We start from the raw sequence: 57,154 nt of genomic DNA on the forward strand, positions 1-57,154 counted from the left end.
GTACTGGACGTACTTGGGCGATTCGGGCGTGCGTCCAGGCGGGATGCCCGGCGTCGCGCGCCTGGCAAGATCCGCCGGACAGGCCCTAGCGGCCGGTGACGCGCACGGTGGAACGCGGAAGGCGGCCCCGGGGAGATCCCCGGGGCCGCCTTCCGCGTTCGAGACCCGCTGTCAGGCTTAGCTGAACGAGTCGCCGCAGGCGCAGGAGCCGGTGGCGTTCGGGTTGTCGATCGTGAAGCCCTGCTTCTCGATGGTGTCGACGAAGTCGACGGTGGCGCCACCCAGGTACGGGGCGCTCATGCGGTCGGTGACGACCTTGACGCCACCGAAGTCCTTGAGCACGTCGCCGTCGAGCGAGCGCTCGTCGAAGAACAGCTGGTAACGCAGGCCGGAGCAGCCACCGGGCTGGACGGCGACGCGCAGCGCGAGGTCCTCGCGGCCTTCCTGCTCCAGCAGGGCCTTGACCTTGGCCGCGGCGGCATCGGTGAGGAGGATGCCACTCTCGACGGTGGTCTCGTCCTGGACGGTCATCTGCTTTCTCCCGGTCTTGACGACGGTCTGCCGCCAGTGCCAACCACCGACCGCCCGGATTCATTTCCCGGACGGAGGGGGATTTCTACGGCCTGTTCGACGGCTGGTTCTCCGTGGGCCGGGCGCGTCACCCGGGCCTCTACGCTCCCCATGCTCGCACAACCGGGGCGGAGCGGGCACCGCCCGCGTCACGGATCCGGGCGAACGGGCCCCACGGCCGCCCGCCGGACGCCAGGATGGCGGCATGATCCTTCGCCAGGTCAGGGACACCGCAGCGGACGCGGAGGTCGTCCAGGAGGTGTCCCTTGCCGCGTTCGCCGGACCGTCCGACGACCCCGCCCGGCCACCGCGACCGACGCCGCTGCAGCTCGCCCGGACCAGACACCTGGCGCGCACCGACCCCGGCGGCTGCTGGCTGGCGGAGAGCGGCGGGCAGGCGGTCGGGGTGGTGCTGTCGATGCGCCGCGAGGGCCTGTGGATGCCCTCGCTGTTCGCCGTCCGGCCGTCCGCCCGGGACCGGGGGGTCGGGCGGCTGCTGTTCGAACGGGCCCTGGCGCACGCCCGGGGCTGCCTGCGCGGGATGGTCTGCGCCTCCGACTCCCCCGCGGCGGCCCGCCGCTACCGGCTGGCCGGCTTCACCCTGCACCCGGCGATGCGGCTGACCGGGCGGGTGGACCGGGACGGGCTGATCGACCCCGGCGACATCCCGGTGCACCGCGGCAACACCACCCACCTGCACCTGCTGGACTCGGTGGACCGGCGGCTGCGCGGGTCCGCGCACGGCCCGGACCACGAGCTGATGCTCGGCCACTTCGAGGAGCTGCTGGTCGCCGACGCACTGGCCGGCAGCGGCTACTGCTACCGGGACGGCGGCACGGTGCGGCTGCTGGCGGCCACCAGCAAGCGGATCGCGGCCCGGCTGCTGCGCGAGGCGCTGGCCCGGGTGCCGGACGGGACCGAGGCCCGGGTGGAGTACCTGACCGCCGAGCAGGAGTGGGCGCTGGACGTCGGGCTGGAGGTCGGGCTGACGCCGGAGACCGGCGGCTTCGTCGGGGTGCGCGGGATGCGGCCGCCGACGCCGTACCTGCCCAGCGGGGCCTTCCTGTAGCCCGGCGGGGACGCGTACGGCCCCACCGGGCGGGCCGGTGGGGCCGTACGGACGAACGGGAGGACGGGAGGACGGGGCCCGGATCAGGCCATGGTGTCCAGGATCTCCCGGACCATCTCCATGGTGGTGCCCGGGTGCAGGAAGGCGAAGCGGGCGACCGTCTCGCCGTCCCAGCCGGTCGGGGTGACGAAGCCGATCTGGTCCGCCAGCAGCTGCTGCGACCAGCGGTAGTAGTCGTCGTTGGTCCAGCCCTTGCGCTTGAAGCAGACCGCGGAGAGCTGCGGGTCGAACAGCAGCTCCAGGTGCTCGGCGTCGCGGATCAGCTGGGCGGTGTCCCGCGCCAGCTGGAGGCCGGTCTCGATGGCGTCGGTGTACGCCTGGACGCCGTGGACGGCCAGCGAGAACCAGAGCGGCAGGCCGCGGGCGCGCCGGGTCAGGTGGTAGGCGTAGTCGGTGGGGTTCCACTCGTCGCCGTCGGTGTGCAGGACGTCCAGGTAGGAGGCGTCCTGGGTGTGCACGGCGCGGGCGAGCTGCGGGTTGCGGTAGATCAGCGCGGCGCAGTCGAAGGGGGCGAACAGCCACTTGTGCGGGTCGACCACGAAGGAGTCGGCGTGCTCGATGCCGTTGTAGCGCTCGCGCACCGACGGGGCGAACAGGCCGGCGCCGCCGTAGGCGCCGTCCACGTGGAACCACAGGTCGCGCTCGCGGGCGACCTCGGCCAGGCCGGCCAGGTCGTCGACGATGCCCTCGTTGGTGGTGCCGGCGGTGCCGACGACGGCGATCACCGTCTCCGGGTTCGGGTCGGCGGCCAGGGCGGCGCGCAGCGCCTCGCCGGTGAAGCGCCGGTTCACGGTCGGGACCTTGAAGGCCTCGACGCCGATGATGTTGAAGGTGTTCTTGACCGAGGAGTGCACCTGGTCGGCGACGGCTATCCGCAGCCGGGCCTCCGGACCGACGCCGAGCCTGCGGCGGGCGGTGTCACGGGCGACCACCAGGGCGGACAGGTTGCCCGCGGAGCCGCCGGAGACGAAGCAGCCGCCGGCCGAGGCGGGCATCCCGGCCCGGTCGGCGATCAGGCGCAGCACCTGGTTCTCGGCGGCGATGGCTCCCGCCGCCTCCAGCCAGGAGATGCCCTGCAGCGAGGCGCAGGAGACGACCATGTCGAACAGCAGCGCGGCCTTGGTCGGGGCGCACGGGATGAAGGACAGGTAGCGGGGGCTGTCGGCGGAGATGACCGCGCGGGACAGCTCGTGGTCGTACAGCTTGAGCACGTCGGCCGGGTTGTTGCCGTCCTGGTTGAGCAGGCCGGCCAGCTGGGTGCGCAGGTGCTCGCCGTCACCGGGGTGGTCGAGCGGGACGGGGTCGTACTGCAGCCGCTCCCGCATGTAGTCGAAAACCAGGTCGACCAGTTCGTTGTCGGGCCGGTGCATGCGGTCGGGTGCTGCGGACACGGCTGTCCCTCTCGGCTGTGGGTGTCGGGGGGATCCGGTCGGCGGGACGCCTCACCGCGCTGACCGGACGTGATCAGCGTAGGCAGCGGAAGCGCTTCCCCGCGCGTCGGAACGCGGCTGGTCAGGCAGCTTTCGGGCGTCTTCGGGCAGGTCCGCGCAGATTTCCTGCGTACCCCGGGCGCCGGGCCGGGAGATCAGCCGATCAGCTGGGAGAGGACCACCGAGGAGCGGCTGCGCTGCACGCCGGGCTCGCGCCGGATGCGCTCGATGACGGCCTCCAGATGGCGCATGTCGGCGGCCCGCAGGTGCACCAGGGCGTCCGGGTCGCCGGTGACCGTCCAGGCGGCGACCACCTCGGGGAACTGGCGCAGGCTGGCGAGGATCTCCTCGGGGGCGGTCCGCTCGCGGCAGTAGACCTCGACGAAGGCCTCGGTCTGCCAGCCGAGCACGGCCGGGTCGAGCACCACGGTGAAGCCCCGCACCACGCCGCGCGCCCGGAGCCGGTCGATCCGGCGGCGTACGGCGGTGGCGGAGAGGTTCACCTGGAGACCGATCTCGGCGTAGGACGCCCGGCCGTCGCTGCCGAGGCGGGCGAGGAGCTGCCGGTCGGTCTCGTCCAGGTCCGCCCCGATCACCTCGTGCGCTCGGCTGCTGGTCATCGGTGCGGGGCTCCACGGGTCGTGCGGTGGGGGCGGGGGGAGCGTCCCGGGCGGCGGGCGGTGCGGTCGCACCCGCCGGCGCCACTGCCGAAACGGTTCGCCACCCATTCTGGCGGATGACCTGAACGAGTTCATCGCGCGCGGATGACCGGGAGAAGGCCATCGGTCCACCCGGCGGGCGTCGATCGCCGTGCCCGCCGTCGACCGGAGGCCCTTCATCGCGGGCCGCCCCCGGGACGTCTTCGTGTTCATGGCCCAGCCGTGCCCGGGGCTTCGAAATATCGATTCGGCCACGGCAGGAAGCATCCGATCCGGCGAGCGGTTCTCGTCACATCGACAGGATGGCCATCGTCACTCTGACGCTAACCGGTTAGAATAGATAGTGTCAGATAGACGAAAAGGCCCCACCGCTCGTTCGGCCGCACAGAAGGGCACCCGCCCGTGACCACCACCATCACCGAGACCCACGGCGTCGACCCCACTCCGACGCCGCTCGCTCTGCTGCTGCTCGGCCGAGAGGCCGACCCGAACAGCGAGCGCGGCGTCGAGTGCCCCGGCGACCTCCCGCCGGCCTCGGACCCGAACCTCGTCGAGCGCGCCCGGGCGGCCAAGGCCGCACTGGGAGACCGCGTCTTCATCCTCGGCCACCACTACCAGCGCGACGAGGTGATCGAGTTCGCCGACGTCACCGGCGACTCCTTCAAGCTCGCCCGCGACGCCGCGGCCCGCCCGGAGGCCGAGTACATCGTCTTCTGCGGCGTGCACTTCATGGCCGAGTCCGCCGACATCCTCACCGGCGACCGCCAGCAGGTCGTGCTGCCGGACCTCGCGGCCGGCTGCTCGATGGCCGACATGGCCACCGCCGAGCAGGTCGCCGAGTGCTGGGACGTCCTGACCGACGCCGGCATAGCCGACGTGACCGTCCCGGTCTCGTACATGAACTCCTCCGCCGACATCAAGGCCTTCACCGGCAAGCACGGCGGCACCATCTGCACCTCCTCCAACGCCCAGCGGGCGCTGGAGTGGGCCTTCGAACAGGGCCAGAAGGTGCTCTTCCTGCCCGACCAGCACCTCGGCCGCAACACCGCGGTGCGGGACCTGGGCATGTCGCTGGACGACTGCGTCCTGTACAACCCGCACAAGCCCAACGGCGGCCTGACCACCGAGCAGCTGCGCAACGCCAAGATGATCCTCTGGCGCGGCCACTGCTCGGTGCACGGCCGGTTCAGCCTGGACTCGGTGAACGACGTCCGCGAGCGGATCCCCGGCGTGACCGTCCTGGTGCACCCCGAGTGCAAGCACGAGGTGGTCGACGCCGCCGACATGGTGGGCTCGACCGAGTACATCATCAAGGCCCTGGACGCGGCCGAGCCCGGCTCCAAGTGGGCCATCGGCACCGAGCTGAACCTGGTCCGCCGCCTGGCCAAGGCGCACCCGGACAAGGAGGTCGTCTTCCTGGACCGCGCGGTCTGCTTCTGCTCGACCATGAACCGGATCGACCTGCCGCACCTGGTCTGGGCGCTGGAGTCGCTGGTCGAGGGCCGGGTGCCGAACGTGATCACGGTGGACCCGGAGACCGAGAAGTACGCCAAGGCCGCACTGGACCGGATGCTGGCCCTGCCGTAGCGGCGGGCGAGCACCCGCCCCGAGCCGAAGGGGCGCGCCGGTGTCGAGAGGGAGGAGCGAGGAGGCCCCGAGGGACGAGGGGCATCGGAGCGACGACCGTCGGCACCGGGTCGGAGCGCCCCGGAGGCGAGCGGGCGAGCACCCGCCCCGAGCCGAAGGGGCGCGCCGGTGTCGAGAGGGAGGAGCGAGGAGGCCCCGAGGAACGAGGGGCATCGGAGCGACGACCGTCGGCACCGGATCCGAGCGCCCCGGAGGCGAGCGGGCGAGTAACTGCAGCGAAAGGGCGGGTCCCCTCCACCTGGAGGGGACCCGCCCTTTCGTCTGGCAGCGGCCGCGCGGCTACTCGTACTCGGGGAAGCCCGGGATGACGCCCTCACCCTCGGAGAGCAGGAGGGACCGGACCTCGTCGAGGGTCGCCTCGGCACTCGGCAGGATCAGCTCGGACGGCTCCAGCGAGTCGTCCGGAAGCCGGGTGCCGTACTGCTTCACGGCGTCCAGCAGCTTGCCGTAGGCCTGGCGAAAGGTGTTCTCGTCGCCGGACTCCACCGCGGTGAGCAGCTCGTCGTCGAGCTGGTTGAGCAGGTTCAGGTGGTCCTCGCCCACCTCGAACTGCCCCTCACCCATGACCCTCATGATCATGCTGCGCTTCTCCTGGTTCGTGGGTGGTTCCAGCTCACTTGTTGTAGTTGATCCGCGGGGTGTCCTGCGGGTGCGCGTCCTGCGGCTGCGGCTGCTGGGCCGGCTTGCCCTGCTCGATCGCGGCCGGACCGGCGGCGGGGCCGCCGGACAGCTCGGCCTTCATCCGGGCGAGCTCCAGCTCGACGTCGGAACCGCCGGCCACCCGCTCCAGCTCGGCCTCGATGTCGTCCTTGCGGCCGAGACCGCTGGCGTCGTCGAGCGCGCCGGAGGCCAGCAGCTCGTCGATCGCACCGGCCCGGGCCTGCATCTGCGCCGTCTTGTCCTCGGCACGCTGGATGGCCAGGCCGACGTCGCCCATCTCCTCCGAGATCCCGGAGAAGGACTCGGCGATGCGGGTCTGCGCCTGCGCCGCGGTGTAGGTGGCCTTGATGGTCTCCTTCTTGGTGCGGAAGGCGTCCACCTTGGCCTGGAGCCGCTGGGAGGCGAGCGTGAGCTTCTCCTCCTCGGCCTGCAGGGCCTGGTACTGCGTCTCCAGATCGGTGATCTGGGACTGCATGTTGGCCTTGCGGGTCAGCGCCTCGCGAGCGAGGTCCTCGCGGCCGAGGGAGAGCGCCTTGCGGCCCTGGTCCTCGTACTTCGCCGACTGCTGCTGGAGCTGGGTCAGCTGGAGTTCCAGGCGCTTGCGCGAGGTCGCGACGTCCGCGACGCCACGCCGTACCTTCTGCAGCAGTTCGAGCTGCTTCTGGTAGGAGTAGTCGAGCGTCTCACGGGGATCCTCCGCCCGGTCCAAGGCTTTGTTCGCCTTGGAGCGGAAGATCAGCCCCATACGCTTCATGATTCCGTCGCTCATGGGCCTCGGGTGCCCCCTTCTCCGGCCTGCGGTCTTAAATCTCGTTACCAGACACGACGAGTGTATGTGCAGCGAGCCCTTCGCCGCAGTGCACCTGCCTGCAACAAGACTGCTACAGCGACCAGGGGCAGATCCTCATCCCCCGGGTGGATCCGCCTCTCATCCTCCCCATACTCCATCCGATTGATCCCCTACGGGAAGAGCGGGGGAGACCCCGGTCCGAACGCGGCCGAACGGATCGATACGCGTTTGGGTCCGAGGGGACCCGTGGTCGCGGCGCCGCACCCCGTACGCTGGGGGTGTGTTCCGACGCCGTTCAGATGATGCCGCCGCCTCCGCCACCGTGCTGGAGGACGAGACGCCCCAGGCCCGCCACCCGCAGGCCAAGAAGGGCCGCCCCACCCCCAAGCGCAGCGAGGCCGAGGCCAACCGGCGCACCCGGGTCGTGGTGCCCAAGGACCGCAAGGAGGCCTCCCGCCAGGCGCGCGAGCGGATGCGCAGCGAGCGCGAGAAGCAGCGCCAGGCGCTGATCGACGGCGACGAGCGCCACCTGCCGGCCCGCGACAAGGGGCCGGTGCGCAAGTTCGCCCGCGACTACGTGGACTCCCGCTGGTCGCTCGCCGAGTTCTTCCTGCCGGCCGCCGTGGTCATCCTGGTGCTGAGCATCGTCAAGGTGCCCGCGCTGCAGCTGCTGTCCACGCTGCTGTTCCTGCTGTTCTTCGTCCTGGTGATCCTGGACTTCGTCCGCCTGGGCCTCGGCCTGCGCAAGCAGCTGGGCGAGCGCTTCGCCGGGCAGAACACCCGCGGCGTGGTCGCCTACGGCATCATGCGCACCCTGCAGATGCGCCGGCTGCGCCTGCCCAAGCCGCAGGTGCGGCGCGGAGAGAAGCCCTGACCGCCGAACCGGTGGACTCCGGCTGGGCCCCGCCTTCCTGGGAGGGGCCCGGCCTCTACGCACTGCCCGGACAGGGGGACGGCGGCCACGACCGGCTCGGTCAGGAGCGTCGGCTGCCCTCCCGCAGCGGCTCCTTCGCCGGCGGCACCGCCGCCTGGCTGGACCGGCTCGGCGGACTGCGCAACTTCGTCCGGCAGGAGCTCGTCTCCCGGCAGCTCGCCGAGCAGCTCACCGGCCGCACCGCCCAGCGGGTCCTGGACATCGGCTGCGGACAGGGCACCCAGGCGCTGCGGCTGGCCCGGGCCGGCCACTACGTCACCGGGATCGACTCCGACCCGGTCGCGCTCGGCGTCGCCCAGGGGGCGCTCGCCGAGGAACCGCCCGAGGTGCGCGGCCGGCTGCAGCTGCTCAGCGGCGACGGCCACCAGTGCGGGCGCTGGTTCGGCCCGCGCAGCTTCGACGTGGTGCTCTGCCACGGCGTCCTGATGTACCTGCCGGACCCGGACCCGATGATCGCCTCGCTGGCCCGGCTGCTGGCGCCGGGCGGGCTGCTCTCGCTGCTGGTGCGCAACGGCGACGCGCTCGCGCTGCGGCCCGCCGCCGCCGGGGACTGGCGGGCCGCCCTGCACGCCTTCGAGAGCGACCGGTACTACAACCGGCTCGGACTGGCCGCCCGGGCCGACCGGCTCGCCGACCTGACCGTCACCCTCTCCGAGGTCTCGGTGCCGGTCCGGCACTGGTACGGCGTCCGGGTCTTCACCGACAACGCGCCCGACGACGCCGCCCCGCCGGTGGACGGGCGGCAGCTGGCCCAGCTGCTGGAGGCCGAGGACCGGGCCGGCCGCACCGACCCGTACCGGCAGGTCGCGGCGCTGCTGCACGTGATCGGCGCGAAGTGAGCCCCCGGGCTCAGCCCTCGTGCAGGCTCATCGAGTAGATCACCCGGTCGTCGTCCAGCAGGACGGCGTTGTCCACGCCCTCCTCGGCGAGCTGCTTCCAGCTCTCCCCGATCCAGGTCTCGGCGTCGCCCTGGCCGGCGAACTCCTCCTGCCCGAGGGTCGACGCCACCGCGCTGCCGTCCGCCTTCTCGTACCGCCACGTCCAGACCATGCCCGGCTCCTCCCACTGACGCTGCCTTGTGTGCTGCGCAGGTTAGCCTGCCCGGCCCGATCTTCCGTATGCCTGTCGGGCAGGATGGGCGGCATGGCGACCCACCCCCCGCTCCCCCGCACGCTGCTGCTCGGCGGCGCGCGCTCCGGCAAGTCCACCCGCGCCGAGCAGCTGCTCGCCGAGCACCCGGACGTCCTGTACGTGGCCACCGGCGGCACCCGGGACGGCGACGCCGAGTGGGCCCAGCGGGTCGCCCTGCACCGGGACCGCCGGCCGGCGAGCTGGCGCACCGCCGAGACCTGCGACCTGGAGGCCGTGCTCGCCGACGCCGACGACCCGGCGCCGGTGCTGGTCGACTGCCTGGCGCTGTGGCTGACCGCCGTGATGGACGCGTGCGACGCCTGGGACGACGACGCCTGGGCGGCCGGCGGCGAGGCCGCGGTGCAGCGCCGCTGCGAGGCACTGGCCGCGGCCTGGGCCGGAACCCGGCGGACGGCCGTCGCGGTGAGCAACGAGGTCGGCATGGGCGTCGTCCCGGCGACCGCCGCCGGCCGCCGGTTCCGGGACACTCTCGGACGGCTCAACATGGCCGTGGCGGACGCCTCCGAGCGGGTCCTGCTGGTGGTCGCGGGACAGGTTCTGACGGTCAAGCCGAGCCCGCACACCTCCGCCGTGTAGCCTTCCGACCGATGGACACGACCGTGGATCTCGATACGTTCTCCTCGCTCGTCGAGCGCCCCGACGACAGCGCCCGACGGGCCGCCGAGGAACGCTGGCAGGAAGCCGGCCGACCGCGCGGCGGCCTGGGCAAGTTGGAGGAGCTGGGCAGCTGGCTGTCGTCCGTACAGGGGCGCTCCCCGGTGCGGCCGGTCTCGGCGCCCAAGGTGCTGCTGTTCGCCGCCGACCACGGCGTGGCCGCTCTCGGCGTCTCCCGGCTGCCCGCCGACGGCGGCACCGCCGCCCGGGTACGGGCGGTGCTCGACGGCAGCGCCCCGGTGGCCCGGCTGGCCGCGCGCTACGGCGCCGACGTGCGGGTCGTCGACGTCGCGGTGGACACCGACCCGGCGGACTTCCCGGACGAGGTGGTCGCCCACCGGATCCGGCGCGGCTCCGGCCGGATCGACGTCGAGGACGCGCTCACCCCGGAGGAGACCGTCCGGGCCTTCCGGGCCGGCATGGCGGTGGCCGACGAGGAGGCCGACACCGGCACCGACCTGGTGCTGCTCGGCGACCTCGGGGTCGGCTCCACCACGGTGGCCGCCGTCCTGGTCGGCGCGCTGTGCGGGACGGACGCGGCCGCGGTGTGCGGACGCGGCTCGGGCATCGACGACCGGGTGTGGATGGTCAAGTGCGCCACCGTCCGGGACGCGCTGCGACGGGCCCGCCCGGTGCTCGGCGACCAGCTGGCGCTGCTCGGCGCCACCGGCGGGGCGGACTTCGCCGCGATCACCGGTTTCCTGCTCCAGGCCGCCGTCCGCCGGCTGCCGGTGGTGCTGGACGGCGTGGTCTCCTCGGCCTGCGCGCTGGTCGCGCAGCGGATCGCCTTCCGGTCGCCGGAGTGGTGGCGGGCCGGGCAGTCCAGCGGCGAGCCCGCCCAGGCGAAGGCGTACGACCGGCTCACCCTGACGCCGTTGCAGGACCAGGGGATCACCCTGGGCGAGGGCGTCGGCGCGGTGCTCGCGCTGCCGCTGCTCCAGGCCGCGGGCGACGCGCTCGCGGAGGAGGCGCCCCGGCCGTTCGTCCCCTCGGCGCCGAAGGAGCAGCCGAAGCTGCCGTCGGCCGCCGACCTGCTCAGGAGGCTGTAGCGGCTGTCGCGGCGGCGGGCGTCGTCCGAGACCGGCTCCCGCCCCCTGGCCCCCCGCTTCGCGCGGCTCCCCGCGTCCCTTCCTCGGGGCGCGGGGATTCTGCTGTGTCGGCGGCGGGGCCCGGACGCGGGTCCGGTCCGGGTCCGGTTCGAGTGCGGTTCCGGTGCGGTTCCGGTCCGGTGGAGGAGTGGGTGGGAGCGATGGCCGACGGCGGCGAGCGGGCGACGTGGGGCGAAGGGCTGCGGTTCGCGTTCGGGACGCTGTCGGTGCTGCGGGTGCGGGTCGAGCGGTGGGACCGGGCCGCGGCGGCCCGGGCGATGACGGCGGCTCCGGTGGTCGGCCTGGTCCTGGGCGCGATCGCGGCCGGGGCCGGCGCCCTGGTGGCCTGGCGGGCGGGCGGACTGCTCGCCGCGGTGACGGCGGTGGGGGTGCTCGCCGCGCTGACCAGGGGGCTGCACCTGGACGGCCTGGCGGACGTCGCCGACGGCCTGGGCAGCGGCAAGCCGGCCGAGGACGCGCTGCGGATCATGAAGCAGTCCGACATCGGCCCGTTCGGCGTGCTGACCCTGCTGCTGGTGCTGCTCGCCCAGGTCGCCGCCCTGGCCGGGCAGTTCGGGCAGTCGACGCCGCGCGGCGCCCTCGCGGTGCTCGCCTCGGCGGTGGCCGCGCGCTGCGCGCTGGCCTGGGGCTGCCTGCGGTCGGTGCCGGCCGCGCGCCCGGGCGGGCTGGGGGCGATGGTGGCGAGCACCGTCGCGCCCGCGGCGGCCGCCACCGGGACGCTGGCCGCCGCGCTCCTCGTGGCCGCGCCCGGGCTGTTCGACGGATGGTCAGCCCTGCGCCTCCCGCTGGCCGTTGTGCTCGGCGTCGGCTGCGCCCGGCTGCTGCTCACGCGGTGCGTGCGCCGGTTCGGCGGGATCACCGGGGACGTGCTCGGCGCGACGGCCGAGACCGCCGCCACCGGGACGCTGTTCGCCCTGGCGTTGCTCGGCTGACACCGGGCGGCGCGTGATCCCACCATGCGGACTACCATGCGTGGAGCACCGCAGCCCTGCACCGTGGCAGGTCCTGCCCGCCCGGCGCGCACCGAGGAGCCGGGGCCTCTGGTGTGCGCGGCCGCTCCGGCGGGCGCGCGCGCCAGGGGGCCCGGACCCGCAGGGCCCGCCGGCGGACGGCCTGCGACGGCGGGCTGCGCCGGTGCGGCAGTCACGCCGCGACCGGCCGTGGACCGCGAAAGAACAGGACGCATTACGTGACTGCATTGTCTGTGAGCACCTCCTCCGCCGCCTCGCTGCGCGCGGACGCCCTGGTGGTCGGTGTCGCGAAGGGCCCCAAGGGGATCGTGCTGGCCCCCGGTGCCGAGGCCGTGAACGAGGCGTTCGAGGGCAAGCTGGCCGAGATCCTCGGCACCCTGGGCGCGACCGGTGCCGAGGGCGAGACCGTCAAGGTCGCCTCCCCCGTCGGCCTCAAGGCCGCGCTCGTGCTCGCGGTCGGCCTCGGCGAGGCGGCCGAGGACGGCTACGGCCTGGAGGCGCTGCGCCGCGCCGCCGGTGTCGCCGCCCGCGCCCTGGCCGGCGTCAAGAAGGCCGCGCTGGCCCTGCCGGCCGAGTCCGCGGAGGAGGTCGAGGCGGTCGCGCTCGGCAGCCTGCTCGGCTCGTACGCCTTCGGCACCTACAAGGGCAACGGCAACGGCAAGGAGCCGGTCGGCGAGCTGGTCCTGCTGACCGTCCGCAAGGGCAGCAAGGACGCCAAGGCCGCCGTGGAGCGGGCCACCGCGATCGGCGAGGAGATGAACCGCGCCCGCGACCTGGTCAACACCGCGCCGAACGACCTGAACCCGAAGAGCTTCGCCGCGATCGCCCAGGCGGCCGGCAAGGAGCACGGCCTCAAGGTCGAGGTCCTGGACGAGAAGGCGCTGACCAAGGGCGGCTTCGGCGGCCTGCTGGGCGTCGGCAACGGCTCGACCAACCCGCCGCGGCTGGTGAAGGTGGCCTACACCCACCCGAAGGCCAAGGCGACCCTGGCCTTCATCGGCAAGGGCATCACCTACGACTCGGGCGGCATCTCGCTCAAGCCGGCCGGCCACAACGAGACCATGAAGTGCGACATGGCCGGCGCCGCCGCCGTGTTCGCCGCCGTGGTGGCCGCCAAGCGCCTGGGCCTGACCGTCAACGTCACCGCCTGGCTCGCGCTGGCCGAGAACATGCCGTCCGGCTCCGCCACCCGCCCGGGTGACGTGCTGCGCATGTACGGCGGCAAGACCGTCGAGGTGCTGAACACGGACGCCGAGGGCCGCCTGGTGCTGGCCGACGCGATCGTCAAGGCCGGCGAGGAGAACCCGGACGTCATCGTCGACGTGGCGACCCTGACCGGCGCCATGGTGCTGGCCCTGGGCACCCGCACCTTCGGTGTGATGGCCAACAACGACGAGCTGCGCGACAACCTGCACGCCCTCGCGGGCGAGGTGGGCGAGCAGTCCTGGCCGATGCCGCTGCCGGCCGAGCTCAAGAAGGGCATGACCGACTCGACCATCGCCGACCTGGCCAACATGGGCGAGCGGATGGGCGGCGGCCTGGTGGCCGGCCTGTTCCTCCAGGAGTTCGTGGCCGAGGGCATCGACTGGGCGCACCTGGACATCGCCGGCCCGGCGTTCCACGAGAGCGCCCCGTTCGGCTACACCCCGAAGGGCGGCACCGCGAGCGCGGTGCGCACCCTGGTCCGGTTCGCGGAGCAGACCGCGGCCAACGGCAAGGCCTGATCCGAGCGGATCCCCACCCCGACGGGGGCCCGGCGCGCGTGCGCCGGGCCCCCGTCGGCGTTCCCGCACGGGTTACCTGCGAGTAGGACCGGACACCCCACCGCACCTCTGTTCGCCACGGGCGAAACTTTGTTCCGCACTGCGGAAGAGGTGGCGCCGAAGCGGGCGGAAGACGCCCGTCCGGCGGCTGTCAACAAGGCCTTGAGCTGCGATGATGCCCTTCCGTCGGGGGTGTTCCCGCCCCGGTGACCACTCCGTGGGACACCCCTGGGGCGGACCCGGACATCAGCCACCGCGAACAAGTGCGAAGATGTATTTCCGGCACGACTGGGCGCCTCACAAAGGCTTCCGACCCACCGGACCGCGACCGGCCCGGCGACCCACCCCATTGCATGGAGGACGTGACGTGGCGAACGACGCCAGCACCGTTTTCGACGTAGTCATTCTCGGAGGCGGAAGCGGCGGTTACGCCGCGGCGCTCCGCGCCGCTCAGCTGGGTCTGAGCGTCGCCCTGGTCGAGAAGGGCGAGCTGGGCGGCACCTGCCTGCACCGCGGCTGCATCCCGACCAAGGCCCTGCTGCACGCGGCCGAGATCGCGGACGAGACGAAGGAGGCCGCCGAGTTCGGCGTGCTGGCCACCTTCCAGGGCATCGACATCAACGGCGTCCACAAGTACAAGGACGACGTCATCGCCGGCCTGTACAAGGGCCTCCAGGGCCTGGTGGCCTCGCGCAAGGTCACCTTCATCCAGGGCGCGGGCAAGCTCTCCTCGCAGACCTCGGTCGACGTGAACGGCCAGCGCATCGAGGGCCGCCACATCGTCCTCGCCACCGGTTCGGTGCCGCGCTCGATCCCGGGCCTGGAGATCGACGGCAACCGCGTGATCTCCTCGGACCACGCCCTCAAGCTCGACCGGATCCCGAAGTCCGTCGTCATCCTCGGCGGCGGCGTCATCGGCGTCGAGTTCGCCTCGGTCTGGAAGTCCTTCGGCGTCGAGGTCACCATCGTCGAGGCGCTGCCGCACCTCGTCCCGCTGGAGGACGAGAACTCCTCCAAGCTGCTGGAGCGCGCCTTCCGCAAGCGCGGCATCAAGTTCGAGCTCAAGGCCCGCTTCTCGGGCGTCGAGTACACCGAGTCCGGTGTCCGCGTCTCCACCGAGAACGGCAAGCAGATCGACGCCGACCTGCTGCTCGTCGCCATCGGCCGCGGCCCGGTCTCGGCCGGCCTCGGCTACGAGGAGAACGGCGTCGCGATGGACCGCGGCTACGTCCTGGTCGACGAGTACATGCGCACCAACGTGCCCACCATCTCCGCCGTCGGCGACCTCGCCCCGACCCTGCAGCTGGCCCACGTCGGCTTCGCCGAGGGCATCCTGGTCGCCGAGCGCCTGGCCGGCCTCAAGCCGGTGCCGATCGACTACGACGGCGTCCCGCGCGTGACCTACTCCAACCCGGAGGTCGCCTCCGTCGGCATCTCCGAGGCCAAGGCCGTCGAGATGTACGGCAAGGAGAAGGTCGTCACCCTCAAGTACAACCTGGCCGGCAACGGCAAGAGCAAGATCCTGAAGACCGCCGGCGAGATCAAGCTCGTCCAGGTCAAGGACGGCGCCGTGGTCGGCGTCCACATGGTCGGCGCCCGCATGGGCGAGCAGGTCGGCGAAGCCCAGCTCATCTACAACTGGGAGGCCCTGCCGGCCGAGGTCGCGCAGCTGATCCACGCGCACCCGACCCAGTCCGAGGCCCTGGGCGAGGCGCACCTGGCGCTGGCCGGCAAGCCGCTGCACGCGCACGACTGATCGCGCCCACCACCCCCCGTTTCCGGTACTTCCCGTACTTCCCGTACGCAAGACTTGATAGGAGTCGCTGAAACCATGGCGGTCTCAGTAACACTGCCCGCGCTGGGCGAGAGCGTTTCCGAGGGCACTGTCACCCGCTGGCTCAAGGCCGAGGGTGAGCGTGTCGAGGTCGACGAGCCGCTGCTCGAGGTCTCCACCGACAAGGTCGACACCGAGATCCCGGCCCCGGCTTCCGGCATCCTCTCCTCGATCAAGGTCGGCGAGGACGAGACCGTCGAGGTCGGCGCCGAGCTGGCGATCATCGACGACGGCACCGGTGCCCCGGCCGCCGCCCCGGCCCCCGTGGTCGAGGCCGCGCCGGTCGCCGCGCCGGCTCCCGTGGCCGCTCCGGCCCCGGTCGCCGAGGCCCCGGCTGCTCCGGCTGCCGCTCCGGCTGCTCCGGCTGCTCCGGCCGGCGACGCCACCCCGGTGCTGCTGCCCGCGCTGGGCGAGTCGGTCACCGAGGGCACCGTCACCCGTTGGCTCAAGGCCGAGGGTGAGACGGTCGAGGTCGACGAGCCGCTGCTCGAGGTCTCCACCGACAAGGTCGACACCGAGATCCCGTCGCCGGTCGCCGGCGTCGTCGTCAAGATCCTGGTCGCCGAGGACGAGACCGCCGAGGTCGGCGCCCAGCTCGCGCTGATCGGTGCCCCGGGTGCCGCCGCTGCCGCTCCGGCTCCGGTTGCCGCCCCGGCTCCGGCTCCCGTTGCCGCTCCGGCTCCGGTTGCCGCCCCGGCCCCGGTTGCCCCGGCCGCCCCGGTCGCCGCTCCGGCTCCCGTCGCCGCCCCGGCACCGGTCGCCGCCCCGGCCCCCGTCGCCGCTCCGGCCGCCCCGGTGGCCGACGCCGGTGACGCCTACGTCACCCCGCTGGTGCGCAAGCTCGCCGCCGAGCACGGCGTCGCGCTGTCCTCCGTCGCCGGCACCGGCGTCGGCGGCCGCATCCGCAAGCAGGACGTCATCGCCGCCGCGGAGGCCGCCAAGGCCGCCCCGGCCCCGGTCGCCGCCGCCGCTCCGGCCGCCGCTGCGCCGAAGGCCGTCTCCGCTCCGTCCGCCCTGCGCGGCCAGACGGTCAAGATGACCCGCATGCGCAAGGTCATCGGCGACAACATGATGAAGGCCCTGCACGAGCAGGCCCAGCTGACCAGCGTGGTCGAGGTGGACGTCACCAAGATCATGTCGCTGCGCGCCAAGGCCAAGGAGGGCTTCCTGGCCCGCGAGGGCGTCAAGCTCTCCCCGATGCCGTTCTTCGTGAAGGCCGCCGCCCAGGCGCTCAAGGTCCACGCGGTCGTCAACGCGCGGATCAACGACGCCGAGGGCACCATCACCTACTTCGACACCGAGAACATCGGCATCGCGGTGGACTCCGAGAAGGGTCTGATGACCCCGGTCATCAAGGGTGCGGGCGACCTCAACATCGCCGGCATCTCGAAGAAGACCGCCGAGCTGGCCACCAAGGTCCGCGACAGCAAGATCACCCCGGACGAGCTGTCCGGCGCCACCTTCACGATCAGCAACACCGGTTCGCGCGGTGCCCTGTTCGACACCGTGATCGTGCCGCCGAACCAGGCCGCCATCCTGGGCATCGGTGCCACCGTCAAGCGCCCGGTGGTCATCGAGGCCGACGGCGGCACCGCCATCGGCATCCGTGACATGACCTACCTGTCGCTCTCCTACGACCACCGCCTGGTGGACGGCGCCGACGCCGCCCGCTACCTGGTCGCGGTCAAGGAGATCCTGGAGGCCGGCGAGTTCGAGGTCGAGCTCGGCCTGTAAGGCAGCGCGACCGCAGCACGGTCGTACGGAGCCCCGTGTCGTCCCCGGACGGCGCGGGGCTCCGCCGCTTCCCGGGATGCGGTTCCCGCCGGGTCATGGCATGCGTGGAGACGACGGAAAAGGGATGCTTGAGCGGTGATGGACGAGACGGACTTCTGGCAGATCATCGACGACACCTGGGAGGCCGCCGACGGCGATCCCGACGAACAGGCCGAGCGGCTGGTGGAGCGCCTCGTCCAGCTGACCCCCGACGACGTGATCGACTTCGGTCGGCTGTTCGAGGCCCGGTTCCAGCGCGCCTACCGCTACGACCTGTGGGGGGCGGCCCATCTGCTGCTGGACGGCGCCTCGGAGGACACCTTCGACTACTTCCGCTGCTGGCTGATCGGCCAGGGCCGGGAGGTCTTCGAGGGCGGGCTGGTCGAACCGGACGACCTGGCGGACCTGCTGCCCGAGTTCGACGAGGAGGAGGACGGCGAGGCCGAGGACCTCGGCTTCGCCGCCGACGAGGCGTACGAGCAGCTGACCGGCCTGCCGCTGCCCGAGGTGGGCGGGCGGCAGGCGGGACGGCCGACCGGGGCGTTCCTGGACTTCGACGACCCGGACGTGATGGCGAAGCGCTTCCCCAAGCTCTGGGAGCGGTACGGGGATTAGGGCGTGTCCGACACCCCCTGCGGGGTGTCGCGTCGGATCAGGTGCTGCTGCCGGCGGAGCCGTCCTGCTTGATGCCCTTGAGGATCTGGTCCAGCACCGCGGGGTCCGGCGCGGCCGGGTCGTCGTCCACGCCGCCCTCGAAGATCACGTAGCCGCCGCCCTTGGCCGGGACGGCGGCCAGCAGGACGTAGCCCTGGGTGCCGTCCGAGGTGCCGACGTGCCAGCGGGTGGCGTAGCCGAGCACACCGGCGACGGAGACGTAGCCGGAACCGGAGTCGGTGTGCGAGGTGATCCCGGAGAAGATCGTCCCGGCGTAGGTCGGCATCGCCGCGTCGGCGGCCCCCTTGGGGGTGTCGCCCTGGACGGTGTCCTTCTCGATCGAGAACTGGCCGCGGATGCAGGAGTTGCCGTCGGCGCAGGAGTAGCGGCCACTGCCGAGGTAGACGGTGGAGTGCGCGGAGTTGGTCGCCGCGTCCCAGCCGTCGAGGACCGGGACGGTGATCGCGTGCTGCGGGTCCGGGACGGTGCTCTTGACCGACGGGACGGGCTTGGGGGCGGGCGCGCTCCGGGTCGGGGTGGGGCTCGGCGTGGGGCCGTCGCTCTGGGTGACGGTGACCGTGGGGTTGGGGGTCGGGTCGGCCTTGGTGTTCCCGCCGCCGCTGAGCGTGAGCCCGGCGATGATCCCGCCGACGACCAGCACCGCGACCGAGATGCCGACGATCACGCCGGTGCGGTTCTTCGCGGGGGCGGGCGGCGGGTAGCCGTAGCCGGCGCCCGGGTAGGCCTCCTGGCCGGGGTGGGCCGGCTGGCCCGGGTACTGCTGCGGGCCGCCGTACGGGCCCTGGCCGGGGTAGCCGTAGCCGGGCGACTGGACCGCGTCCTGCGCCGGGTAGCCGTAGCCGGGGGCGGGTGAGCCGCTCTGCGCGGGGTAGCCGTAGCCGGCCTGCGGCGGCTGCGCGGCGGGCGGCTGCCAGCCCTGGGTCGGGGCGTCGGCGAGCTGTCCGCCGGGGGCCTGGAGCGGCCGGACCTCGGCGGTCCAGGCGTTGCCGTCCCACCAGCGCTCGTGACCGGGGGTGCCGTCCGCACCCGGGACCGGGTACCACCCGGGAGGCGTCGAGTTGCTCACGGGCGTACGGTACCCGGCGCCGCGCCGCTCCAGACAGGCAGGTACGTCACGACTGCGCCGCAACTGTTCTGACGGATCGTCAGGCGGCAGGGGTGACGGTACGGGCGGCTCAGCCGGTCAGTCGGCGGGCCATCCACACGTCGTCCACGTACTGCCCGTCGATCAGGAACTCCTCGGCCAGCGTGCCCTCGACCGTGAAGCCGCAGCTCTCGTACAGCCGGCGGGCCGGGGCGTTCCAGCCGAGCACCCGGAGGGTCAGCTTGCGGGCGCCGAGGGCCCGGGCGTGCTCGCAGGCCGCCTCGACCAGCCGTCGGCCGATGCCCCGGCCGCGCACCGTGCCGTCGACGGCCAGGCCCTGGATCTGCCGGACGTGCCGGTTGACGGCCAGCGGGGTCGCCTGGACCTGGCGGACGTAGCCGACGATCCGGCCGTCCAGGACGGCGAGCAGGAACTGGTCGGGGGTGTGGCCCTCGTCGAAGACCCGCTTCCCGACGGGCGGCTCGGGGGCGACGTCGGAGAGGGTGGACCAGGCGGCGCGGTCGAGCTCGGCGAGCCCGCGCTCGTCCTCGGGGCGGGCCGGGCGGATGATCAGATCGTCTTCGCGGGTCATGCCGCGTGATGCTACTGGGGCGCGTGCGAAGGGTGACAGGCGATAAGTCCTGCGAGGATGGGTCCATGCGCATCGCTGTCACGGGCTCCACGGGATTGATCGGCTCGGCCCTCGTCCGCTCCCTGCTGGCGGACGGCCACGAGGTGGTCCGGCTGGTCCGGCACCGCTCCAGGACGGGGCCGCAGCCCGACGGGAGCACCGCGATCGGCTGGAACCCACTGCTCGGCGAGGTCGACCGGGACGGGCTCGCCGGGGTCGACGCCGCGGTGCACCTGGCCGGCGCCGGGGTCGGCGACCGCCGCTGGACGGACTCCTACAAGCGGGAGATCCGGGAGAGCCGGGTGTACGGCACCGAGACGCTGGCGGTGGCGCTCGCGGAGCTGGCGCAGCCGCCGCGGGTGCTGGTCAGCGCCTCCGCGGTCGGCTGGTACGGGCAGACCGGCGACCGGGTGATCGACGAGGACTCCCCCGCCGGGGACGACTTCCTGGCCGAGGTGTGCGTGGCGTGGGAGGCGGCCGCACGGCCCGCCGAGCGGGCCGGGATCCGGGTCGTCCACCCGCGCACCGGCATGGTGCTGTCCGCCGCGGGCGGCGCGGGCGGGCGGCTGTTCCCCCTGTTCAAGCTGGGCCTGGGCGGGCGGCTCGGCAGCGGCGGGCAGTACTGGAGCTACCTCTCGCTGGCCGACGAGGTGGCCGCGCTGCGGTTCCTGATCGACCGGGAGGACCTCTCCGGCGCCTTCAACCTCACCGCGCCGGAGCCGGCCACCAACGCCGAGCTGACCGCGGCGCTCGGGCGGGCGCTCGGGCGGCCGACGCCGTTCCCGGTGCCGGAGGCGGTGTTGAAGGCCGTGCTCGGGGAGCTGGCGGTCGAGGTGGTCGGGAGCCACCGGGTGGTGCCGCGGCGGCTCTTGGACGCGGGCTTCCGGTTCGCGCACCCGGATCCGGACTCGGCGGTGCGGGCGGCGCTGTGACCCCTCGTTCTGCGTAGGCCCGCTACGGCATTCGCCCTGGCCAGGGGCATATGCCGGGCGGGGTCGGACGGGGCTCCGGGAGGGGGCGCACGGGAGCACACGACGGGCGCGTTGCACGCCCCCGGTGACCGTGCGCGCCCGCCGACCCGGTAACCCGGCCGCCACGGCGCACTGTCCGTGACCGCGCCCCCGCCCGGCGCCGCACGACCCCTCCCGACCCCCGCATCCGGTCCACCGCACCGGTCTGATGCTCACACTGACTGGGCATCACCTTCCACGGACCGTGTCCCGGCACCCCGCTGCCTGCGTCGGCCGGAGCCCCGGGACCAGGGAGGGAGCACTCCAGTGCCCACGTACGACTTCACCCGCCGCGCCCGCCGCCCGTCCGACCCGGACGTCGTCGTGGTCGGCGCCGGACTCGCGGGCCTGGCCGCCGCCCGCGCGCTCACCGGCCAAGGCCTCACCGTCCAGGTCCTGGAGACCACCGACCGGATCGGCGGCCGGATGGCCACCCGCGAGCTCGACGGCTTCCGCCTCGACGACGGCAGCCACCTGCTCAACACCGCCTACCCGGAACTGCGCCGGGCGCTCGACCTCGACCGCCTGGACCTGCGCCCGCTCGCGCCCGGCGTACTCGTGCACAGCGCCGGCCGCCGCTACCGCGCCGGGGACCCCCAGCTCACCGCCGCCCGGCAGGCCGCCCTCCGGGCCCCGCTCGGCAGCCCGCTGGACAAGGCCCGCCTCGGCAGCTGGCTGGGCCGGATCGCCACCACCCCCGCCGCCCGACTGCAGGCCCGCCCGGAGACCACCGCCGCCCGCGCACTGGCCGGCCACGGCCTCGCCCCGCGCACCGTCGACGGCTTCCTGCGCCCGCTGCTCAGCGCCCTGCTCGGCGACCCGGCCCTCGGCACCAGCAGCCGGATCGCCGACCTGGTGCTGCGCTCGTACGCCCGCGGCCGACTCTGTCTGCCCGCCGACGGGATCGCGGCGGTGCCCGCCCAGCTGGCCGCCGCGCTGCCCGCCGGCACCGTGCGGACCGGGGTGCAGGTCACCTCGATCGGCGCCGACGGCGTGGAGACCCTCGCGCACGGGCGGATCGGCGCCCAGGCCGTGGTGGTCGCCACCGACGCCCGCTCCGCGGCCGAGCTGCTGCCGGGGCTCCGGCTGCCCGACTTCCACCCCGTCACCACCTTCTTCCACGCGGCCGACCGCGCCCCGCTCGCCGAGGCCGTGCTGCTGCTGGACGCCGACCGGCCGAACGGACACCCGCCGCTGGTCTCGCACTCGCTGGTGCTCAGCGAGCTGCACCCGTCCTACGCCCCGGCCGGGCAGGCGCTGGTCGCCACCACCGTGCTCGGCCGGCGCTCCTTCGACGCGGGCGGTCCGGCCGGGCTGGAACCGGCCGTCCGCGCCCGGCTCGCCGAGCTGTACGGCGCCTCGACGGCGGACTGGCAGTTCCTCAGCGTGCGGCACGTCCCGGACGCGCTGCCCGCGATGCCGCCGCCGCACAACCCCCGCCGCCCGGTGCGGCTGCTGGCCGGGCTGTACGTCGCCGGGGACCACCGGGACACCAGCACCGTGCAGGGCGCGCTGGTGTCCGGGCGGCGGGCGGCGCGGGCGGTGCTCGGCGACCTCGGGCTGCCGGCCGGGGCGCGGGAGGCCGAGGCGGCGGCCTGAGGCCGGCACCGCGGGGGCGCGGACACGCCAGCGGTCTGCCGGGGTGACAGACCGACGGCGTGCCAGGATGCCTCGCATGACCGTTCTGATCACTCATCGGATGGTTCCAACGGTTTCGGCCGCCGGGCCGGCCGCCCGGTGAGCGCCTCCGCCCAGCCGGTGGCGCTGATCCTGATCCCCGCCGCAGCCGTCGCCGCACCGCTGCTCGCCGACCGGCTGCTGCGGTGGATCGCCGTACCGACCGTGGTGTTCGAGATCGTGCTCGGCGTGCTGATCGGCCCGTCCGTCCTGGACTGGGCGCACGTCGACGACCTGGTGAACGCGCTGTCCCAGTTCGGCCTGGCCATACTGATGTTCCTCGCCGGGTACGAGATCGACTTCGCCAAGCTGCGCGGTGGCCCGCTGAAACGGGCGGGCACCGCGTGGCTGGTCTCGCTCGTCCTGGCCCTCGGCGTCGGCGCCCTGGTCAACCGGGACCCGTGGGACGGCGCCTTCGCCGGGCTGGTGCTCACCACCACCGCGCTCGGCACGATCCTGCCGATCCTCCGCGACTCCGGCGAACTGCCCACCCCTTTCGGCTCGTTGGTGATGGCCACCGGTGCGGTCGGGGAGTTCGGGCCGATCATCGCGATCGCCGTGCTGCTCAGCGGCAACTCGCCCACCCGGACCGCGGTCATCCTCGGCGCCTTCGCGGTGATCACCGCCGTCGCCGTGCTCGGCGCCCGCCGGCCACGCCCGGCCTGGGCCACCCGGCTGATCGAGCGGACCCTGCGCACCTCCGGGCAGTTCGCGATCCGGGCGGTGATCCTGGTGCTGGCCGTCATGGTCGCGGCCGCGCTCTGGCTCGACCTCGACATGCTGCTCGGCGCCTTCACCGCCGGGATCGTCTCCCGGCTGCTGCTCTCCGACATCCGCCGGGCCGAGGAGGAGGTGATCGAGGCCAAGCTGGAGAGCATCGGCTTCGGCTTCCTGGTGCCGATCTTCTTCGTGGTCAGCGGGATGAACTTCGACCTGGACGCGCTAATGGACGACCCCGGCACCCTGCTGCTCGTCCCGGTGTTCCTGCTGCTGTTCCTCGCCGTACGCGGCCTGCCGGCCGGGCTGCTCGCCCCGGCCGGGCTCGGCGGGCGCGACCGTGCCGCGCTCGGGCTCTACGCGTCGACGGCGCTGCCGCTGGTCGTGGTGATCACTACGATCGAGGTGGAGGCCGGACACCTGCCCTCCTCGACGGCGGCGGCGCTGGTCGGCGCCGGGATGCTGTCGGTCCTGGTGTTCCCGCTGGTGGCCCAGCGGGTGCGGGGCGGGCGGCGGGCGGCCGCCGACCCCGAGCGGCCGAGGGTCCGGGCCGAGAGCTGGTGAGCTCCCGGCCCTCGCACGGCCGGTTCCGTCAGATCACGCCCGCCTGGCGGGCCGTCTCCTCGAAGGCCCGGGCCACCTGGCTGCCCCGGTACGGGGTGAGGCGGCGGTGGAAGTCCCGGACGTACTCCAGCGAGCGGGCCGAGCGCATCTCCCCCGCCGCCCGCAGCGCGTCGGTGGCCATGGTGCAGGCCTCGTCGAGATCCCCCATGCCGAGCCGGGCGGTGGCGAGCACCAGCCGGCAGAAGATCCGGCTGCGCGCGTAGGCGGGCGAGCGCAGCCGCAGCGACTTCTCGGCGTGCTGCGCGCAGGTGCGCCACTGCTGGAGGTCGCGGTAGCAGTGGGCGAACTCGTCGGAGAGCTGGGCCTCGTCGAAGTACCGCGCCCAGGAGGGCAGTTCGTCGCCGGTACGGGAGGCCGCGAGCGACCGCTCGGCCCGGACCAGCGCGGTGGTGCAGGAGCGGACGTCGCCCAGCAGGCCGTGGCCCCGGGCCTCGGCGGCGTGCATCAGCGACTGGACCACCGGCGGGACGGCGGTACCGACGCCCTGCTGGGCGACCCGGGCGAGCTGGACGGCCTCCCGGCCGTGGCCCAGGTGGACGGCCTGCTGGCTCATCGTCACCAGCACGTATCCGCCGAGCGCGCGGTCCCCGGCGGCCTGGGAGAGGCGCAGCGCCTGGACGAAGTAGCGCTGGGCGAGGCCGTGCGCGGCGATGTCGAAGGACGTCCAGCCGGCCAGCCTGGTGAGGTCGGCGACGGCTCCGAACAGGGCGCGGCCGATCTGCTCGCCGTAGCGGCCGCGCAGCATCGGCTCGGCCTCGCTCTCCAGGTAGCGGACCAGCGCCTGGCGGGCGTGGCCGCCGCCGTAGGCGTGGTCGAGCGCGCGGAAGAGGTCCCCGACGGCGCGGATGGCGGCGATGTCGCCGCGGCCGACCCGCAGGGCGGGGCGGGCCTCCCGGGTCGGGTCGGTGTACGGCGGTTCGACGGCGGCGGGCGGGCGGCGGCTCTGGGTGGGCACCCGGCCGATGGTGGCGGCGGTGCCGGTGGTTCCGGCGGTGCTGCGGGCGCCCGGGGCGCCGGCGGGCTGGGTGCGCGCCGGGCCCGCGACGGGTGCGCCGGGCACGTTCGACGCCGGTGCGCCGGGGGCGGTGCCGGGCGGACCGGTGGCGGTGTCCGGGCGGGTCAGCGTGGAGCCGTCCCGGGCGACCCGTTCGTCGGTGCGGCCGATCAGCCAGTCCCGGCTGGGGACGACCAGGCCGGCCGGGGTGAAGGCGATCCGGCGCAGTTCGGACTGCGGGCCGTTGTCCTTGCGCCACATGCTCGCCACGATGTCCACCGCCTCCTGCGGGGTCTCGGCGAACTCCAGGCCCGCGTAGACCGGGGCGCAGGCGTCCAGGCCGAGGTCCTGGGCGGTGAGGCGGCGGCCGAGGCGGCGGGTGAAGACCTCGGCGATCAGCGCCGGGGTGGCGCCGCGGGGTTGCTGGCCGCGCAGCCAGCGGGTGACCGAGGTCTTGTCGTAGCGCAGGTCGAGGCCGTGCTCCAGGCCGAGCTGGTCGACCCGGCGGGCCAGGCCCGCGTGCGAGAAGCCGGCCTCCTCGATCAGGGCGGCGAGTTGGCCGTTCTGCGGCGTCGGGCCGGAGTGGCCGGTGTGGCTGCCGTGGCCGCTGGTGGTCGCTGGGGCGGCGGGCGCGGCGGTGGCTTCGTGCCGGGCGGGTGTGGCCTGCACGGGCAGTCGCAGTTCCTCGGCGGTCGGGGCGTCGGCGGTCATCGGGTCAGCGGTCAGCGTGTCGGCGGTCAGCGGTTCAGCGGTCAGCGTGTCGGCGGTCAGGGCGTCGGGCGCGTCCGGAAGGGCCCGGCCGACCGGGCCTCGGCGCTGGCCGAGCGGGTCGAGCGGTCCGTACGCCGGGCTGTCGGTTGCAGGCCGTTGGGACATGTCAGTCAACACCTCTCGGACGTCGCACCGGGCTCCACCAGCAGTTCGGCTCGCCCGGGGCGGCGCCCCCTGTCGGGAATCGGCGTGAATGTAGCGAGCATTCGGGCGCTATGGGTGGATCTGACCGACCAATCCTCCGAACGGGTGAAGCAAGCGCGCCCATTGTGGGGAAGCGGGGCCAGGGTGGGTTTGGCCGTACGGGGGCGAACCGTCAACCGGCGTCGGTGGTGGTCGACGCCATGACAGGCCGCGGTGCTGTGTCGGCCCGCCACATGGGAGCGGCGACGCCGGATTCCTACCGTTCTCGGCCATGGACACCTCTACTGCCCGCCCGCTCGACGGCCGCACGGCCCTGGTCACCGGAGCCGCCTCGGGCATCGGCCGGGCCTGCGCCGAAGCCCTCGCCGGAGCCGGCGCCCGGGTCTACGTCGTCGACCTCGCGGCCGGCCCGGCCCGGGAGCTCGCGGACCGGATCGGCGGGCGCGCGATCGTCGCCGACCTCGCCGATCCCGAGGCCGTGGACGCCCTGCCCGCCGACGCCGACGTCGTGGTCAACAACGCCGGCCTGCAACACGTCGCACCCGTCCACGAGTTCCCGGTCGAACGCTTCACCCTCATCCAACGCGTGATGGTCGAGGCCCCGTTCCGGATCCTGCGCCGCACCCTCCCGCACATGTACGAGCGGGGGTGGGGCCGGATCGTCAACGTCTCCTCCGTCCACGGCCTGCGCGCCAGCGCCTTCAAGTCCGCCTACGTCACGGCCAAGCACGGCCTGGAGGGCCTCAGCAAGACCGTCGCCCTGGAGGGCGCCCCGTACGGGGTCACCAGCAACTGCCTCAACCCCGGGTATGTCCGAACTCCCCTGGTGGAGAAGCAGATCGCCGCCCAGGCGCTGGCCCACGGCATCCCCGAGGAGGAGGTGGTCGAGCGGATCATGCTCGACCGGACCGCCGTCAAGCGGCTCATCGAACCCGAGGAGGTCGCCCAACTCGCCCTCTGGCTCTGCTCCCCCGCCGCCGCCTACGTCACCGGCGCCAGCCTGCCGATCGACGGCGGCTGGACGGCGCACTGAGCCGGTGCCGGCACCGACAACGGTCATGGGGCGGAGGGCCACAGCGGGCCGACGGGCTGTGTGGGTCGACCACATGGGCCGCCGGGCGCGGGCTCCCTACCTTGTGGCGACATCGTCCCCGTCCCCCTGGACCTGGAAGTGGTGACCATGAACGCCCCCGCACGTGGCACGGCGGCTACCAGTTCACTCCCGCGAGTGGTGGCCGCGAGTCTGATCGGCACGACGATCGAGTGGTACGACTACTTCTTGTACGGAACGGCCGCGGCGCTGGTCTTCGGGAAGCTGTTCTTCCCCAACACCGACCCGCTGACCGGGACCCTGCTGTCGTTCCTGACGTACGCGATCGGGTTCGCGGCACGGCCGGTCGGAGCGCTGGTGTTCGGTCACTTCGGCGACCGGATCGGCCGGAAGAGACTGCTGGTGGTGAGCCTGCTGCTGATGGGCGGATCGACCACCGCGATCGGGCTGCTGCCGACCTACGACTCGATCGGGGCGGCGGCGCCGGTGCTGCTGACCGCGCTGCGGCTGGTGCAGGGCTTCGCGCTCGGCGGCGAGTGGGGCGGGGCGGTGCTGCTGGTGTCGGAGCACGGGGACCGGCGGCGGCGGGGGTTCTGGGCGTCGTGGCCGCAGGGCGGGGCGCCCGCCGGGAACCTGCTGGCGGCGGGCGTGCTGTCGCTGATGACGGCGGTGCAGTCGGAGAGCGCGTTCCTGGCGTGGGGGTGGCGGGTGCCGTTCCTGCTGTCGGCGGTGCTGGTCGGCGTCGGGATGTGGATCCGGCTGGCGGTGGAGGAGTCGCCGCTGTTCCGGGAGGCGGTCGCGAACCGCCCGGAGGCCGAACAGGCGCCGCTGGTGGGGGTGTTGCGCAACCACTGGCGGGAGGTGCTGGTGGCCATGGGCGCGCGGATGGCGGAGAACATCTCGTACTACGTGATGACCACCTTTGTGCTGACGTACGCCGTCACCCACGCCCACTTCGACAAGCAGAGCGCGCTGAACGCCGTACTGATCGGCTCCGCGATCCAGTTCGCGCTGATCCCGCTGTTCGGGGCGCTGTCCGACCGGGTCGGGCGCAAACCGGTGTACCTGGTGGGCGCGGTCGGCGTCGGGGCCTGGGCGTTCGTGTTCTTCGGGCTGGTGGACACCCACTCGTTCGGGCAGCTGGTCCTCGCGGTGACGGTCGGCCTGGTCTTCCACAGCGCCATGTACGCCCCGCAGGCGGCCTTCTTCTCCGAGCTGTTCGCGACCCGGCTGCGCTACTCGGGGGCCTCCATCGGCGCCCAGTTCGCCTCGGTGGCGGCCGGCGCGCCGGCGCCGCTGATCGCGACCGCGCTGCTCAAGGACTACGGCAGCGCCACCCCCGTCTCGGTGTACGTGGCGATCGCGGCGGCGGTCACCGTCCTGGCGGTGCTGTGCGCGCGGGAGACCAGGGGGCAGGACCTGGCGGAGGTCGCGGAGGAGGCGTCGCCGGACGGTGCGGCGGTCGGGAAGCCCGCCGTGGCCTGAACGCGGTGGCCTGGGGACGCGGTGGCCTAGCGCGGTGGCATGGACGCGGTGGCTGAGCGCGGTGGCCTGAACGCGGTGGCACGGACGGAATGGCCTGGACGGCGAGCCGATAGCATCGCGATTCCTCGGCACCGACGGAACCGACGCCGATTGGCGGCCCGCACCATGAACCACCCCGGATGACCGGATGAACCGCCCCGACGAGAGCGCCGCGCCCGCGCTGCGACGGCTGCTCGACCTGCTCGCCTCCGGCTCCGCCACCGAGGACTTCGCCGAGGTGCTGGCCGACGCCCGCCGCCGCGGGGCGCCGGCCGGCGTCCTCGCCGAGATCGACGACGCCACCTGGCAGGCCCTGCGGGTGCACCGCACCCTGCGTCAGCACCGGCGCCGGGAAGCCGAGTTGACGGCACTGTTCGACACCGCCGGAGACCTCGCCGCGTCCCGGGACCTGGACACCGTGCTGCAGGCCATCGTCCGCCGCGCCCGGATGCTGCTCGGCACCGACACCGCCTACCTGACCCTGCCGGACGAGGCCGCCGGCGACACCTACATGCGGGTCACCGACGGCTCGGTCTCCGTCCTGTTCCAGACCCTGCGGCTCAGCCTCGGCGACGGCCTCGGCGGGCTGGTCGCCCAGACCGCCCGCCCCTACGCCACCCCCGACTACCGCGCCGACGAGCGCTTCCACCACACCGGCACGATCGACGCGGGCGTGCTGGACGAGGGCCTGGTGGCGATCATCGGCGTACCGCTGCTGCTCGGCGGCGACGTCATCGGCGTCCTGTTCGCCGCCGACCGCTCGCCGCGCGCCTTCTCCCCCGACGAGGTCGCGCTGCTCTGCACCCTGGCCGCGCACGCCGCGATCGCCCTGGACACCGCCGCGGCGCTGGCCGACACCCGGGCCGCGCTGGCCGAACTCAACGCCGCCAACGAGCTGGTCCGGGCCCACTCCGCCGCCGTCCAGCGCGCCGAGCAGGCCCACGACCGGCTGACCGACCTGGTGCTGCGCGGCGCCGAGGTGTCGGACGTGGCCGCCGCCGTCGCCCACCTGCTGGACGGGGAGACGACCGTCCTGGACGCCGAGGGCGAACCGCTCGCCGGACCGCCCGCCGCCGCGGCCGAACTCGCCGACGCGGTGGCCGCCTCCCGGGCCGAGGGCCGGTCCGTGCGGCACGACGGGCTCTGGGTGTGCGCGGTGCTGGCCGGGCACGACCTGCTCGGCACCCTGGTGCTGCGCGGCCGGCCCGACCTGGACGACCCCGACCGGCGGCTGTTCGAACGGGCCGGCGTGGTGACCGCGCTGGTCCTGCTGCTGCGCCGCTCGGTCGCGGAGACCGAGAACCGGGTCCGCGGCGAACTGCTCACCGACCTGCTCACCGCCCCCGACCGCGACCCGGCCGGGCTCACCGCACGCGGCCGCCGGCTCGGGGTCGACCTCGCCCGGCCGCACCTGGCGCTGGCCGCCGAACCCGCCGACCGCGACGGCGACGACCGGGGGCGACTGGCCGGCGCGGCCCGGCGGTACCTGTTCGGCTCCCGCGGCGTCAGCGCCGAGCACGGCGAGGCGGTCGCACTGCTGGTGCCCGTCGCCCCGGGCTGCGCCGAGGACCCGGAGCAGACCGCCCGGCGGGCCGCCGAACGGCTGGCCCGACTGGCGGGCTTCGCCGTCACCGTCGGCGCCGGCCGCCCCGCCGCCGGCCCGGCCGCCCTGGCCGCCTCGTACGACGAGGGCCTGCGCTGCGTACGGGCCCTGCGGGTGCTCGGCCGCGCCGGGGAGGGCGCCTCGGCCGGCGCGCTCGGCTTCCTCGGGGTGCTGCTCGGCGACGGCCACGACGTGGACGGCTTCGTCGGCGGCGCGCTCGGCCCGCTGCTCGCCTACGACGCCAAGCGCGGCACCGAGCTGGTCCGCACCCTGCGCGCCTACTTCGACTGCGGCGGCAGCCTGACCAGGGCCAAGGACGAGCTGCACGTCCACGTGAACACGGTGGTCCAGCGGCTGGACCGGGTCGAGGCACTGCTCGGCGGGGGCTGGAACCAGCCGGAGCGGTCGCTGGAGCTGCAGCTGGCGCTGCGCCTGCAACTGCTGGCCGGGGGTGGTGGCGGCTGACAGGGGTGCCGGGGCGGGTGGGGGCAGGTGGAGGCGGGTGGGGGCGCGGCCGAACGGGTGACGCGGGCGTGGGCGTACAGTGGCGAGGTTGGTCTCGAACGCCTGGCAAGGAGCGGCAGCGGTGAGCGAGAACGTACGTTTCGTTCGAATGGGCATAGGCGAGCACGTCGTCCCGTACGAGGAGGCGTGGGAGGAACAGCAGCGGCTGCACGCGCTGCGGGTCGCGGACGAGATCCCCGACACCGTGCTGCTGCTGGAGCACCCGCCCGTCTACACCATGGGCAAGCGCACCAACCCCGCCGACCTGCCGCTGGACGGCACCCCGGTGGTCGAGGTCAACCGGGGCGGCGAGATCACCTGGCACGGCCCCGGCCAGCTGGTCGGCTACCCGATCGTCAAGCTGCCCGACCCGATCGACGTGATCGCCTACGTCCGCCGGCTGGAGGAGGCGCTGATCCGCGCCGCCGCCGACTTCGGCATCGGAACCACCCGGGTCGAGGGCCGCAGCGGGGTCTGGGTGCTCGGCGAGAACATTCCGGACGCCGTGGTGGACCCGGCCGAGGTGGTCGACATCGGCAAGCTGACCCTGCGGATGGGCCTGCCGCTGGGCATCGACCCGCGACTGGCCGGGCCCGAGTACGCGCCGTCCAACGCCGGGCAGCGCGGCGGCGACCGCAAGCTCGCCGCGATCGGAGTGCGGGTCGCCCGCGGGGTGACCATGCACGGCTTCGCGCTCAACTGCGATCCGGAGATGACGTACTTCGACAAGATCGTGCCGTGCGGCATCCGGGACGCGGGCGTCGCCTCGCTGGCCGGCGAGCTGGGCCGGGACTTCCCGGTGAGCGAGGCGCTGCCGTCGGTCGAACGGCACCTCCAGGCCGTCTTCGCCGAGCTGCCGGAGCCGGCGCTCAGTCGCTCGCTCAGCGGCTGAAGTCTTCCGGGAGCACGCCGGGCTCCCCCCAGTCACTGGGAATCTACTGGCCGGTAGCCGTGTTGCCCTGCGATTGCAGGGCGGCAGGCCCGGCGAAGGCCGTACAACCACAGGCGTACCCTGGGGGTACCCCGTCTAGTTCTAGGAGTCGCACGTGTCCGCTGTCGCGCCCGACGGCAGGAAGCTGCTCCGCCTGGAGGTCCGCAACAGCGAGACCCCCATCGAGCGGAAGCCCGAGTGGATCAAGACCCGCGCGAAGATGGGGCCGGAGTACAACGCCCTCCAGTCGCTGGTGAAGAAGGAGGGACTGCACACGGTCTGCCAGGAGGCCGGCTGTCCCAACATCTTCGAGTGCTGGGAGGACCGCGAGGCGACCTTCCTCATCGGCGGTGACCAGTGCACCCGCCGTTGCGACTTCTGCCAGATCGACACCGGCAAGCCCGCCGAGTTCGACCGCGACGAGCCGCGCCGGGTCGCCGAGTCCATCGTCACCATGGACCTCAACTACGCCACCATCACCGGCGTCGCCCGCGACGACCTGGAGGACGGCGGCGCCTGGCTGTACGCCGAGACCGTCCGCCAGGTGCACGCGATGACCGCCGAGCGCGCGACCGGCCGCACCGGCGTCGAGCTGCTCATCCCCGACTTCAACGCGGTGCCCGAGCAGCTGGCCGAGGTCTTCTCCTCCCGCCCCGAGGTGCTCGCCCACAACGTCGAGACCGTGCCGCGCATCTTCAAGCGGATCCGCCCGGCCTTCCGCTACGAGCGCTCCCTGGACGTCATCACCCAGGCCCGCGCCGCAGGACTGGTCACCAAGTCCAACCTGATCCTGGGCATGGGCGAGACCCGTGAGGAGGTCAGCCAGGCGCTGGCCGACCTGGTCGGGGCCGGCTGCGAGCTGATCACCATCACCCAGTACCTGCGGCCCTCGCTGCGCCACCACCCGGTGGAGCGCTGGGTCAAGCCCCAGGAGTTCGTCGAGCTCCAGGAGGAGGCCGAGGAGCTGGGCTTCGCCGGCGTCATGTCGGGCCCGCTGGTGCGCTCCTCGTACCGGGCCGGGCGGCTGTACCGGCAGGCGCTGGAGAAGCGCGAGCAGGCCGCGGTCTGACCTCGCGGTCCGACCTCGCCGTCGGCCCCGGGCCGTTCGAGCTGTTTGATCTGTTTGATTTGTTTGCGCCATCGGAAGGGCGGAGCCTCGGCTCCGCCCTTCCGGGTTTCACCGCGCTTTGACTGCCTGGTCACGGGCTGGTAACACGGGGTGGGGACGATGGACGCCTGGTGGGCGTTCGATTCTTCTCAGCCACGAGAGGAGCTGTTCGGCATGCGGATGCGGATCCGGTCGGTGGGGGTGGCGCTGCGGTTCGCCGAGAGCGTCCTGCTGGCCCCCGGCCAGCGGCACGCGCGGCGCAACGCCTGGGCGGCGGTGTGCGAGGACCGTCGGCACGCGGCGGACCGTCGGCACGACGGCCCGCCGGGCGGGGCGGCCGGGGTGGGCGGCGCGACGGGGGCGCGCTCCGCGGGACGGTGAGTCCGGCCGTCGCTGTGCGCGACGGCGTGTGGGCGGACGGGTCACGGTTCGGGCGAACGGGTACCCGGGCTTGGATATCCCGTACCCGTGCCACGTACCATGAGCGTTATGGCGAGGGAAACATCCGAGAACCCCGGACGGCTGAAGCAGATCCGTCTGGCGTACACCATGACCAAGAAGGTCGACACCAAGATCGGCCTGATCATCGCCGGCGTCGGCCTGCTGACCTTCGGCGTGTTCCTCGCCATCGGCTTCGCGATCGACCACCCCGTCTATCTGGGCATCCTGGGCTTCATCGTGGCCGTCCTGGCCATGGCGATCGTCTTCGGGCGCCGGGCCGAACGCGCCGCGTTCGGGCAGATGGAGGGGCAGCCGGGCGCCGTAGCTGCGGTGCTGAACAACATCCGGCGCGGCTGGAGCTCCAACTCCACCCCGGTCGCGGTCACCCGCAGCCAGGACGCGGTCTATCGCGCCGTCGGCCGGGCCGGCATCGCGCTGATCGGCGAGGGCAACCCCAACCGGGTGCGCCAGCTGCTGGCCTCCGAGAAGAAGAAGATGGCCCGCGTGGTCGGTGACATCCCGGTGCACGACATCGTGGTGGGCACCGGCGAGGGCGAGATCCCGCTCAAGAAGCTGCAGATCCACCTGATGCGGCTGCCCCGCGCGATCACCGCCGCCCAGGTCACCGAGACCAACGACCGTCTGCGCGCGCTGGGCGACCTGCTCTCCAAGGCGCCGATCCCCAAGGGCCCGATGCCCAAGGGTGCCCGGATGCCCAAGGGCGGCCAGGCCCGCTGACCTCCCCTCCGCTGACAACGCGGAACGGCCCCGCCCCGGAACCTCCGGGGCGGGGCCGTTCGACGTTTCCGGCTTCTCTCCGACTGTTTTCCGGCTTCTCGCCGACTTCCTGGGGGTCCGGGGCTCTCGGGCTCCGGGGCTCTCGGGCTCCGGGGCTCCGCCGGCGCCGAACCTCCGCTAGATCCGGACCTCGACGGTGCCGACGGCCTTGTCGTGCAGTCCCCGGGTGTCGCGGTCCCAGACCAGCGGCGGCACCACCAGGCACAGCAGCACGGTGCGCAGCAGGACCTGCGGGATGGTGGCGCGGCGCCCGTCCAGGCGGATCACCCGGAGGCCGAACAGCCGCTTGCCGAGGGTGGTGCCGGTGGTGGAGAGCAGCAGGACCGCGACCAGGAAGAAGAGCGGGAGGGTCCACAGGTTGGCCTCGGCCGTGTCGCCCTTGGCGAGCAGGCCGAAGGAGACCAGCGAGACCAGCCAGCCGTCCACGAACACGGCGCCGATCCGTCGGCCGGGGCCGGCGATCGAGCCGGGGCCCTCCTTGGGCAGTCCGAGGCGCTCGCCGCGGTAGCCGAAGTCGGCGCCCATCTTCTCGGCGGCCGCCTTGGGGCCGTCGATCCACGATCCCAACGCTTCTCTGGTGTCCACGAATCCACACTAACCGGGCTCACGCCGCGGACCGGCACCGGCTCCCCTCCCGGCGGGGCGCGGTCCCGGCCCCGAACCGACCCCGTGGCCGACCTCGGACCGGGTTCGAACCGGGCAGCTCCACGACCGGGTGAATCCCACTCACCGGGCTTACCTGTGGTCCAGACCATTTCCCGGAGGACCCCCAGGTCCACGGGGCGATTTGCCCCGTCCCGCAGGCCTTTGCCGCCCATTCGGCGGTCGCGGTTAACATCTAGGAAACGAGCGGGTCACCGGCTGGAAACGACCCATTCCTAGGGTGAGCCCAATTCGCGAGCCGAGGAGGATGGATGTTCAACAACGCCGCCGAAGTGAAGCAGTTCATCCAGGACAACGACGTGAAGTTCGTCGATGTCCGCTTCTGTGATCTGCCGGGCGTCATGCAGCACTTCTCCGTACCCGCGGCGACCTTCGATCCGTCCGAGACCCTGATGTTCGACGGTTCGTCGATCCGCGGCTTCCAGGCCATCCACGAGTCCGACATGGCCCTGGTCCCGGACCTCGCCACCGCACGCCTCGACCCCTTCCGGGTCGAGAAGCACCTCAACATCAACTTCTTCATCCAGGACCCGGTCACCGGCGAGGCCTACAGCCGCGACCCGCGCAACGTCGCCAAGAAGGCCGAGGCCTACCTCGCCTCCTCCGGCATCGCCGACACCGCGTTCTTCGGGCCCGAGGCCGAGTTCTACGTCTTCGACTCGGTGCGCTTCGACACCAGCGCCAACGCGTCCTTCTACCACATCGACTCGGAGGCCGGCGCCTGGAACAGCGGCGCCGCCGAGGGCGACGTGCGCGGCTACAAGGTCAAGTACAAGGGCGGCTACTTCCCCACCCCGCCGGTCGACCACTTCGCCGACCTGCGTGCCGAGATGTCCCTGGAGCTGGCCAAGTCCGGCCTGGAGGTCGAGCGCCAGCACCACGAGGTCGGCACCGCCGGCCAGGCGGAGATCAACTACAAGTTCAACACCCTGCTGCACGCGGCCGACGACCTGATGCTGTTCAAGTACATCATCAAGAACGTCGCCTGGCGGAACGGCAAGACGGCCACCTTCATGCCGAAGCCGATCTTCGGCGACAACGGCTCGGGCATGCACGTCCACCAGTCGCTGTGGACCGAGGGCTCCCCGCTCTTCTACGACGAGCAGGGCTACGCCGGACTCTCCGACACCGCCCGCTACTACATCGGCGGCCTGCTCCGGCACGCCCCCTCGCTGCTGGCCTTCACCAACCCGTCGGTGAACTCCTACCACCGCCTGGTCCCCGGCTTCGAGGCGCCCGTCAACCTGGTCTACTCCCAGCGCAACCGCTCGGCCGCGATCCGCATCCCGATCACCGGCTCCAACGCCAAGGCCAAGCGCATCGAGTTCCGCGCCCCGGACCCGTCCTCCAACCCGTACCTGGCCTTCTCCGCCATGCTGATGGCCGGCCTCGACGGCATCCGCAACAAGATCGAGCCGCTGGAGCCCGTCGACAAGGACCTCTACGAGCTCGCCCCCGAGGAGCACGCCAACGTCCCCCAGGTGCCCTCCTCCCTCCCCGCCGTCCTGGAGGCCCTCGAGGCCGACCACGAGTACCTCCTGGCGGGCAACGTCTTCACCCCGGACCTGATCGAGACCTGGATCGACTTCAAGCGCACCAACGAGATCGCCCCGATCGCCCTCCGGCCCCACCCGCACGAGTTCGAGCTCTACTACGACCTGTAGGACCCCCGCTGACCTGCGGAAACGTGATTCGATCTCTCATCGTTTCCGCAGGTCAGCAACGCTCTGACCTGCGGAAACGCCAGGTCGCCGACGCGCGCCGAACGCTCTGGTGCCCGCGCTGTGAAATGGGTGTGCACTGAGTTCGATCTCGACGCAGGACCTCTCAGTAGCCTGAACCACCACTGCGCGGCCCACAGCGACGTGACGATGAGCAGCCGTTGCCTTTGTGTCGTCCTGACTACCGTTTAGCGGGCCAACCCGAGAAGCCGCCGCATCACGCGGTTGATCAGGGCGCGAACAGTCCGTGTCTGCGGTCGGCTGGGTCTCCCGGCCGACCGCATTGCATGGCAGCAGTCCAACTCATCGCCGAGGGCAAGCAAGCACTCCAGGCCGCCCACCCGTACGCCAGAGCCGCCGCACAACAGCCTCGCCGGGTCTGCCCGTCACCGCAGCCCACCGGCGAACCGACTCCAATCGGGCAACCGGCCTCCGCACACGAATCCCGAGTGGCGGAAGATCGTCGTCGGCACCCTTACCGGCACCGGCCTGCGCACTCTCAGCCCCTCGCCCCCGACGCCAGCCCGCTGGACTGAACCGTCGCGGCGCCCTGCTCCGCGATCGTGCCGGCAGCGGTGGGATGGGGCATCTCGGCGATCGAGGGACACAGCCCAGGAGCACAACCGGCGGCCACGCCGGAAGGCGCTGCCGGAGAACCGGCCTCGGACAACCGTGACAGCATCGCGCAGTGACGCCAGCCGTACCCCGGTGAAACGGGCACACGGTACCGATGCACCCCTATAAGAACGAGACAATGGAGGTATGCCAGCTGTACTGCCCTCCAGCCCTAAGGTATCGGCCCGGATGAGTCGCCAGACCAGCCGTGACACAGCGGCCGAGCTAGCCGTACGGAAGGTCCTCCATGCCTGGGGTTACCGCTATCGCACTCATTTCCCCGTGCCCGGCATGCGCCGACGCAAGATCGACATCGCGTTCACGAGAGCCAGGTTGGCCATTCTCATCGACGGATGCTTCTGGCACGGCTGCCCGGAGCACGCCACGAGCCCCAAGGCGAACGCGGACTGGTGGCGACAGAAGCTCGACCGCAACATCGCACGGGATCTGGACACGAACGCCCAGCTGATATCCGAGGGTTGGACGGTCATGCGCTTCTGGGAGCACGAGTCACCGGATACCGTCGCGCGCACGGTCGCCGCGGCCGTGGAAGAGAAGAAGGCGGCTCGCACAGCTCCTCATGAGGAGCCCTGTGACCGCGGACAACACCCTAGCGGCGAGGGGACTCCGCACGGAGCAGCGGCCCCGGTGTCGCGGACTCGACAGGCCAAGGGCACCTGACGCTCAGCGCACCCCTGGCTCACGACCAACCGATCGACGCATCGGCGGCGTTGTCGCGGCGGCCGGATAGACTTCAGCCCCATGAGCAGCCCAGGAGCACAGACCGACCCTCTCGACGGAGTCCGCATTCTGGACCTCTTCGCGGGTCCCGGCGGTCTCGACGTGGCCGCGCACTTCCTGGGGTTCAAGAGCGTCGGCATCGAATGGGATCGGAACGCCTGCGAAACCCGATATGCGGCCGGCCTGCCGACGTTCCATGCCGACGTCAGCATCATGCGCCAGACACGCTTCGACGAGATCCCCCGGTCGGTGGACGTGTTGGCCGGTGGCCCCCCATGCCAGTCCTTCTCCGTGGCGGGGCGTGGCAGCGGAAGGGCAGCGCTCGACACGGTGAAGGAGTTCATCCGCCGACTCGTCTCCGGCGAGGACGAAGCCCGGATCGACGAGGATCTCCACTCCCTGAACGTGGATCCTCGCACCGCGCTGGTGTTGGAACCCCTCCGCTGGCTGCTCAAGGCGATAGAGACCGAGGACCGTGACCCGTATCGGGTCATCGTCCTGGAACAGGTGCCTGCTGTGCTGCCCCTGTGGGACGTCTACGCCCAACTTCTGCGCAGTGGCGAAGGGCGACTCGGAGGCGTCAAGTACGAGGCGGATTGCTGGGAGTTGAAGACCGAGGAATTCGGAGTTCCGCAGACACGCACTCGAGCAGTGCTCATCGCGCGTCTCGTGGGCTCGGGTCCCGTCTCACGGCCCGGCACGACCCACCGCACCTTCGACGTACGTCGTGGAAAGGGCAGGGCAGGTCAGACGGAGGCGTTCGCGGTCGATTCCCGTCCCGCAGACAACTGGGTCTCCATGGCGGAGGCGCTCGATGCCGCTGACGTTCTGCCGGAATCGTCTGTCGACATGTCCAGGTTCCGTTCCAAGGGCCGGACGAAGTTCTTCGTCGTATCCAACTACGGTTCCAACGGCAACCCGAAGAAGCGTGGTCGGCGATTGTCCTCGGAACCCGCCTTCACCGTCACCGGAAAGGTGTCCCGCAACAAGATCTACCGGACACAAACGGATTACGAGGAGAACAAGTTCGACCGTTTCACGATCGCCGAGTCCGGAGTGCTCCAGACCTTCCCGCACAACTTCCCCTGGTCGGGCAACGATCGGGCTCAGCAGGTCGGAAACGCCGTGCCTCCCCTGCTCGGCATGCACGTGCTCGGCCACGCGCTGCACGACGCTGCGCCCTCGGACGCACAGTTGGCGGACTCGACGACCTGGCCGGAGGCGAGCGAGGACCTGAGCGCGCGTCTGCGTGACATCGGGTGCGGCGACCGGAGCCGATGCCCCGAGGACAGCCACAGGGTCAGCCGGACTCCCCGGAAGCCCGCCCCCTGACCGAGACGTCGGAGAACAGGTCCTCGAACCGGGCAACCAGCTGCTGCACCGCCTCATCCGGGACCCGTTCCTCGTCGGGTCCGTCCGGCAAGGTGTTCCGCGGAGTCGGAAGGGCCGAGGCCCCTTCCTCGATCCACTCGCGCAAGGGGTCTCCGTCACGATCGACGTCAGGAGCGATGACGTCGTACATCAGGGTGGCCGCTGCGGCGTTGATCGCCGGCATCAGGGCGTTGACCTCCCGCCCGGTCCGCACCGTTCCCCGCTCCAGGAGTCGGACCAGGGCCTGTGCGGTCGGGCGGTGGTCGATGACATCAAGCCGCACAGCGTAGTTGAGCATGTCCTGATAGCCGCAGGCGGCGACAACCGGCCGGTAGTCCGGGCCGTCACGGAACAGCTCGGCGGTCCACCAGAGCCTGGCGAACGCCTGCTTGTAGTGCGGGCCGACGAACCTGTCCCGGGCCACTGCGCGCGGTACCCCGTCGGCCTTCGGGTCGGGCAGGTGACGCCACACGACGTAGTCGGGCGCCACCCCGAGGGCCAGGTAGTTCCAGAATCCCTTCTCCGCGGCTTCCCTACGGTTCAGTCGAAGGGTTTCGTGGAGTCTCGGCGCCAACCACGCGTCCGCCGCGGTCGGCCGTTCGGCGCGGAACATGTCCATCGCGTCGTCGATCAGGTTCCGAACCCGGCACGACTCCGCTCGCACGTCATACCCGGGCAGCGGCTCCGCCACCTTGCTCAGGGCGATGGAGCGGACATCGTCCCGCCCTTCAAGCACTCCCGCCGTCAGGTACTCGGCGGCCTGTGCATCGGAGATCAGAGCGAGCCGCTCCGGCAGGTACTCCGGTCGGGAAGTCACGCGTGGGTCTCCTGCTCGAATCGTTCGATATCGCGGACAGCGGTGGTCAAGGCCTTGGGAACATCGGCGCGACGAGCTGCGGCGTACTGGATTCGCGGCTGCAGATCGGTCCAGCTCCCCTCGCCGACACGTCTGTTGTGGACTTCGCGCAGGGCCGCTTCGGCCGATCGTCCGGGGACGATGTCCGGAAGCATCTCCCGGAGCACCGCACCGCGCCAGTCCGGCGGGAAGAGCGGGGTCCCGTCCTCCTCGATCTCCAGATCTCCGATGGCCGTGTGGAACACCGCCGTCCACACCTCCGCGCACATCTGCGCCAGCAGCATCTCGCCCACCATGGTCTCCATCTTCGTGCCCGGGCTCTGCACGAGTGCGGCAAAGCCTTCGAAGTCGGAGTTCAGACGCACTGCGGGCATCCGTCCGGAGATGTCCACTATCCAGGGAACCTCCCTGAAGGGCCTCAGCCACTCCTTGCCTCGGGCGAAGCTCACGGTGGTGACGTCCAGTTGGCGATCCCTCAGTGGCGCATCGGAGGTCACGTCGACGAGCCACTCCTGCTCGGTGGACCCGATGATCCTGCCCATCACACCTCCCACCGTGGCAACCACGTGCACGGTAAGGGACGCCCGGTCGACGTGGCCGTCCCGGTCGAGCTCGATCTCCCCGATCCATTCCTTGCCGCCATCGGCGCCGGGCCTCAACCGGGCCACCGTTCGGGCGTTGGTGACCCCCTCCGTCAGAACGGCGACGACGGCGACATCCGACCAGTGCTTCTTCGTCTCGATCTCCCGAGCGGGCACCGTCACTGCGAGTGAGAGCCTGGCCGTGTGCCAGTCGTCCCGTTCCGCCATGCCGAGCGCGACGACCTGCTCGACCACCGACCACCCGCGGGACTCCAGGTGCTCCCGGCTCTCGCCCGGACCGCGCAGCCGGACCGCGGTGACCCTGGCCGTCACCGGGCCGGTCAACCGGGGGTAGGCGTAGGCCTTCATGCCTCGGCCCCCTTGCTCTCCTGAAGTTCGACGACGAGTCCGGCCAGCCCGGCTCGTACCGGATGTGTTGACACGTCAGTGACGCCGCGGAACACCGCGCGACGGCCCCCGCCCGGCGCGAAATGCAGCACGCCGTCGACCAGTTCGCAGTTGCTGACGGCGGCCAGCTCAGACCACCGAACCAACGGCCGTGGGCCGGAACGCACTTCCACCTTCGCCACCGGGCTCATCGCCCACGCCTCCTCCCCCGGCGACACCTTGACGACAGCCGTGATCTGCCAGGCGCCGGAGGAGTCGATGACGGCTTCCAGATCATCCAGCCTGGGCGGCGTGATCGTACCCCTGACCTTGACGGCGGGCTTCCCCGAGATCTTCAGTCGCCTGCCCACCCTGCTCGTGCCGTCACGCCTGTCCTTCCTCGCGACCGCGACGAGCTGCTGCACCGCCTTGTTGATCTCCGAGGTCATCGCCGCGATCCGACGGTGCGCCGAGGGCGAATAGCGCATTCTCAGTTCGTCGGTCTGACCCCACTTGTTGTGCTCCGGTGGTTCCGAGGCACGCAGGAACTCTTCCGCCTCGACGGCGAACGGCGCGTCCTCCCCCGCCGCCCGGCCCGCGAGCAGCACGGCTTGGAACGGATTGGTCCCGACGGGAAGCCCCGGCACCCGGCTGGTCCTGACCGTCATGCGGTTCCCGCGCATCCCGGTCACCTGGTTGATCCTGCCGTCCGCGTCCGTGGCATCGGTGACCAGCAAGACCGCCCGGTGCTCGCCCGCGGTGCCGGCGAGGCCTTCCCGCCCGGGAAGGTTCAGGCGCACCGTGGTGAGGGCCACCTGCCCTGCAGCAGTGAGCCGGTCCACCGTGGTGCCCGCCAGGAAGGCGCGGAGCGCGCGGGTACGTGCGGGCTGGTGCAGCAGGGGGTCGACCCGCTCCTCCGCGATGTGCGTCATACCGTTGCACATCGTTCGGACCGACGCCTCCAGGAGCGGGGGGCGATCCCCTCCCTCCGTCATCGCGGCCCAGAAGTTGCGTCCCAGCGCACCGACCAGACGCTGGTGCATGCGCTCCAGACTGTCCTCGTCCTCGCTCGGGTCACCGCCACCGTCCGCTCCGGCACCGACGAGGCTGGCCACGTCGTGCGCCCCCACGATCAGGAAGGACGTCCCGGGGTCCTCGTGTTCCCTGGCGAGGTGCAGGCGTTCGGCCGTCTCCTCGTCCGCCCACCAGGAACGGACCACGCTCGTGTTCTCCGCCTCGGGGTCGGGCTGCCCGAACCAGGCGGGACCCGCGAACCTCTCACCGCCCACCTCCCGCCACGGCAGGTCGAGCCGTCCGATCAACCGGCGCTCGGTGTGTCCCTCGTGCGGTTCGGAGAGCGTCGAGTTCATGAGCACGAGACCGAGCCGACTGGTGGCCCACAGGGTCGCCTTCCCGAGGCCGTACGAGCCGCCGGCCGAGGCGTCCGCCTTCCGGCTGTCGAGCTGACGTCGGACCACCGCCGCGAACCGGCCGTCCTCGTAGTCGTCGCCGGTCAGGCCGCTCGCGTTGTAGTCGTCGATCCGGAGCAGGACCAGCCGATTCCCCTCGGACATCTCGCGCAGACCTGTGCTGATGACGCGCCCGACCTTCTGGTCCTGTGCGGCGGCAGCCTCGTAGTGCGGTCTGAGGCGGTCCCAACGGATCGCGTCACGGAATCGGGCCAGGTGGTCCCCGGTCAGCTCGTGGAGCGTGTAGCGGACCCTGACCGGACGGTCGTTACGCCGGTCGCGCTCGTCCAGGCTGTTCTGCGTGGCTTCGCGTGCCAGCACCTCCAGATCCGCCTCGAAGGCGAACGCCGCCGCGTTGCCGAACTCCCGCCCACCGTCCTCGTGACCGGGCCGATGGTACCAGACGGGCGGTACACCGATGCCACCCGAAGAACCCTCAACCGTGGACGGCGGCCGTCTGATATCCGTGGCATCCATGCCGTGCTCGCCCACCGATCCGGCCGTCTGCGGACCGGGCACAGTCTCCTTCGAGGTCACCGTTCCCCCTCTCTCCTCGGAACTCTGCGTTGTCTTCGCTTTGCGGACCGTCCCGCGGCGGCCCGGGGCTCCGCCTCGTTCGGCCCGATCGAGAGCGGCCCGCTTCACGACCGCCTTCGACCGACGCCGCTCGGAAGCGGCGTTGTCCGGCAGCAGGCCGAGCAGGACACCGAGGTCCTTCAGCGCCCTGCTCTCGATCTGCCGAATGCGCTCGCGTGTGACATCGAAGCGTTTGCCGATGTCGTCCAGGGTCCACTGCCGGCCGTCGACGAACCCGAATCTCAGGAACAGCACCTCGCGATCCCGTTCCGCCAGTCCGCCGTCCTCGAACCACTGCAGGAGCTCCTGGCGTTGGAAACGCGACCGCAGCGCGTACTCCGGCCCCGGGACCGATGCCGTTTCGACGACCATCAACTGTCCGAGCGTCACGCCCTCACCCGCGGGCTGGTCCATCGAGAAGACCCTCCGTCGACCGAGTCGCAGGTACTCGGTCACCTTCTCCAGGGGCAGGTCACATGCAAGCGAGAGATCGAGGGCGGTCGGTCGGGTTCCTCGCTCGAGGAACTCCCGCTCTCTCCGCCGGAGTTTGTCGATCTCGGTCCCTATGTGGACCGGAAGCCGGATGGCCGCCCCTTCGTCCGCCACCGCGCGAGTGATGCGCTGGCGGATCCACCAGGTGGCGTAGGTCGAGAACTTGCACCCGACGGAGATGTCGAACTTCTCCACGGCCCGCATCAGACCGATGCAGCCATGCTGCAGGAGATCGTCGTAGTCGGGGTGCTCCGCCCGGTATCCCAGCGAATGCGCGGTACTCACGACCAACCGGCGGTTGTGGACGACCATCGCGGAGAAGGCCCGATACGGCTCGCCGTCGCGTGCGAGAGAAGCGACATAGCCCTCCGGCAGTTCTTCCTCCGCCGCGATGCCGTCGCGGAAGAGAAGGGTGAGCCCCACCTCCTCCTCCGCACTCAACAGATGCGCGTCCGGAGCCGGCCGCCTTCGATCGACTCGGAGCACGATCCGGGCCAGGCGACGTGCCGCTTCCAGGTCGTCGATGCGCACCGTACCCCGGAGCCGGTCGAGGTCCGGGATCCCCTCATCGTCATCGGGGCCGAACGAGGCGGCGTCCCCCGTGTCTTCGACGAACGCCGCTTCGGACCGGTCGGCGGGCCCGGGGCCCTCCCCCTCGTCGGAGGAGGAGTCCACCCGGCTCCTCAGGACCGAATGCCACAGGTCGACGGCCTGCTCCTCGTCGAGGCGCGCGGCCCTCACCACCTGTGCCAACGCGGACCTGGCGTCCACCCCTTCCGCTTCGAACCGACCGATCAGACCGACCAGGAAGTCCTGGTCGATGCCGTGAAGGCGCTCACCGAACGCACCACCGTTCACTATGATCGCCTCGCCCGCTCGCCGGTATCTGCCCGTAGTTCATCACTTAACCGGCCACTACTGCCAGCGACTGATCGCCACGGCCCGCACTCGAGAGCCGGAAGCCGGCATTCGGTATGTTGAAGATCTGTCGGTGAGGGTGGGGAGAATTGATGCGGATCATCCCGAGCGAGATCTCGAACAGCACGCAGAGCCGGGCCGAGCGCAGCGTCTTCACGGCGCTCAAAGCCATGCCTGACGCCCGGAGCGTCGCCCTGCACTCGGTCCACCTCCCACGGCACGCCCGCAAACGCGTCGGCGAGATCGACTTCGTCGTCATCATGCCGGAACTGCTGCTCTTCATCGAGGTCAAGGGCGGCCGCGTCTGCCAGCGGGACGGCAAGTGGTACTACGGGCCGTTCGGCACCGACGAGCGCCCCGGCGAGAGCCCCTTCGCCCAGGCCAGCGGCGGCATGCACGCGTTCGAGCGGCAGCTCGGCGAGCGGGTCGGCGATCTGCGCACGCTGAAGGTCCCGAGCGGATACCTGGTGATCACGCCGGACGTCGACCTCGACCGGACCACCGAGTTCGAGCCCGAGCAGTATCTGGGCAGCAAGGCCTACGCCGGCGGCCGCGGGCTGGCCGAGGGCATCGCGCGGGCCACCCGCTTCTGGCGCACACGCAACCGGTGGGCGGAGACCGACGTACCCGCGGCGCTGCGCGACAAGATGCTCAATGCCGTCCGCCCGGACTTCGACCTCGTACCGAACCTGCGCACCCGGCTGACGGACCTGGACGTGGCCTTCGAGCGCCTCACCAAGGAACAGTTCGACAGACTGGACGAGCTGGAGTCGAACCACCGCCTCGTCTGGACCGGAGGCGCCGGCACCGGCAAGACCTTTCTGGCTGTCGAGGCCGCGCGACGCAGCTCCGCCACCGGCAGCGTCCTCTTCACCGCCGCGAGCCCCACCCTGACCACCCACCTGGCCCGGATCCTCTCCGATCACCCGGTCACCGTCCTGCCGTTCGACCGGCTGGCGGAGGTCCAGGGTCAGGCCTTCGACCACCTGATCGTCGACGAGGCCCAGGACCTGATGACCTTCGACAGGCTCGGCGTCCTGGACGACCTGTCGGCGGGCGGGCTCGAACAGGGCCGATGGACCTTCATGCTGGACCAGAACAACCAGGTGCTCGCCCCGACGACCTTCGACCCCGAGGCATGGGACTACCTGCGCGGCATGGGCATGGTGTACGGGCCGATGAAGCGCAACTGCCGCAACACCGTGCAGATCGTCAAGGAGGTCCGGACGTACACGGGCGCAGACCTGGGTGTCGCCTCGGCCGGTGAAGGGGAATCTCCCGTCTTCCAGGACGTCCAGGACGTCCGGGACGAGGCCGCGCAGCTCGATGCCTACGTGAACGACCTGTTGCAGCAGGAGGTGTCCCCACAGGACGTCACACTCCTGTCGGTCGCCGGCGACTGGGAGTCGAGCTCCGCCCGCTTCTCGCAGCGCGTGTCCAAGATCGAACGCTTCACCGACGTGGTCGGCTCGGCTCGTACCAGGCGCAGGCTCACCTGGTCGTCCGTTGCCGACTTCAAGGGACACGAGAACCACGTCGTCTGTCTCATCGACCTCGAGCCCCAGCATCTGGACGGCCGGCTCGACGCGCTCTACGTCGCCTGCACCAGGGCTCGCGCCCAGCTCTGGGTCGCGTGCCGACCAGGCGTCAGGAAGACGCTGGGCGGCCTGGGAATGGCCGTGATCACACGAGCGGGAGCACCGAAGTGACCGACACTGAACAGTCGCTCTCCGCCCACCGGGACGCCTACGTCTCCTACCTCCGCCGTCAACTGGTCGGTCCCGGGCCCGAAGAGGAGGAACACCTCGTCGATCCGCCGGACCGCCGCTACCTGATGGGCACGCTGTACCCGCGCGGTTCCTCCATGCTCGAACACGCAGTGTCCGAGGGCGAGGAGAGCTTCGACGAGTCCGAGGCCGGGTCCGGCGAGGAGGACGGGTTCGCCGACGATCCGGTCGCCGAGGCCAACGCCTGGCTCCCTTCCTCACTCGGCTTCTCCTTCTTCACCGACGCCCGTCGAATCGAGGTCGTCTGCGAGGCCTCGCGCTACCTGACGCTCCGCGAGGGCGGGCGACGCAGTTGGGAACGACAGCCGCGGTTGTCGACTCCCCTGACCGTGGAACTCGGATCCGACTCTCCGGTCTCCTGTCTGGAGGGACACGGCCTGCTCCACGTCCGCTGGCGAAGCTTCGGCGCCGGGCACCTCGTCACCTGCGTCCTGTCCAACGCGCACAAGGAGGACGAGAGCCGGCACAAGGACCGGGAGCTGATGCTCTTCCAGGTCTCGCTCCGTGCCACCACGAGAGACGGCACCGTGCTCGAGTACCCGAGCACCCGCCTCAACAGCCGAGACGAGGAGGAGCAGGAGCTGCGCGTCCAGTACCGGCACATCATCACCCGTGCCGTGGGCCACGGATGTGCCGTCGTGTGGGACGACAGCTCCGGCCCGGTGACCGCCCTGCGCACGGAGGTCATGCCGGAACAGGTCGTCGCGCACATCAAGCCCGACGGGCCCCGGGACCTTCCGGTCCTCAACCTCGCACACCTGTCGAATCCCGAGCTCACTGTCGAGGAGCTGCGCGACGGGCTGAACTCGTTCGTCCTCGGGTACCGCAAGTGGTTCGAGACCCAGCAGTCCGAGGCCGAGTCCCTGCCGCGGTGGGCCTCCGCTCCCGCCGGGCGCCTGCTGAGCCGGATCGGCGCGGCGCTCGACCGGATGGCCTCCGGAGTGGCCGCACTCACCTCGTCGACACCCACCGGGGAGCGGGCGCGGTCGGCCTTCCGCCTGGCCAACCGGGCCATGGCGCTCCAGATGCTCCACAGCCGTCCCGAGCTGGCGGGCAGCCGCAGGCGCAGGAACAGCGAGGTGGTCGAGCTCACCGAGCCTCCCACCGACTACGCCTGGCACCCGTTCCAGCTCGCCTACTTCCTGCTCGTGGTCGAGAGCCTGATGATCCCGGAACACGAGGACCGACGGACCGTCGACCTCATCTGGTTCCCGACCGGTGGCGGGAAGACCGAGGCCTATCTGCTCACTGCCTGTTTCGAGATCCTCCGCCGCCGGCTCCAGTACGGCGTCGCGGGCGGCGGCACGGCGGTCCTGAGCCGGTACACGCTCAGTCTGTTGACCACGCAGCAGTTCCAGCGCACGGCGACCGCGATCTGTGCGCTGGAGTACATCAGAGCCGGGCACGACGGTGAACCGCGCCACGACCTCGGGCAGGAACCCATCAGCATCGGGCTCTGGGTCGGCCAGGAGACGACACCGAACAGGATCTCCGCCGCCGAGCAGGAACTCGACGCCCTGAAGCAGTCGCCCGAGCCGGACGACCGCTTCCTGCTGGAGCGCTGCCCCTGGTGCGGCACCGAGATCGTCCCCGAACGCAGCGGTCAGGGCCAGGACTTCGGTATCCACGCGAACGGAGGCGAGACCTGGTTCTTCTGTCCGCGGCCGACATGCGTCTTCCACCACCGGTTGCCCGTCGCCGTGGTGGACGAGCAGATCTATCGGGAACCGCCGACCTTCGTGCTCGGCACCGTGGACAAGTTCGCGCGCCTGGCCTGGGAGCCCGAAGCCGGCAACCTCTTCGGCAAGGACGGCAGACGGGCACCGTCGCTGGTGATCCAGGACGAGCTGCACCTCCTGGCGGGTCCCCTGGGCACCACGGTCGGCCTGTACGAATCCGCCGTCCTCGAGCTCTGCTCATGGCAGGGCACGACACCGAAGGTCATCGCATCCACGGCGACGATCCGACGCTCGCAGGACCAGATCCGAAGCCTCTACGGTCGTCCTGTGCAGTTGTTCCCACCTGCAGGTCTCGAGGCGGGTCGCTCCTACTTCGCCTCGCCCGACGAGGAGAAGCCGGGACGCCTGTACGTCGGTGTGATGGCCCAGGGCCACACCGCCTCCACATCGACCGTCCACGTGGGTGCCGCCGGCCTCCAGGCGCCGATGGACCTGGGAGGCGACGAGGCACGGCGGGACGCCTACTGGACCATGGTGGCCTACCACAACAGCCTCAGGGAACTCGGCCGAACCGTCACAATCGCCAGGGACGACATCCCCGCCCGACTGGAGCACCTGACCAAGGACGAATCCCGACGCCGCCGACTGGACGACAACTCGGTGGTCGAACTCACCAGCAACGTCCCGCGAGCCGATCAACCCCGGTTGCTCGATCGGTTGGGAAGACGGTTCGGGGAACAGGGCAGTGTCTCCTTCCTCGCCACCACCAACATGCTGTCGGTCGGTGTCGACGTTCCCCGGCTCGGCCTGATGCTCATGAACGGGCAGCCCAAGACGACTTCCGAGTACATCCAGGCCACCAGTCGCGTGGGCCGACGCGACGTGCCGGGACTGATCGTCACGTTGTTCCGGTCGACCAAGCCTCGCGACCGCTCCCACTACGAGTCGTTCGGTGTCTACCACCGTGCGCTCTACCGGCACGTCGAACCCACCAGCGTCACCCCGTGGTCGCTCCCGTCCCGAGATCGTGCCCTGCACGCCGTACTCACCATCCTCGTGCGCCACGGGATCGGGCTCTCCGCCGAGAACAAGGCTGGGGAAATCCTGGAGCACATGGACGAGGTCGCCCGGATCCGGGACCTCATCGTCGACCACGTGCGGCGTGCCGACCCGGACGAGGCCGAAGACACGGCGAAGCGCCTGGACGAGCGGATCGACGAGTGGCAACAAGCGGCCCAGAGTGCACGGGGCGAAGGCGGGCGACTGTACTACCGCCCTCAGGGCCGCACATTCAGTTCCCTCCTGACCGACTTCGGCAAGCAGGAGGGCCTGTGGGAGACGGCCCAATCGATGCGCAATGTCGACCGAGACTGCCTTGTCGTCGTCAGGGGGGCGTGAACGCCGTGAAGGACATCCGTCGCAAGGTCCGCAGGACGCAGACCATCGTTCCGTTCGGGGTCGGTGGGATCATCGACCTCCGAGGCGAATCGTTCGTGGCCGCAGACATCCGCAGCTGGTCCAAGACCGCCGTACGGGTGGAGTCCTCCCGGCTCGCGGCGAAACTGCGCGTCGAGGACTTCCGTTCGGCTCCCGTCATCCCGTCGGGGAAGGCGGCCTACACCAGCCGCAACGGGCCCACGTACGTGCGCTTCCCGAAATGGCTCTTCTGTCCCCTCTGCCGGTCAATGGCGTTCTGGAAGACCTCGCTCGAGGAGAAGGACCGGGTTCCCACCTGTGGGCGCTGCCCGGGCAGGCCGAAACTGGCGCCCATGCGTTTCATCCAGGTTTGTCGGGCCGGTCACCTGGCCGACATCCCCTGGGTTCGCTGGGCTCATTCCGCGAGCGAGGGACACGACCAACGACAGTGCCGGTCCCATCGGCTCCGGTTCCTCGCCACCCCCGAATCGTCCGGCCTCGAGGCCCTGCACGTCGCGTGCGAGACCTGCCACGCCCGGCGGGACCTCTCGGGGATCAGCCACAAGAACGTCCTGCGGAAGTTGGGGATGAACTGCCCCGGGACCCATCCCTGGCAACACGAGGCCGACGAACCGGAATCCTGTGAGGAGACACCTCAGGCAGTACAGCGCGGTGCGGCCAACGTCTACTTCCCGGTCGTCCACTCCGCGATCGACATCCCGGCCCCGAGCGGCCCGTCGGAGCAGGACCCCGCGGTCCAACTGGTCCTCGACAACCGCCTCTGGCCCGACTACCGGGACCGCTACGGCAGTCCGATCGCCGACAGTTTCCGGGCCATCATCGCCGACGAGTGCGGGGTCTCCGAGGAGTTGGTGGAAGAGATCGGGCGCCACGCCTCCGAACAAGGCGCCCCGTCCTCGCCGTTCGGCTCGGACGAGCACCTCAGCATCGCCGAGTGGGCGGCGTTCTCCGATCCGGAGTCCGTGCCCGCGTCGAAGACGTTCTCCGTGCGTCGGACGCGTCTCGACATCCCCGGCACCGCCCCGCACTCGATGCAGGAGCTGGACCGAAGGGTCGCCTCCGTCGTCGTGGCGGACCGGGTGCGCGAGGTCCGGGCGCTCGAAGGCTTCTCCCGTTACGAACCCAGCTCCGGCGACAGCGACGAGGGCGGTCGACTCGTCTCGGTCGACACCGCGAAGCGGGCGAAGTGGCTCCCCGCGGTCGAGACGTACGGCGAGGGAATCTTCGTGTCACTGGACGAAGAGCGACTGACCGACTGGGAGCGGCTCGAACCGGTCCGCCTCTGGACCCAACGGATCGAGCGGGATCTGACCACCTCGTTCAAGGTCGACCGGCTGAGGGACAAGTCGGGGCCGTTGCTGCTGCCGCGCTTCGTCATGCTGCACACGCTGGCCCATCACTTCATCCGTCAGCTGTCCTACGACAGCGGCTACAACGCGGCGTCCCTGCGAGAACGCGTCTACGCCCGGAGCCACCCCACGGACAGCACGTACCCGCCACAGGCCGGCGTGTTCATCTACACGGCTGCCGGGGACACCGAGGGAACCCTCGGCGGGCTCGTCCGTCAGGGTCGGCCGCCGTATCTGGGGGAGACGTTGATCCGCCTACTCGAATCGGCCCAGTGGTGTTCGCAGGATCCGCTGTGCGCCGACTCGACGGGTCGGTCGCTGGCCAACCTGAACCGCGCGGCGTGCCACGCCTGCACCTTGCTCCCGGAGACCTGCTGCGAGATCGACAACTCCCTCCTGGACCGGACACTCCTGATCGGCGGCAACGAGGTTCCCGGCTTCTTCCAGGAGGTGCTGCAGGCGGCCCTGTTGGAGTCGGCCGAGGCGGTGGAAGGGGTATGAGGTTCCCTTCGCTGCTGGAACTCGGGGGCGACCAGAGGGCGGTGGTCGAACTGCCGTTCCGGGGAAACCATGTCGTGACCGGTTCTCCCGGCGGGGGAAAGACCGTGATGGCCGTCTACCGTGCGTGGGCGCTGGCCGCGGCAGGCCGAGAGGTCGTCCTCCTCACCCGCTACAACCTGCTGCACCAGTACATCGCGCAACTGGCCCCGGAGTTGACCGGGTCGCCACGCGTGACCACTTGCGCCCGGTGGCTCAACGCCTTGTGGTGGGAGACCTTCGAAAGCGAACCGCCTCGGTCCGCCGAGGACGAGCGGCGCTACGACTGGGTCGAGATGCAGCGGAGCTGCGTGCTGCGGGGCGTCGGGGTGAGAACGCATCTAGTCGTCGACGAGGGCCAGAACCTACCGCTGGGCTTCTACCGCCTCTGCCGCGTCCTCGGTGTCGACGTCACGGTCTTTGCGGACGAGAACCAGCGCATCGGTGCGGAGGAGTCGGCGCTCTCCGAGGTCTGTCGAACGCTCGGTGTGCCAGCCGCTCCGGTGGAGTTGCGACAGGACCACCGGGGCAGCCGTGAGATCGCCCTGCTGGCATCGGAGTTCCACGTGGGCAACCGACCCGGGCTGCCGTTGCCGGCGCGTTCCGGCAGCATGCCGGTCGTCATGCGGGTTCCGTCCCTCGACGGTCTCCTCACCGGAATCGTCCAGTACTTCAACGCCCATCAGGACCGGAGCATCGGGATCATCTGCAGGTCGGTCCAGATGATCCGGGAGATCCAGGGCGGGCTGGCCTCCCGCGGGCTCGCGAAGATGACCCAGGCGTACGTCTTCGACGACCGCCACCGGAACGCCATGGACTTCTCGACCCGTCCCATCCGGATCGTCAGCACGGCGAGCGCGAAAGGCCTGGAGTTCGACAGCGTCTTCGTCCCCGACCTGGACTGCTACACCGAGGACCCGACCGGCGTGGAGGCACGCCTCCGCTTCCTCGTGCTCTGCACTCGAGCCCGCGAGGATCTGCACTTCATCCATCGAGGAACTCACGAGCCCCCCATCACGGCAGCGATCTCCGACGCCCTGCTGACACGCCACCACGGCTGACAGGACTCGCTCCCTACAGTGCGACAACCTCCCTGCATCCGCTCGACGTTTCTCACCGCGTCTCGTCGTCAAGCGCTCCGAGTTTGCACTGGTCGTGAAATGATCTTCCATCCGGTCCATGTTTCCGCAGGTCAGGGGCATGTTCGATCACATCTACGACCTGTAAGAGTCCCGGCCCCGGCGTGAGCGGGTCCCTGTAGGTCAGCTGATCGCTGACCTACAGGGACCCGTTTCGTGCAGCACGGCCGTCGCGCCGGGCGGTGCGGGGTTATTCGGGGGTGAGGGCGAGGACGGCGAGGTCGTCGGCGAGGAGGCCGGCGTACTGGTGGACGTCCTGGGCCAGGAAGGAGACCACTCGGTCCGGTGCCGTGCTGGCCAGGGCGGCCAGGCGCGGGGCGAGGGGGTAGAAGGCGCCGGTGGAGTCGCGGGCCTCGCTGACGCCGTCGGTGTAGAGCAGGACGGTGTGCCCAGGGGGGAGGGCGACGGTCGTCGGCTTGGCGGGTTCGTCCTCGGGGCGGAGGTGGCCCAGGCCGAGCGGGAGTTCGTCGGTGCAGGCCACCGGGGCGATGGTGCCCCGGCCCAGCAGCAGTGGGGTGGTGTGGCCGCGGTTGACGAACTCCACGCAGTCGGTGCCCGGGCGGTACTGGAGCAGGACGGCGGTGACGAACAGCTCGTCGTCGCCGCGGTCGGCCGCGTCGCGCAGCACCGCGCGGTCCAGCTGGTCGGCGAGCTCGACCAGGCCCGGGGTGTCGTGGGCGGCCGCCCGGAAGGCGCCGAGCACGTCGGCGACGGTGCGGACCGCGCCGAGGCCCTTGCCGCGGACGTCCCCGAGCAGCACCCGGACGCCGAAGCGGGTGTCGCACACCTCGTAGAGGTCCCCGCCGACCAGCACCTCGGCCTGCGCCGGGCGGTACAGTCCGGCGACCCGCAGGCCGCCGGCCCGCTCCGGCACCGGCCGCAGCACCGTGCGCTGCAGGGTCTCGGCGACGGTGCGGGCCTGCAAGAGGGTGCGGTTCTGCCGGGTGCGCTGCCAGGACAGGGCGGTGCCCATCACCCCGGACAGCGCGGTGGCGATGTACACCCAGACGTGGTGCTGCTCGTTGACGTGGCCCGCGCGCAGGGCCAGCAGCAGCTGGAGGGCCAGCGCACCGCCCGTGGTGGTGGCGGTCAGCACCGGGCCGTAGCTGAACGCGGCCACCACGGGCAGGGCGGTGAGCAGGAAGCCGGCCGCCACCGCGTCCGGGACGACGGCCTCGGTGGCCAGGTCCAGGAGCAGCAGGACCACCGGCAGCCAGGGCACCCAGCGCGGCACCCGGGACTGCGCGACCGCGAGCTGCGGCGGGCGGGGGGCGGACACGGCGGGGGCCTCCTGGCTGACCGGACCTGGGCGATTCGCCAGGAATGACAGGATTGGTCCCTCCATGCTCCCCCACGGACGCCCCCGTCACGAATGGCCGACGTCCCGGGTTCCGGCGCGTGGACCGCGCCGGGCCGGGAGAGGACCGGGAGTGGGGGGCAAGGGCGCGGTCAGCGGAGGGTCACCGGCAGCGTCTCGTAACCGCGCAGCACCAGGCGGTCACGCCGGGTCGGGGCGCCGCCCTGGGCGAGCCCGGGGAAACGGTCCAGCAGGGCGGGCACCGCGAGCTCGCCCTCCAGCCGGGCCAGCTGGGAGCCCAGGCAGAAGTGGGTGCCGCCACCGAAGCTGAGCGGCTGGCTGTCCGTGCGCGACGGGTCGAACACCGCCGGCCGCTCGTACCGGGCCGGGTCGTGGTTGGCCGCGCCGATCAGCAGGGTCAGCCCGCTGCCGGCCGGGACGGGCAGGCCCTCGACCGACAGGCCCTCCTCCAGGGCGACCCGTGCGGTGGCCTGGACCGGGGAGTCGAAGCGCAGCACCTCGTCGGTGAACCCGGCCGGGGTGACCGCGCCGCTGCGCAGTCCGGCGGCCACCTCGGGATGGCGGAACAGCAGGGCGAGGCCGTTGCCGAGGAGGTTGGTGGTGGTCTCGAAGCCGGCCACCAGCAGCAGCACCAGGTTGGCCAGCAGTTCGGTGCCGGACAGCCGCCCGCCGTCCTCGACGGCGACCCGGGCCAGGTCGCTGACCAGGTCGTCCTGCGGGCGGGCCAGCCGTTCGGCGATCAGCGCGGTGAAGTAGTCGGACAGCTCGTCGGCGGCCCGGTCGGCGGCGCCCAGCTCGTCGAAGTCCTGGGTGACCTCCAGGGCGACGGTCAGGTCGGAGGCGAGGTCGCGGAAGCGGTAGCGGTCCCGCTCGGGCACGCCGAGCAGCTCGCAGATCACCCCGACCGGCAGCCGGAAGGCGAAGGCGTCCATGAAGTCCACCGGGGAGCCGTCCGCCCCCTGCTCGGCCATCCCGTCCAGCAGCCGGCCGATCGCCGCCTCCACCGCGGGGCGCAGGGCGGCGACCCGGCGGGCGGTGAACACCGAGGCGATCAGCGAGCGGACCCGGGGCTGGTCGGGGGCGTTGCGCTGGAGGATCGAGCGGCCGAACAGGGCGAGCGAGGAGTGCGCGGCGAACTCCGGGGCGAGGCCGGCCGTCATCTCGGCGGTCGCGACGCCGAAGGCGGGCGTGCGGAGCACCTTGTCGACCGCCGCGTAGCCGCTCACCACGAACATGCCGTCCCCGGCCGGGGCCACCGGGCCGAGCTCGTGCGCCCTGGCGTAGAGCGGGTACGGATCGGTCCTGACCTCCGTGGTCATCAGCTGCTCGATGATCGCGGCGCCGTCCATCTGGTGCTCCCCTCCGACGTGCTGGTTCCTGGTTCGTGAACAGCGGGCGGGCACGGCGGAGTTCCCGCCGCCGACGGACCCGGCGGCGCCGGACTCGGAGACGGACCGGAGACGGACCGGAGACGGACCGGGCCCCGGGCCGGCGGCGACGGGTCCGGGGCCGGGCGGCAGCGCGGATAGGCTGGTCGGCATGGAGATCTGGATCAATCCGCGGTGTGGCAAGTGCCGGTCGGCGCTCAACGAGCTGAACGCCGCCGGGGCGAAGTACACCGTGCGGCGCTACCTGGAGGACCCGCCGACCGCGGCCGAGCTGGAGCAGGTGCTGGAGCGCCTGGGCCTGGAGCCGTGGGACATCACCCGCACCGACGAGCCGGTCGCCAAGGAGCTGGGGATGAAGGGGTGGCCCCGGGAGGCGGGCGAGCGGGCGCGCTGGATCGCGGCGATGGCCGAGCACCCCGTGCTGATCCAGCGCCCGATCATCACCGCGGACGACGGGCACGCCGTCGTGGCCCGGACTCCCGAGGCGCTCAAGTCCGTTCTGCCGTAGGCGTTCCGACCTGCCGTGGGCGTTCCGGGCCGATCGGTCAGTGGAGCTGGGTCCGCTCCACCGGCCGGCCCGGGTGCCAGTTGAGGACCCACAGGGCGTCGCCGTCCAGGCTGGTGTGCACCACCTGCTGGAGATCCAGCCGGAAGAGGTGGAACGGGGTGGGCGGCGGCTCCGGCAGGTCGGCCGTGAAGGCGGCGAGCTCGTTCTCGTCGGTGACCTCCACCGCGCGGCCGGAGAGCTTGGAGTCCCCGCCGGCCATGGTCTCGTCGCCCGGGTGGGCGTGCAGCGCGAACCGCGCGTCCCGCTGGAGGTCGCGTGCCTTGACCGCGCCGTACATCGACCCGAGCCAGGCGTCGGCCCCGACGAAGTCGACCTCCGACCCGCTCACCCGGGGTGAGCCGTCCTTGCGCAGCGTCGCCAGGACGTGGTGCTTGTTGGCGTCGAACCGGGCCCGTACCAGGGCCGCGAGTTCGGGTGCCTCGTGCTCGAAATCCTGCCAGGTAGCCATGGCGCCAGTCTGGCACCCGGCACCGACAACCGCCGGGTACGAACGGTGCCGCGCGCGCGAGGGGGTGCGGTGGGCGGGCGTTGTCGGTGGGCGGTGCCAGACTGGCAGGGTGACCACCTCGAACGCCTCCACCCGGTACATCGCGTTCCTGCGCGCCATCAACGTCGGCGGCCGCACGGTGAAGATGGAGCGGCTGCGGGCGCTCTTCACCGAGCTGGGGCTGGCGGACGTCCGCTCGTACATCCAGACCGGCAACGTCTTCTTCCGGACCGACGAGCCCGACCGGGCCGCGCTGACCGCGCGGATCGAGGCGCACCTGGAGCAGGCGCTCGGCTACCCGGTGCCGGTGCTGCTGCGGACGGTCGACGAGGTGGCCGCGCTGCTCGCCGCCGAGCCGTTCCGGGGCGTCGAGGTCACCCCGGACGTCCGGCTGGTGATCGCCTTCCTCTCCGAGCCGCTGCCGGCCGAGCTCTCCGGGCCGCACCGCTCGCCGAAGGGCGACTTCGAGGTGCTGGGCACCGATCCGGGCGCGGCGTACGTGGTGGTCCACCTCCAGGACGGCAAGTGGGTCACCAAGGAGATGTTCGGTAAGTCGTACCGGGGGGCGGTGACCTCCCGGTTCCTGCACACCACGGAGAAGATCCTGGCCGCTGCCCGGAAGGGCTGACGGCCCGACCGAGCGGGCCGGAGGCACCCGACCCGGCGGGAACCGTGCAGGTGGAGCGGGCGTCTGTCGCTCAGTGAGGTACGAACCATGCGCCGGAACCGCGCGCGATCTGGACAGTCGAAGCCGGTCGAACCGACAATCGGGCCATGACGCAGCCTGAGCTCCCCACCGGCGCCGTCCGGCCCTCCGACGCCGAACGGGACCAGGCGCTCGGGCTGCTCAGGGACGGCGCGGGCAGCGGCCGGCTGTCGCACGACACCTTCCTCGGCCGGATGGACATCGTCCTCCAGGCCACCAGCCGCGACGAGTTGGACGCCGCGGTGGCCGGGCTGCCCACCGGCGGGCCGGTCGAGCGCTTCGTCCTGCGGACGGTCGGCCGGGCCTCCGCCTTCGGCGCCCGGCTGAACCGGGCCTGGCGCACCGAGCGTCTGCCCGGGCTGAGCCTGCCGCAGGCCGGGGCGGGACTGCTGACGATCGGCCGGATCCCCGGCTCGGGGCTGCGGCTGCACGACGCCTCGGTCTCCCGGAACCACGCCGAGTTGCGGCACGAGAACGGCGGTTGGGTGCTGTACGACCTCGGGTCGACCAACGGCACCCATGTGAACGGGCGGCGGATCGCGGGCGGGATCCCGGTACGGCCGGGCGACCAGGTGCGGTTCGGGAACCTGGAGTTCCGGCTCGCACCGCACTGAGTCGCCGGAAGCCGCGCCCCCACACCCCGCGTCCCCCACACGCCGCGCCCCACACCCGCTCCCCGACCGTCGGGGTCAGTGCGGGAACTGCCGGGGCGGCCGTCGGCTGGGCAGCTCGTCCCGGAACTCCTCGATGAGGGTGGAGATCTGGCGGGTCAGCACGGTGTGCTCCAGCCGGTCCAGGTAGCGGTTCTCGGCGGCCAGCGCCTCGACCGTGACGCCGAAGTAGAGCGTCATCAGCGGATTGACGAAGAGCTGCCCGCCCTTGGTCCGCTCGGTGAACTGCACGTCGCCGAACTCGCCGCGCAGCGCGGCCGCCACCGAGCCGTTGACGATGCTGGGGTGCTCCGGGAAGGCGGCCCGGGCGTGCTCGACGGCGTCCAGGTAGAGCGC

46 protein-coding genes and 3 pseudogenes (1 of these 49 cut by a window edge) are annotated in these 57,154 nt (G+C 71.8%); 31 read left to right on the top strand and 18 right to left on the bottom strand.

The genetic code is table 11. The features are described from left to right. Positions 1–177 precede the first annotated feature (177 nt). On the bottom strand, positions 178–531 hold the full coding sequence (locus ACFXOZ_RS24625) for an iron-sulfur cluster assembly accessory protein (protein ID WP_375892557.1): 354 nt from the start codon (positions 529–531) through the stop codon (positions 178–180). 244 nt (positions 532–775) lie between these two features. On the opposite strand from ACFXOZ_RS24625, the gene ACFXOZ_RS24630 reads away from it, so the two are divergent. Beyond that, entirely contained in the window at positions 776–1,639 is an 864-nt protein-coding gene (locus ACFXOZ_RS24630) for a GNAT family N-acetyltransferase (protein ID WP_375892558.1), read from the top strand. Between the two features lie 83 nt (positions 1,640–1,722). Here ACFXOZ_RS24630 and ACFXOZ_RS24635 read toward each other — a convergent pair whose 3' ends face one another. Both ACFXOZ_RS24635 and ACFXOZ_RS24640 read right to left on the bottom strand, forming a co-directional pair. Continuing rightward, on the bottom strand, positions 1,723–3,090 hold the full coding sequence (locus tag ACFXOZ_RS24635) for a pyridoxal phosphate-dependent decarboxylase family protein (protein WP_375892560.1): 1,368 nt from the start codon (positions 3,088–3,090) through the stop codon (positions 1,723–1,725). A gap of 194 nt (positions 3,091–3,284) precedes the next feature. Next, the gene (locus ACFXOZ_RS24640; RefSeq protein WP_270147404.1) at positions 3,285–3,749 is read right to left on the bottom strand and encodes an Lrp/AsnC family transcriptional regulator; all 465 of its coding nucleotides are present in this window, start codon (positions 3,747–3,749) and stop codon (positions 3,285–3,287) included. 441 nt (positions 3,750–4,190) lie between these two features. Between ACFXOZ_RS24640 and nadA the strand changes: the two genes are divergently transcribed. Further along, positions 4,191–5,375, top strand: a complete 1,185-nt coding sequence (nadA, locus tag ACFXOZ_RS24645) for a quinolinate synthase NadA (RefSeq protein WP_380522738.1) — start codon at positions 4,191–4,193, stop codon at positions 5,373–5,375. Positions 5,376–5,714: 339 nt separating this feature from the next. Here the strand turns inward: nadA and ACFXOZ_RS24650 are convergent, their stop codons facing one another. Both ACFXOZ_RS24650 and ACFXOZ_RS24655 read right to left on the bottom strand, forming a co-directional pair. After that, a complete protein-coding gene (locus ACFXOZ_RS24650) occupies positions 5,715–6,014 on the bottom strand; it encodes a hypothetical protein (RefSeq protein WP_380403650.1) in 300 nt (99 codons plus the stop codon). A gap of 34 nt (positions 6,015–6,048) precedes the next feature. Then, on the bottom strand, positions 6,049–6,849 hold the full coding sequence (locus ACFXOZ_RS24655) for a PspA/IM30 family protein (RefSeq protein WP_380522739.1): 801 nt from the start codon (positions 6,847–6,849) through the stop codon (positions 6,049–6,051). Between the two features lie 316 nt (positions 6,850–7,165). Between ACFXOZ_RS24655 and ACFXOZ_RS24660 the strand changes: the two genes are divergently transcribed. Further along, on the top strand, positions 7,166–7,759 hold the full coding sequence (locus ACFXOZ_RS24660) for a DUF3043 domain-containing protein (protein ID WP_375892567.1): 594 nt from the start codon (positions 7,166–7,168) through the stop codon (positions 7,757–7,759). A gap of 158 nt (positions 7,760–7,917) precedes the next feature. Further along, entirely contained in the window at positions 7,918–8,658 is a 741-nt protein-coding gene (locus tag ACFXOZ_RS24665) for a class I SAM-dependent methyltransferase (protein WP_375892686.1), read from the top strand. Positions 8,659–8,668: 10 nt separating this feature from the next. Here the strand turns inward: ACFXOZ_RS24665 and ACFXOZ_RS24670 are convergent, their stop codons facing one another. Next, positions 8,669–8,869, bottom strand: a complete 201-nt coding sequence (locus tag ACFXOZ_RS24670) for a hypothetical protein (protein ID WP_360227960.1) — start codon at positions 8,867–8,869, stop codon at positions 8,669–8,671. A 93-nt stretch (positions 8,870–8,962) separates the two neighbouring features. On the opposite strand from ACFXOZ_RS24670, the gene cobU reads away from it, so the two are divergent. The 7 genes from cobU to ACFXOZ_RS24705 all read left to right on the top strand — a co-directional run bounded on the left by cobU (position 8,963) and on the right by ACFXOZ_RS24705 (position 17,690). Further along, positions 8,963–9,547 (top strand): bifunctional adenosylcobinamide kinase/adenosylcobinamide-phosphate guanylyltransferase, encoded by a 585-nt coding sequence (cobU, locus tag ACFXOZ_RS24675; protein ID WP_380522740.1) that lies wholly within the window; start codon positions 8,963–8,965, stop codon positions 9,545–9,547. Positions 9,548–9,558: 11 nt separating this feature from the next. Next, on the top strand, positions 9,559–10,674 hold the full coding sequence (locus ACFXOZ_RS24680) for a nicotinate-nucleotide--dimethylbenzimidazole phosphoribosyltransferase (protein WP_375892570.1): 1,116 nt from the start codon (positions 9,559–9,561) through the stop codon (positions 10,672–10,674). A 200-nt stretch (positions 10,675–10,874) separates the two neighbouring features. After that, positions 10,875–11,666, top strand: a complete 792-nt coding sequence (locus ACFXOZ_RS24685; RefSeq protein WP_380592741.1) for an adenosylcobinamide-GDP ribazoletransferase — start codon at positions 10,875–10,877, stop codon at positions 11,664–11,666. 257 nt (positions 11,667–11,923) lie between these two features. Continuing rightward, a complete protein-coding gene (locus tag ACFXOZ_RS24690; protein ID WP_380592710.1) occupies positions 11,924–13,429 on the top strand; it encodes a leucyl aminopeptidase in 1,506 nt (501 codons plus the stop codon). Between the two features lie 406 nt (positions 13,430–13,835). After that, the gene (lpdA, locus tag ACFXOZ_RS24695) at positions 13,836–15,224 is read left to right on the top strand and encodes a dihydrolipoyl dehydrogenase (protein ID WP_375892573.1); all 1,389 of its coding nucleotides are present in this window, start codon (positions 13,836–13,838) and stop codon (positions 15,222–15,224) included. 75 nt (positions 15,225–15,299) lie between these two features. Continuing rightward, on the top strand, positions 15,300–17,036 hold the full coding sequence (gene sucB, locus ACFXOZ_RS24700; RefSeq protein ID WP_380592712.1) for a 2-oxoglutarate dehydrogenase, E2 component, dihydrolipoamide succinyltransferase: 1,737 nt from the start codon (positions 15,300–15,302) through the stop codon (positions 17,034–17,036). Positions 17,037–17,174: 138 nt separating this feature from the next. Next, positions 17,175–17,690, top strand: a complete 516-nt coding sequence (locus ACFXOZ_RS24705) for a DUF4240 domain-containing protein (RefSeq protein WP_380522785.1) — start codon at positions 17,175–17,177, stop codon at positions 17,688–17,690. Positions 17,691–17,727: 37 nt separating this feature from the next. Here ACFXOZ_RS24705 and ACFXOZ_RS24710 read toward each other — a convergent pair whose 3' ends face one another. Together ACFXOZ_RS24710 and ACFXOZ_RS24715 are read right to left on the bottom strand one after the other, a co-directional pair. After that, positions 17,728–18,816 (bottom strand): DUF2510 domain-containing protein, encoded by a 1,089-nt coding sequence (locus tag ACFXOZ_RS24710; protein WP_380522742.1) that lies wholly within the window; start codon positions 18,814–18,816, stop codon positions 17,728–17,730. Between the two features lie 109 nt (positions 18,817–18,925). Next, positions 18,926–19,426 carry a GNAT family N-acetyltransferase gene (locus ACFXOZ_RS24715; protein ID WP_375892580.1) on the bottom strand — a complete coding sequence of 167 codons (501 nt, stop codon included), beginning with the start codon at positions 19,424–19,426 and terminating at the stop codon, positions 18,926–18,928. Between the two features lie 65 nt (positions 19,427–19,491). Here ACFXOZ_RS24715 and ACFXOZ_RS24720 point away from each other — a divergent pair, with 65 nt between their 5' ends. From ACFXOZ_RS24720 to ACFXOZ_RS24730, 3 genes are all read left to right on the top strand, one after another. Further along, positions 19,492–20,397 carry a TIGR01777 family oxidoreductase gene (locus ACFXOZ_RS24720; RefSeq protein WP_380592714.1) on the top strand — a complete coding sequence of 302 codons (906 nt, stop codon included), beginning with the start codon at positions 19,492–19,494 and terminating at the stop codon, positions 20,395–20,397. 345 nt (positions 20,398–20,742) lie between these two features. Further along, positions 20,743–22,074, top strand: a complete 1,332-nt coding sequence (locus tag ACFXOZ_RS24725; protein ID WP_380522744.1) for an NAD(P)/FAD-dependent oxidoreductase — start codon at positions 20,743–20,745, stop codon at positions 22,072–22,074. 138 nt (positions 22,075–22,212) lie between these two features. Then, complete coding sequence (locus ACFXOZ_RS24730) at positions 22,213–23,433, top strand: cation:proton antiporter (RefSeq protein ID WP_380592716.1); 1,221 nt, start codon at positions 22,213–22,215, stop codon at positions 23,431–23,433. A gap of 28 nt (positions 23,434–23,461) precedes the next feature. Here the strand turns inward: ACFXOZ_RS24730 and ACFXOZ_RS24735 are convergent, their stop codons facing one another. Continuing rightward, complete coding sequence (locus ACFXOZ_RS24735) at positions 23,462–25,363, bottom strand: regulator (protein ID WP_375892588.1); 1,902 nt, start codon at positions 25,361–25,363, stop codon at positions 23,462–23,464. Positions 25,364–25,673: 310 nt separating this feature from the next. Here ACFXOZ_RS24735 and ACFXOZ_RS24740 point away from each other — a divergent pair, with 310 nt between their 5' ends. The 7 genes from ACFXOZ_RS24740 to ACFXOZ_RS24770 all read left to right on the top strand — a co-directional run bounded on the left by ACFXOZ_RS24740 (position 25,674) and on the right by ACFXOZ_RS24770 (position 33,302). Further along, positions 25,674–26,435: a 3-hydroxybutyrate dehydrogenase gene (locus tag ACFXOZ_RS24740; RefSeq protein ID WP_375892590.1), complete on the top strand. Its 762-nt coding sequence runs from the start codon at positions 25,674–25,676 to the stop codon at positions 26,433–26,435. Positions 26,436–26,582: 147 nt separating this feature from the next. After that, complete coding sequence (locus tag ACFXOZ_RS24745) at positions 26,583–27,938, top strand: MFS transporter (protein ID WP_380592718.1); 1,356 nt, start codon at positions 26,583–26,585, stop codon at positions 27,936–27,938. A gap of 187 nt (positions 27,939–28,125) precedes the next feature. Then, positions 28,126–30,045: a helix-turn-helix domain-containing protein gene (locus tag ACFXOZ_RS24750; RefSeq protein ID WP_375892594.1), complete on the top strand. Its 1,920-nt coding sequence runs from the start codon at positions 28,126–28,128 to the stop codon at positions 30,043–30,045. 148 nt (positions 30,046–30,193) lie between these two features. Further along, positions 30,194–30,976, top strand: a complete 783-nt coding sequence (gene lipB, locus ACFXOZ_RS24755) for a lipoyl(octanoyl) transferase LipB (RefSeq protein WP_375892690.1) — start codon at positions 30,194–30,196, stop codon at positions 30,974–30,976. Between the two features lie 154 nt (positions 30,977–31,130). Further along, on the top strand, positions 31,131–32,084 hold the full coding sequence (gene lipA, locus ACFXOZ_RS24760) for a lipoyl synthase (protein ID WP_375892596.1): 954 nt from the start codon (positions 31,131–31,133) through the stop codon (positions 32,082–32,084). A gap of 213 nt (positions 32,085–32,297) precedes the next feature. Beyond that, complete coding sequence (locus ACFXOZ_RS24765; protein ID WP_375892598.1) at positions 32,298–32,504, top strand: hypothetical protein; 207 nt, start codon at positions 32,298–32,300, stop codon at positions 32,502–32,504. Between the two features lie 108 nt (positions 32,505–32,612). Continuing rightward, complete coding sequence (locus ACFXOZ_RS24770; RefSeq protein ID WP_375892599.1) at positions 32,613–33,302, top strand: DUF4191 domain-containing protein; 690 nt, start codon at positions 32,613–32,615, stop codon at positions 33,300–33,302. 177 nt (positions 33,303–33,479) lie between these two features. Here ACFXOZ_RS24770 and ACFXOZ_RS24775 read toward each other — a convergent pair whose 3' ends face one another. After that, a complete protein-coding gene (locus tag ACFXOZ_RS24775; protein WP_375892601.1) occupies positions 33,480–33,947 on the bottom strand; it encodes an RDD family protein in 468 nt (155 codons plus the stop codon). A 329-nt stretch (positions 33,948–34,276) separates the two neighbouring features. Between ACFXOZ_RS24775 and glnA the strand changes: the two genes are divergently transcribed. From glnA to ACFXOZ_RS24790, 3 genes and pseudogenes are all read left to right on the top strand, one after another. Then, positions 34,277–35,689: a type I glutamate--ammonia ligase gene (gene glnA, locus ACFXOZ_RS24780; protein ID WP_375892603.1), complete on the top strand. Its 1,413-nt coding sequence runs from the start codon at positions 34,277–34,279 to the stop codon at positions 35,687–35,689. 819 nt (positions 35,690–36,508) lie between these two features. Further along, positions 36,509–36,931, top strand: a pseudogene (locus tag ACFXOZ_RS24785) (very short patch repair endonuclease); the annotation flags it as partial. Between the two features lie 192 nt (positions 36,932–37,123). Continuing rightward, a complete protein-coding gene (locus ACFXOZ_RS24790) occupies positions 37,124–38,434 on the top strand; it encodes a DNA cytosine methyltransferase (protein ID WP_380592720.1) in 1,311 nt (436 codons plus the stop codon). Here ACFXOZ_RS24790 and ACFXOZ_RS24795 read toward each other — a convergent pair. The 4 genes and pseudogenes from ACFXOZ_RS24795 to ACFXOZ_RS24810 all read right to left on the bottom strand — a co-directional run. Continuing rightward, a complete protein-coding gene (locus ACFXOZ_RS24795; RefSeq protein ID WP_380592722.1) occupies positions 38,403–39,290 on the bottom strand; it encodes a DUF6339 family protein in 888 nt (295 codons plus the stop codon). The genes ACFXOZ_RS24790 and ACFXOZ_RS24795 overlap by 32 nt on opposite strands. Then, on the bottom strand, positions 39,287–40,279 hold the full coding sequence (locus ACFXOZ_RS24800) for a hypothetical protein (protein WP_380592724.1): 993 nt from the start codon (positions 40,277–40,279) through the stop codon (positions 39,287–39,289). The genes ACFXOZ_RS24795 and ACFXOZ_RS24800 overlap by 4 nt, the downstream gene beginning before the upstream one ends. Beyond that, positions 40,276–42,183, bottom strand: a pseudogene (locus tag ACFXOZ_RS24805) (transcriptional regulator); the annotation flags it as partial. The pseudogene ACFXOZ_RS24805 and the gene ACFXOZ_RS24800, both read right to left, overlap by 4 nt. A 303-nt stretch (positions 42,184–42,486) precedes the next feature. Next, positions 42,487–43,146, bottom strand: a pseudogene (locus ACFXOZ_RS24810) (RNA polymerase sigma factor RpoD/SigA); the annotation flags it as partial. A 698-nt stretch (positions 43,147–43,844) separates the two neighbouring features. On the opposite strand from ACFXOZ_RS24810, the gene ACFXOZ_RS24815 reads away from it, so the two are divergent. From ACFXOZ_RS24815 to ACFXOZ_RS24830, 4 genes are read left to right on the top strand one after another with little or no spacing between them, the layout of a single operon-like run. Continuing rightward, the gene (locus tag ACFXOZ_RS24815; RefSeq protein ID WP_380592726.1) at positions 43,845–45,461 is read left to right on the top strand and encodes an NERD domain-containing protein; all 1,617 of its coding nucleotides are present in this window, start codon (positions 43,845–43,847) and stop codon (positions 45,459–45,461) included. Then, positions 45,386–48,616, top strand: a complete 3,231-nt coding sequence (locus tag ACFXOZ_RS24820; protein ID WP_380592728.1) for a helicase-related protein — start codon at positions 45,386–45,388, stop codon at positions 48,614–48,616. The genes ACFXOZ_RS24815 and ACFXOZ_RS24820 overlap by 76 nt, the downstream gene beginning before the upstream one ends. Next, a complete protein-coding gene (drmB, locus tag ACFXOZ_RS24825; protein ID WP_380592730.1) occupies positions 48,613–50,505 on the top strand; it encodes a DrmB family protein in 1,893 nt (630 codons plus the stop codon). Before ACFXOZ_RS24820 ends, drmB begins: the two co-directional genes overlap by 4 nt. Next, positions 50,502–51,602 (top strand): DNA helicase, encoded by a 1,101-nt coding sequence (locus ACFXOZ_RS24830; RefSeq protein WP_380592732.1) that lies wholly within the window; start codon positions 50,502–50,504, stop codon positions 51,600–51,602. The genes drmB and ACFXOZ_RS24830 overlap by 4 nt, the downstream gene beginning before the upstream one ends. 268 nt (positions 51,603–51,870) lie before the next feature. On the opposite strand, the gene ACFXOZ_RS24835 is transcribed toward ACFXOZ_RS24830, so the two are convergent. Beyond that, on the bottom strand, positions 51,871–52,959 hold the full coding sequence (locus ACFXOZ_RS24835) for a PP2C family protein-serine/threonine phosphatase (RefSeq protein WP_375892604.1): 1,089 nt from the start codon (positions 52,957–52,959) through the stop codon (positions 51,871–51,873). A 170-nt stretch (positions 52,960–53,129) separates the two neighbouring features. Further along, a complete protein-coding gene (locus tag ACFXOZ_RS24840; protein WP_380522748.1) occupies positions 53,130–54,347 on the bottom strand; it encodes a cytochrome P450 in 1,218 nt (405 codons plus the stop codon). A 190-nt stretch (positions 54,348–54,537) separates the two neighbouring features. Here ACFXOZ_RS24840 and ACFXOZ_RS24845 point away from each other — a divergent pair, with 190 nt between their 5' ends. After that, a complete protein-coding gene (locus ACFXOZ_RS24845) occupies positions 54,538–54,894 on the top strand; it encodes an arsenate reductase family protein (protein ID WP_375892608.1) in 357 nt (118 codons plus the stop codon). A 37-nt stretch (positions 54,895–54,931) separates the two neighbouring features. Here the strand turns inward: ACFXOZ_RS24845 and ACFXOZ_RS24850 are convergent, their stop codons facing one another. Next, positions 54,932–55,402, bottom strand: a complete 471-nt coding sequence (locus ACFXOZ_RS24850; RefSeq protein ID WP_380592734.1) for a pyridoxamine 5'-phosphate oxidase family protein — start codon at positions 55,400–55,402, stop codon at positions 54,932–54,934. A 109-nt stretch (positions 55,403–55,511) separates the two neighbouring features. On the opposite strand from ACFXOZ_RS24850, the gene ACFXOZ_RS24855 reads away from it, so the two are divergent. After that, positions 55,512–56,069, top strand: coding sequence for a DUF1697 domain-containing protein (locus ACFXOZ_RS24855; protein ID WP_375892612.1), 558 nt, complete (start codon positions 55,512–55,514; stop codon positions 56,067–56,069). 146 nt (positions 56,070–56,215) lie between these two features. Beyond that, positions 56,216–56,761, top strand: coding sequence for an FHA domain-containing protein (locus tag ACFXOZ_RS24860; RefSeq protein WP_375892613.1), 546 nt, complete (start codon positions 56,216–56,218; stop codon positions 56,759–56,761). Between the two features lie 75 nt (positions 56,762–56,836). On the opposite strand, the gene ACFXOZ_RS24865 is transcribed toward ACFXOZ_RS24860, so the two are convergent. Continuing rightward, positions 56,837–57,154 carry the 3' end of a DUF1152 domain-containing protein gene (locus ACFXOZ_RS24865; RefSeq protein ID WP_380592737.1) on the bottom strand. Its footprint extends 645 nt past the window's final position, so the window shows 318 of its 963 coding nt (coding positions 646–963); its start codon lies beyond the right edge, outside the window — the gene reads right to left on this strand; it ends in the stop codon at positions 56,837–56,839.

The organism is Kitasatospora sp. NPDC059160, from assembly GCF_042755465.1.
Taxonomy (GTDB): domain Bacteria; phylum Actinomycetota; class Actinomycetes; order Streptomycetales; family Streptomycetaceae; genus Kitasatospora.

What these genes read in the sequence shown, in the direction of transcription:
- ACFXOZ_RS24625 (WP_375892557.1), bottom strand. Translation starts at nt 531, where the DNA reads ATGACCGTCCAGGACGAGACCACCGTCGAGAGTGGCATCCTCCTCACC.
- ACFXOZ_RS24630 (WP_375892558.1), top strand. Translation starts at nt 776, where the DNA reads ATGATCCTTCGCCAGGTCAGGGACACCGCAGCGGACGCGGAGGTCGTC.
- ACFXOZ_RS24640 (WP_270147404.1), bottom strand. Translation starts at nt 3,749, where the DNA reads ATGACCAGCAGCCGAGCGCACGAGGTGATCGGGGCGGACCTGGACGAG.
- ACFXOZ_RS24650 (WP_380403650.1), bottom strand. Translation starts at nt 6,014, where the DNA reads ATGATCATGAGGGTCATGGGTGAGGGGCAGTTCGAGGTGGGCGAGGAC.
- ACFXOZ_RS24655 (WP_380522739.1), bottom strand. Translation starts at nt 6,849, where the DNA reads ATGAAGCGTATGGGGCTGATCTTCCGCTCCAAGGCGAACAAAGCCTTG.
- ACFXOZ_RS24670 (WP_360227960.1), bottom strand. Translation starts at nt 8,869, where the DNA reads ATGGTCTGGACGTGGCGGTACGAGAAGGCGGACGGCAGCGCGGTGGCG.
- cobU (WP_380522740.1), top strand. Translation starts at nt 8,963, where the DNA reads ATGGCGACCCACCCCCCGCTCCCCCGCACGCTGCTGCTCGGCGGCGCG.
- ACFXOZ_RS24680 (WP_375892570.1), top strand. Translation starts at nt 9,559, where the DNA reads ATGGACACGACCGTGGATCTCGATACGTTCTCCTCGCTCGTCGAGCGC.
- ACFXOZ_RS24685 (WP_380592741.1), top strand. Translation starts at nt 10,875, where the DNA reads ATGGCCGACGGCGGCGAGCGGGCGACGTGGGGCGAAGGGCTGCGGTTC.
- sucB (WP_380592712.1), top strand. Translation starts at nt 15,300, where the DNA reads ATGGCGGTCTCAGTAACACTGCCCGCGCTGGGCGAGAGCGTTTCCGAG.
- ACFXOZ_RS24705 (WP_380522785.1), top strand. Translation starts at nt 17,175, where the DNA reads ATGGACGAGACGGACTTCTGGCAGATCATCGACGACACCTGGGAGGCC.
- ACFXOZ_RS24715 (WP_375892580.1), bottom strand. Translation starts at nt 19,426, where the DNA reads ATGACCCGCGAAGACGATCTGATCATCCGCCCGGCCCGCCCCGAGGAC.
- ACFXOZ_RS24720 (WP_380592714.1), top strand. Translation starts at nt 19,492, where the DNA reads ATGCGCATCGCTGTCACGGGCTCCACGGGATTGATCGGCTCGGCCCTC.
- ACFXOZ_RS24735 (WP_375892588.1), bottom strand. Translation starts at nt 25,363, where the DNA reads ATGTCCCAACGGCCTGCAACCGACAGCCCGGCGTACGGACCGCTCGAC.
- ACFXOZ_RS24740 (WP_375892590.1), top strand. Translation starts at nt 25,674, where the DNA reads ATGGACACCTCTACTGCCCGCCCGCTCGACGGCCGCACGGCCCTGGTC.
- ACFXOZ_RS24745 (WP_380592718.1), top strand. Translation starts at nt 26,583, where the DNA reads ATGAACGCCCCCGCACGTGGCACGGCGGCTACCAGTTCACTCCCGCGA.
- ACFXOZ_RS24750 (WP_375892594.1), top strand. Translation starts at nt 28,126, where the DNA reads ATGAACCGCCCCGACGAGAGCGCCGCGCCCGCGCTGCGACGGCTGCTC.
- lipB (WP_375892690.1), top strand. Translation starts at nt 30,194, where the DNA reads ATGGGCATAGGCGAGCACGTCGTCCCGTACGAGGAGGCGTGGGAGGAA.
- ACFXOZ_RS24765 (WP_375892598.1), top strand. Translation starts at nt 32,298, where the DNA reads ATGCGGATGCGGATCCGGTCGGTGGGGGTGGCGCTGCGGTTCGCCGAG.
- ACFXOZ_RS24770 (WP_375892599.1), top strand. Translation starts at nt 32,613, where the DNA reads ATGGCGAGGGAAACATCCGAGAACCCCGGACGGCTGAAGCAGATCCGT.
- glnA (WP_375892603.1), top strand. Translation starts at nt 34,277, where the DNA reads ATGTTCAACAACGCCGCCGAAGTGAAGCAGTTCATCCAGGACAACGAC.
- ACFXOZ_RS24790 (WP_380592720.1), top strand. Translation starts at nt 37,124, where the DNA reads ATGAGCAGCCCAGGAGCACAGACCGACCCTCTCGACGGAGTCCGCATT.
- ACFXOZ_RS24800 (WP_380592724.1), bottom strand. Translation starts at nt 40,279, where the DNA reads ATGAAGGCCTACGCCTACCCCCGGTTGACCGGCCCGGTGACGGCCAGG.
- ACFXOZ_RS24815 (WP_380592726.1), top strand. Translation starts at nt 43,845, where the DNA reads ATGCGGATCATCCCGAGCGAGATCTCGAACAGCACGCAGAGCCGGGCC.
- ACFXOZ_RS24830 (WP_380592732.1), top strand. Translation starts at nt 50,502, where the DNA reads ATGAGGTTCCCTTCGCTGCTGGAACTCGGGGGCGACCAGAGGGCGGTG.
- ACFXOZ_RS24840 (WP_380522748.1), bottom strand. Translation starts at nt 54,347, where the DNA reads ATGGACGGCGCCGCGATCATCGAGCAGCTGATGACCACGGAGGTCAGG.
- ACFXOZ_RS24845 (WP_375892608.1), top strand. Translation starts at nt 54,538, where the DNA reads ATGGAGATCTGGATCAATCCGCGGTGTGGCAAGTGCCGGTCGGCGCTC.
- ACFXOZ_RS24850 (WP_380592734.1), bottom strand. Translation starts at nt 55,402, where the DNA reads ATGGCTACCTGGCAGGATTTCGAGCACGAGGCACCCGAACTCGCGGCC.
- ACFXOZ_RS24860 (WP_375892613.1), top strand. Translation starts at nt 56,216, where the DNA reads ATGACGCAGCCTGAGCTCCCCACCGGCGCCGTCCGGCCCTCCGACGCC.